At 47.7% G+C, this 57442-nt stretch carries 58 protein-coding genes and 1 tRNA gene (1 of these 59 only partly in view); 23 read left to right on the top strand and 36 right to left on the bottom strand.

What is annotated here, in order from left to right; genetic code table 11:
* A protein-coding gene (locus NBH07_RS00445) for a peptidase U32 family protein (RefSeq protein WP_156682640.1) crosses the window boundary here: on the top strand, window positions 1-196 show its 3' portion. Its footprint begins 1649 nt before the window's first position; only the last 196 of its 1845 coding nucleotides appear in the window; its start codon lies beyond the left edge, outside the window; its stop codon occupies window positions 194-196.
* Between the two features lie 39 nt (window positions 197-235).
* The gene (locus tag NBH07_RS00450) at window positions 236-1054 is read left to right on the top strand and encodes a peptidylprolyl isomerase (RefSeq protein WP_005855996.1); all 819 of its coding nucleotides are present in this window, start codon (window positions 236-238) and stop codon (window positions 1052-1054) included.
* 153 nt (window positions 1055-1207) lie between these two features.
* On the opposite strand, the gene NBH07_RS00455 is transcribed toward NBH07_RS00450, so the two are convergent.
* A complete protein-coding gene (locus tag NBH07_RS00455; protein WP_009017824.1) occupies window positions 1208-1675 on the bottom strand; it encodes a WbuC family cupin fold metalloprotein in 468 nt (155 codons plus the stop codon).
* Window positions 1676-1795: 120 nt separating this feature from the next.
* Between NBH07_RS00455 and NBH07_RS00460 the strand changes: the two genes are divergently transcribed.
* The 4 genes from NBH07_RS00460 (at window position 1796) to NBH07_RS00475 (ending at window position 8001) form a co-directional block, all read left to right on the top strand.
* Window positions 1796-3253, top strand: coding sequence for an MBOAT family O-acyltransferase (locus NBH07_RS00460; protein WP_008771812.1), 1458 nt, complete (start codon window positions 1796-1798; stop codon window positions 3251-3253).
* 5 nt (window positions 3254-3258) lie between these two features.
* Window positions 3259-4167 carry a hypothetical protein gene (locus NBH07_RS00465; protein ID WP_009017825.1) on the top strand — a complete coding sequence of 303 codons (909 nt, stop codon included), beginning with the start codon at window positions 3259-3261 and terminating at the stop codon, window positions 4165-4167.
* Between the two features lie 44 nt (window positions 4168-4211).
* The gene (locus NBH07_RS00470; protein ID WP_057318832.1) at window positions 4212-6947 is read left to right on the top strand and encodes a hybrid sensor histidine kinase/response regulator transcription factor; all 2736 of its coding nucleotides are present in this window, start codon (window positions 4212-4214) and stop codon (window positions 6945-6947) included.
* Window positions 6948-7122: 175 nt separating this feature from the next.
* Entirely contained in the window at window positions 7123-8001 is an 879-nt protein-coding gene (locus NBH07_RS00475; RefSeq protein ID WP_005856006.1) for a carbohydrate kinase family protein, read from the top strand.
* A 292-nt stretch (window positions 8002-8293) separates the two neighbouring features.
* Here the strand turns inward: NBH07_RS00475 and NBH07_RS00480 are convergent, their stop codons facing one another.
* Window positions 8294-8782 carry an SPOR domain-containing protein gene (locus NBH07_RS00480; protein WP_005856008.1) on the bottom strand — a complete coding sequence of 163 codons (489 nt, stop codon included), beginning with the start codon at window positions 8780-8782 and terminating at the stop codon, window positions 8294-8296.
* An 85-nt stretch (window positions 8783-8867) separates the two neighbouring features.
* Between NBH07_RS00480 and dpp5 the strand changes: the two genes are divergently transcribed.
* Complete coding sequence (dpp5, locus tag NBH07_RS00485) at window positions 8868-10979, top strand: dipeptidyl-peptidase Dpp5 (protein WP_009017827.1); 2112 nt, start codon at window positions 8868-8870, stop codon at window positions 10977-10979.
* Window positions 10980-11047: 68 nt separating this feature from the next.
* Here dpp5 and NBH07_RS00490 read toward each other — a convergent pair whose 3' ends face one another.
* Window positions 11048-12106 (bottom strand): class I fructose-bisphosphate aldolase, encoded by a 1059-nt coding sequence (locus NBH07_RS00490; RefSeq protein ID WP_005856012.1) that lies wholly within the window; start codon window positions 12104-12106, stop codon window positions 11048-11050.
* A 155-nt stretch (window positions 12107-12261) separates the two neighbouring features.
* On the opposite strand from NBH07_RS00490, the gene NBH07_RS00495 reads away from it, so the two are divergent.
* The 8 genes from NBH07_RS00495 (at window position 12262) to NBH07_RS00530 (ending at window position 17115) form a co-directional block, all read left to right on the top strand.
* Window positions 12262-12813 (top strand): NADH peroxidase, encoded by a 552-nt coding sequence (locus NBH07_RS00495; RefSeq protein ID WP_005856013.1) that lies wholly within the window; start codon window positions 12262-12264, stop codon window positions 12811-12813.
* 138 nt (window positions 12814-12951) lie between these two features.
* A tRNA-Ser gene (locus NBH07_RS00500) sits at window positions 12952-13038 on the top strand.
* A gap of 273 nt (window positions 13039-13311) precedes the next feature.
* The gene (locus NBH07_RS00505) at window positions 13312-14541 is read left to right on the top strand and encodes a site-specific integrase (protein WP_008648492.1); all 1230 of its coding nucleotides are present in this window, start codon (window positions 13312-13314) and stop codon (window positions 14539-14541) included.
* An 84-nt stretch (window positions 14542-14625) separates the two neighbouring features.
* The gene (locus NBH07_RS00510) at window positions 14626-15156 is read left to right on the top strand and encodes an ORF6N domain-containing protein (protein WP_053398663.1); all 531 of its coding nucleotides are present in this window, start codon (window positions 14626-14628) and stop codon (window positions 15154-15156) included.
* 142 nt (window positions 15157-15298) lie between these two features.
* Window positions 15299-15499: a hypothetical protein gene (locus tag NBH07_RS00515; protein ID WP_250833439.1), complete on the top strand. Its 201-nt coding sequence runs from the start codon at window positions 15299-15301 to the stop codon at window positions 15497-15499.
* A gap of 290 nt (window positions 15500-15789) precedes the next feature.
* Window positions 15790-16323 carry an antirestriction protein ArdA gene (locus NBH07_RS00520; protein ID WP_004329650.1) on the top strand — a complete coding sequence of 178 codons (534 nt, stop codon included), beginning with the start codon at window positions 15790-15792 and terminating at the stop codon, window positions 16321-16323.
* Between the two features lie 76 nt (window positions 16324-16399).
* Window positions 16400-16621 carry a DUF3873 domain-containing protein gene (locus tag NBH07_RS00525; protein ID WP_005924228.1) on the top strand — a complete coding sequence of 74 codons (222 nt, stop codon included), beginning with the start codon at window positions 16400-16402 and terminating at the stop codon, window positions 16619-16621.
* A gap of 11 nt (window positions 16622-16632) precedes the next feature.
* Entirely contained in the window at window positions 16633-17115 is a 483-nt protein-coding gene (locus NBH07_RS00530; protein ID WP_015532755.1) for a DUF7258 domain-containing protein, read from the top strand.
* Window positions 17116-17318: 203 nt separating this feature from the next.
* On the opposite strand, the gene NBH07_RS00535 is transcribed toward NBH07_RS00530, so the two are convergent.
* The 16 genes from NBH07_RS00535 to NBH07_RS00610 all read right to left on the bottom strand — a co-directional run bounded on the left by NBH07_RS00535 (window position 17319) and on the right by NBH07_RS00610 (window position 29075).
* Complete coding sequence (locus NBH07_RS00535) at window positions 17319-17639, bottom strand: hypothetical protein (protein WP_118577535.1); 321 nt, start codon at window positions 17637-17639, stop codon at window positions 17319-17321.
* Between the two features lie 12 nt (window positions 17640-17651).
* Window positions 17652-18110, bottom strand: coding sequence for a DUF3872 domain-containing protein (locus NBH07_RS00540; protein WP_004329653.1), 459 nt, complete (start codon window positions 18108-18110; stop codon window positions 17652-17654).
* Window positions 18111-18123: 13 nt separating this feature from the next.
* Complete coding sequence (locus NBH07_RS00545) at window positions 18124-18705, bottom strand: conjugal transfer protein TraO (protein WP_118577536.1); 582 nt, start codon at window positions 18703-18705, stop codon at window positions 18124-18126.
* Window positions 18706-18708: 3 nt separating this feature from the next.
* The gene (gene traN / locus NBH07_RS00550) at window positions 18709-19644 is read right to left on the bottom strand and encodes a conjugative transposon protein TraN (protein ID WP_007845745.1); all 936 of its coding nucleotides are present in this window, start codon (window positions 19642-19644) and stop codon (window positions 18709-18711) included.
* A 33-nt stretch (window positions 19645-19677) separates the two neighbouring features.
* The gene (traM, locus tag NBH07_RS00555; protein ID WP_117849076.1) at window positions 19678-21009 is read right to left on the bottom strand and encodes a conjugative transposon protein TraM; all 1332 of its coding nucleotides are present in this window, start codon (window positions 21007-21009) and stop codon (window positions 19678-19680) included.
* Window positions 20987-21283 carry a TraL conjugative transposon family protein gene (locus NBH07_RS00560; protein WP_008648481.1) on the bottom strand — a complete coding sequence of 99 codons (297 nt, stop codon included), beginning with the start codon at window positions 21281-21283 and terminating at the stop codon, window positions 20987-20989. The genes traM and NBH07_RS00560 overlap by 23 nt, the downstream gene beginning before the upstream one ends.
* 4 nt (window positions 21284-21287) lie before the next feature.
* Complete coding sequence (gene traK / locus NBH07_RS00565) at window positions 21288-21911, bottom strand: conjugative transposon protein TraK (protein ID WP_004308760.1); 624 nt, start codon at window positions 21909-21911, stop codon at window positions 21288-21290.
* Between the two features lie 20 nt (window positions 21912-21931).
* Complete coding sequence (gene traJ / locus NBH07_RS00570; protein WP_007845741.1) at window positions 21932-22927, bottom strand: conjugative transposon protein TraJ; 996 nt, start codon at window positions 22925-22927, stop codon at window positions 21932-21934.
* A gap of 19 nt (window positions 22928-22946) precedes the next feature.
* Window positions 22947-23573, bottom strand: a complete 627-nt coding sequence (locus NBH07_RS00575) for a DUF4141 domain-containing protein (RefSeq protein WP_008648479.1) — start codon at window positions 23571-23573, stop codon at window positions 22947-22949.
* On the bottom strand, window positions 23573-23923 hold the full coding sequence (locus NBH07_RS00580) for a DUF3876 domain-containing protein (protein ID WP_004326111.1): 351 nt from the start codon (window positions 23921-23923) through the stop codon (window positions 23573-23575). Before NBH07_RS00580 ends, NBH07_RS00575 begins: the two co-directional genes overlap by 1 nt.
* Window positions 23924-23934: 11 nt before the next feature.
* Window positions 23935-26448: a TraG family conjugative transposon ATPase gene (locus NBH07_RS00585; protein ID WP_250833440.1), complete on the bottom strand. Its 2514-nt coding sequence runs from the start codon at window positions 26446-26448 to the stop codon at window positions 23935-23937.
* Window positions 26445-26780: a DUF4133 domain-containing protein gene (locus tag NBH07_RS00590; RefSeq protein WP_007845738.1), complete on the bottom strand. Its 336-nt coding sequence runs from the start codon at window positions 26778-26780 to the stop codon at window positions 26445-26447. Before NBH07_RS00590 ends, NBH07_RS00585 begins: the two co-directional genes overlap by 4 nt.
* Window positions 26781-26790: 10 nt before the next feature.
* The gene (locus NBH07_RS00595; RefSeq protein ID WP_004308755.1) at window positions 26791-27087 is read right to left on the bottom strand and encodes a DUF4134 domain-containing protein; all 297 of its coding nucleotides are present in this window, start codon (window positions 27085-27087) and stop codon (window positions 26791-26793) included.
* Between the two features lie 170 nt (window positions 27088-27257).
* On the bottom strand, window positions 27258-27887 hold the full coding sequence (locus NBH07_RS00600; RefSeq protein ID WP_250833441.1) for a hypothetical protein: 630 nt from the start codon (window positions 27885-27887) through the stop codon (window positions 27258-27260).
* Between the two features lie 2 nt (window positions 27888-27889).
* Window positions 27890-28291 (bottom strand): DUF3408 domain-containing protein, encoded by a 402-nt coding sequence (locus NBH07_RS00605; protein ID WP_074857163.1) that lies wholly within the window; start codon window positions 28289-28291, stop codon window positions 27890-27892.
* Between the two features lies 1 nt (window position 28292).
* Complete coding sequence (locus NBH07_RS00610; RefSeq protein WP_007845733.1) at window positions 28293-29075, bottom strand: ParA family protein; 783 nt, start codon at window positions 29073-29075, stop codon at window positions 28293-28295.
* 505 nt (window positions 29076-29580) lie between these two features.
* Here NBH07_RS00610 and mobA point away from each other — a divergent pair.
* Genes mobA through mobC form a run of 3 tightly spaced genes read left to right on the top strand, consistent with a single transcriptional unit; the run spans window position 29581 to window position 33286 of the window.
* Window positions 29581-30003, top strand: a complete 423-nt coding sequence (mobA, locus tag NBH07_RS00615) for a conjugal transfer protein MobA (protein ID WP_250833442.1) — start codon at window positions 29581-29583, stop codon at window positions 30001-30003.
* Window positions 29988-31256: a conjugal transfer protein MobB gene (mobB, locus tag NBH07_RS00620; protein WP_250833443.1), complete on the top strand. Its 1269-nt coding sequence runs from the start codon at window positions 29988-29990 to the stop codon at window positions 31254-31256. Before mobA ends, mobB begins: the two co-directional genes overlap by 16 nt.
* A 20-nt stretch (window positions 31257-31276) precedes the next feature.
* Complete coding sequence (gene mobC, locus NBH07_RS00625) at window positions 31277-33286, top strand: conjugal transfer protein MobC (RefSeq protein WP_250833444.1); 2010 nt, start codon at window positions 31277-31279, stop codon at window positions 33284-33286.
* 43 nt (window positions 33287-33329) lie between these two features.
* On the opposite strand, the gene NBH07_RS00630 is transcribed toward mobC, so the two are convergent.
* Both NBH07_RS00630 and NBH07_RS00635 read right to left on the bottom strand, forming a co-directional pair.
* Window positions 33330-34346 (bottom strand): nucleotidyl transferase AbiEii/AbiGii toxin family protein, encoded by a 1017-nt coding sequence (locus tag NBH07_RS00630; RefSeq protein WP_070753201.1) that lies wholly within the window; start codon window positions 34344-34346, stop codon window positions 33330-33332.
* Between the two features lie 9 nt (window positions 34347-34355).
* Window positions 34356-35057 (bottom strand): DUF6088 family protein, encoded by a 702-nt coding sequence (locus NBH07_RS00635; RefSeq protein ID WP_011202384.1) that lies wholly within the window; start codon window positions 35055-35057, stop codon window positions 34356-34358.
* Window positions 35058-35605: 548 nt separating this feature from the next.
* Here NBH07_RS00635 and NBH07_RS00640 point away from each other — a divergent pair.
* Together NBH07_RS00640 and NBH07_RS00645 are read left to right on the top strand one after the other, a co-directional pair.
* Window positions 35606-36928: a DUF3945 domain-containing protein gene (locus NBH07_RS00640; protein ID WP_250833445.1), complete on the top strand. Its 1323-nt coding sequence runs from the start codon at window positions 35606-35608 to the stop codon at window positions 36926-36928.
* Between the two features lie 26 nt (window positions 36929-36954).
* On the top strand, window positions 36955-39042 hold the full coding sequence (locus NBH07_RS00645) for a type IA DNA topoisomerase (protein WP_250833446.1): 2088 nt from the start codon (window positions 36955-36957) through the stop codon (window positions 39040-39042).
* A gap of 97 nt (window positions 39043-39139) precedes the next feature.
* Here the strand turns inward: NBH07_RS00645 and NBH07_RS00650 are convergent, their stop codons facing one another.
* The 14 genes from NBH07_RS00650 to NBH07_RS00715 form a co-directional block, all read right to left on the bottom strand.
* A complete protein-coding gene (locus NBH07_RS00650) occupies window positions 39140-39658 on the bottom strand; it encodes a dihydrofolate reductase family protein (RefSeq protein ID WP_250833447.1) in 519 nt (172 codons plus the stop codon).
* Window positions 39659-40066: 408 nt separating this feature from the next.
* Window positions 40067-42139, bottom strand: coding sequence for a bifunctional DNA primase/helicase (locus NBH07_RS00655; RefSeq protein WP_250833448.1), 2073 nt, complete (start codon window positions 42137-42139; stop codon window positions 40067-40069).
* Window positions 42102-42530 carry a helix-turn-helix domain-containing protein gene (locus NBH07_RS00660; protein WP_007845709.1) on the bottom strand — a complete coding sequence of 143 codons (429 nt, stop codon included), beginning with the start codon at window positions 42528-42530 and terminating at the stop codon, window positions 42102-42104. Before NBH07_RS00660 ends, NBH07_RS00655 begins: the two co-directional genes overlap by 38 nt.
* A 35-nt stretch (window positions 42531-42565) precedes the next feature.
* A complete protein-coding gene (locus tag NBH07_RS00665) occupies window positions 42566-43468 on the bottom strand; it encodes an RteC domain-containing protein (protein ID WP_004326095.1) in 903 nt (300 codons plus the stop codon).
* Between the two features lie 31 nt (window positions 43469-43499).
* Entirely contained in the window at window positions 43500-44342 is an 843-nt protein-coding gene (locus tag NBH07_RS00670) for a helix-turn-helix domain-containing protein (protein WP_149965478.1), read from the bottom strand.
* 30 nt (window positions 44343-44372) lie between these two features.
* Entirely contained in the window at window positions 44373-44924 is a 552-nt protein-coding gene (locus tag NBH07_RS00675) for a hypothetical protein (protein WP_029427656.1), read from the bottom strand.
* A gap of 13 nt (window positions 44925-44937) precedes the next feature.
* The gene (locus tag NBH07_RS00680) at window positions 44938-45129 is read right to left on the bottom strand and encodes a hypothetical protein (protein ID WP_250833449.1); all 192 of its coding nucleotides are present in this window, start codon (window positions 45127-45129) and stop codon (window positions 44938-44940) included.
* A 30-nt stretch (window positions 45130-45159) separates the two neighbouring features.
* Window positions 45160-45672: a hypothetical protein gene (locus NBH07_RS00685; RefSeq protein WP_029427654.1), complete on the bottom strand. Its 513-nt coding sequence runs from the start codon at window positions 45670-45672 to the stop codon at window positions 45160-45162.
* Window positions 45673-45756: 84 nt separating this feature from the next.
* Window positions 45757-46278 carry a DUF7691 family protein gene (locus NBH07_RS00690; protein WP_250833450.1) on the bottom strand — a complete coding sequence of 174 codons (522 nt, stop codon included), beginning with the start codon at window positions 46276-46278 and terminating at the stop codon, window positions 45757-45759.
* Window positions 46279-46287: 9 nt separating this feature from the next.
* On the bottom strand, window positions 46288-46989 hold the full coding sequence (locus tag NBH07_RS00695; protein ID WP_005643591.1) for a PoNe immunity protein domain-containing protein: 702 nt from the start codon (window positions 46987-46989) through the stop codon (window positions 46288-46290).
* Window positions 46990-47098: 109 nt separating this feature from the next.
* On the bottom strand, window positions 47099-48205 hold the full coding sequence (locus tag NBH07_RS00700; protein WP_055295521.1) for a tyrosine-type recombinase/integrase: 1107 nt from the start codon (window positions 48203-48205) through the stop codon (window positions 47099-47101).
* Between the two features lie 95 nt (window positions 48206-48300).
* Window positions 48301-48915, bottom strand: coding sequence for a TetR/AcrR family transcriptional regulator (locus NBH07_RS00705; protein ID WP_005924132.1), 615 nt, complete (start codon window positions 48913-48915; stop codon window positions 48301-48303).
* A gap of 339 nt (window positions 48916-49254) precedes the next feature.
* Window positions 49255-49776 (bottom strand): GNAT family N-acetyltransferase, encoded by a 522-nt coding sequence (locus NBH07_RS00710; RefSeq protein ID WP_005856094.1) that lies wholly within the window; start codon window positions 49774-49776, stop codon window positions 49255-49257.
* A 41-nt stretch (window positions 49777-49817) separates the two neighbouring features.
* Window positions 49818-52016 (bottom strand): tetratricopeptide repeat protein, encoded by a 2199-nt coding sequence (locus tag NBH07_RS00715; protein ID WP_009017829.1) that lies wholly within the window; start codon window positions 52014-52016, stop codon window positions 49818-49820.
* Between the two features lie 86 nt (window positions 52017-52102).
* On the opposite strand from NBH07_RS00715, the gene lepA reads away from it, so the two are divergent.
* Window positions 52103-53890, top strand: a complete 1788-nt coding sequence (gene lepA / locus NBH07_RS00720) for a translation elongation factor 4 (protein WP_008771820.1) — start codon at window positions 52103-52105, stop codon at window positions 53888-53890.
* Between the two features lie 96 nt (window positions 53891-53986).
* Here the strand turns inward: lepA and NBH07_RS00725 are convergent, their stop codons facing one another.
* Window positions 53987-54826 carry a CvfB family protein gene (locus NBH07_RS00725; RefSeq protein ID WP_009017830.1) on the bottom strand — a complete coding sequence of 280 codons (840 nt, stop codon included), beginning with the start codon at window positions 54824-54826 and terminating at the stop codon, window positions 53987-53989.
* A 196-nt stretch (window positions 54827-55022) separates the two neighbouring features.
* Between NBH07_RS00725 and NBH07_RS00730 the strand changes: the two genes are divergently transcribed.
* A complete protein-coding gene (locus tag NBH07_RS00730) occupies window positions 55023-55826 on the top strand; it encodes a polysaccharide biosynthesis/export family protein (RefSeq protein WP_009017831.1) in 804 nt (267 codons plus the stop codon).
* An 8-nt stretch (window positions 55827-55834) separates the two neighbouring features.
* On the top strand, window positions 55835-57430 hold the full coding sequence (locus NBH07_RS00735) for a GumC family protein (protein WP_009017832.1): 1596 nt from the start codon (window positions 55835-55837) through the stop codon (window positions 57428-57430).
* Window positions 57431-57442: the final 12 nt, after the last annotated feature.

The following is a 57442-nucleotide window of genomic DNA, read 5'->3' on the forward strand; positions in this document are numbered from 1 at the left end:
CGAGTTGTCTCCCCGGAAGGATGTCCCTTTGATGTTCACGAAACATTGCCTGCGGTACAGTATGGGATGGTGCCCTACTTACCAGAAGCAGAAGTCTCCCTATAAGGAGCCTTACTTCCTGCGCTATAAGGAAACGCTCTTGCGTTTGTGCTTCGACTGCAAGAATTGCCAGATGTTGATCTATGCGGAGGAATAACGGGCTTTGTAACTACTTAATCCGATAAATAAAACAGGTATGAAACGACAAATTTTCTCGCTGTTCCTGCTCTTGCTCACGTTGGTAGCTTGTGGGGATAAGCCTTTGGACCCGAATAAACCCGTATATGTGAAAATCAAGACGACGATGGGAGACGTCACCGTCCTGCTATACGACGACACGCCTCTTCACCGGGATAACTTCATCAAGCTCTGTCAGTCGAACGAGTATGAGGGTATGCTTTTCCACCGTGTTATCAAGGAGTTTGTCGTGCAAGGTGGTGATCCGGAGAGTAAAGCGCATGAGCCGGGTGCCTTGTATGGGGATGGCGATGGTGGTTATACCGTTCCCGCTGAGATATTACCTAATCATTTTAATAAGAAAGGCGCTTTGATCGACGCGAAAGAGATCGATGCCGTGAATCCGGAACGTGCTTCCGCCGGTACGCAGTTCTGTTTTGTGCAAGGGAAAGTCTTGGACGACAAGGAGCTTGCGGAGAAAGAGGCTCGTATCAACGAGATCCGCCGCAACTGGTTGTACTATAAATTCCGGGATGAGCTGAAAAAGCAAGATCCTTCCTTGGCCGCCGATTCCTTGGAGAATGAGTTACATGCCCGTGCGTCCATCTTGGTGGAAGATACGTTGGCGGTATTAGGCCCGGTAGTGATCCCGGCCGAACGGCGTGAGATTTATAAGACGATCGGTGGCGTTCCGCATCTGGATGGCTCGGTAACGATCTTTGGCGAGGTAGTGGAAGGCTTCGATATCGTAGAGAAGATCTCCGTGGTAAAGACGGATAAGAACGATCGTCCTTTACACGACGTGATGATTAAATCGACGAAGGTTTTCCAGAAATAATAACAATGCCTATTATAAGGAGGTAACGATGCCCATTGTAAGCTCCTTATAATGGGCATCGTAAACACTTTAGAATGGGCATTGTTAAAACCCTCGGATAGCTCTTGTTATACGAGGCTGATCGCTAGCTTGTTATACTAAAAGTATCATCAATCATATTTGGCTCTCGAGCCATTCCAGATACTTCTTTACTCCCTCCGTATCTTCCGCCTCGGGGCTCCAAGGCGCTAGGTTCTCCGGTGCTAGCGGCGCGAACGGCCCTTGCTTTATCTCATAAATAACCGATCCGGATTCCAGTACCAGAAGCCCGTGCCATATCCCTGCCTTGATCTCCGCTCCATAAGCGCCTTCCTTTGGATTCAGTATCGTTTTCTCCGTGATATTCCCTTCCTCGTCAAACAAGAATACCGCTACCTTCCCACGCAGCAGCAAGAATATCTCGTCTTTCGCCGGATTTAAATGCCGGTGCGGACGCAAATACGTACCGGGCTCCATGGCATTCAGTAACCGATTGATCGGATCATCCAATTTCTCATGGAAATTATAGTTCATTCGCAGGCGGGGAGACTGCAAGGCTTTGGCCTGGGTCTCGTCGAGTAATTGTTCGTTGATTATCTTCATCTCTGTATCTTATTGTATTTCTGAGCTACGAATATACGAAATATTTATTGGTCAATGCTTGATATTCCTTATCTTTGCGCCTTGATGATACATATTCTTGAGTCTGAAAATTAAATATTTATGTTATTTAATTCCATAGAGTTCCTTATATTCCTGCCATTGGTTTTCTTTGGTTACTGGTTTGTTTTCAAGTCTTTGCGGTGGCAAAATCTATTTGTGGTAGCTGTTAGTTACCTGTTCTACGGATGGTGGGACTGGCGCTTTTTGCTGCTGATCCTGTTTACGTCGTTATGCAGTTACTTGAGTGGAGTCTATTTGGAGAAATGCGCTGGCAACCGGTTGGTCCAAAAGTGGATAAGTGCCGGTAATATTTTACTGAACCTTTCGATCTTGGGCGTATTTAAGTACTTTGATTTTTTTACCGAGAATTTGGTAAATGTCCTTCACCTATTGGGCTGGGATGCCGATTACGTGACGTTGAATATCTTGCTCCCTGTCGGGATCAGTTTTTATACGTTTCAGGCTTTGAGCTATACGATTGATGTTTACCAAGGTAAAATCAAGGCGACTCATGATATCGTGGCATTCTTCGCTTATATCAGTTTCTTCCCCCAATTAGTGGCGGGCCCGATAGAACGGGCTACCCATTTGTTACCTCAGTTTCTCCGGCCTCGTAATTTCGATTGTGATCTGGCGTTGGATGGTATACGCCAGATGCTTTGGGGATTTTTCAAGAAAGTGGTGGTTGCCGATAACTGCGCTTTGTTCGTGAACGGTGTGTTTGAGAATTACCAGACGTTGGATGGGAGTACCTTGTTTCTGGGGGCTTTCTTCTTTACGATACAGATTTACGGGGATTTTTCCGGATATTCGGATATAGCGATCGGCTGTGCCCGGTTGTTTGGCATAGACCTTATGCAGAACTTTAAGTATCCTTATTTCTCCCGGGATATAGCGGAGTTTTGGCGGCGTTGGCATATCTCTTTGACGACTTGGTTCCGGGATTATATCTATATACCCCTAGGGGGAAGCCGGGCAGGGAAATGGAAGAGCTTCCGGAATACCCTTGTTATTTTCTTGGTAAGTGGGTTCTGGCACGGGGCTAACTGGACGTTTGTGGCATGGGGAGCGTATCATGCATTGTTGTTTCTGCCATTGTTATTGTTGGGTCAAAATAGGAGGTATAGAGATTCCGTGGCGGAAAACAGTTTCCTCCCCTCTGTGAAGGAATTGACACAGATGGGAGCTACGTTTTTGCTGGTCTTATTGGGATGGATTCTGTTCCGGTCGGAAGATATATCCCAAGCGGCTGTGTATCTCGAGCGGATGTTCAATGTCTCGTTATTCTCGGCTCCTCAGCTTGTGGGCTTGGGATTCGGGCAACTCCTGCTGAAGAAATGTTTCTTTTTCACGGCTCTTATGTTCGTCGTGGAATGGATCGGCCGAAAACAGGCGCATGGGTTGATGATAGAGGACCTGAGCCTTCCGGTTCGGTATGTTATCTATACGGTATTGCTGATTATCATCTATGGTTTCGACGCCAGTAATCCACAAGGTTTCATTTATTTTCAATTCTGATAAGTATGAGAAGGTTCTTTATTGCTATATTCTGGTATTTAGGGGTGGTAGGATGTTTAGGGTTGCTTAGTTGCCTGCTGATCCGCTCTTATTTTCATATAAGCGTACCCAGCCTCAAAAGTGATCCGGAAGTGGAGGTATTGATTTTGGGCGATTCCCATCCTTTACATTCGATATCCGCCGATATGCTGGGGAAATCGAGGAATGACGCTAAATCCAGTGAGAATTATTTCAATACCTATATCGATTTATGCTTGAAAGCGCCTTACCTTCCCCATTTGAAAACCGTGATATTGGGGTTTGGTTACCACACGTTTACCGTGGCCGATGATTCCTATCAAGATGAGTTTCCTGCCTATATGTCTATTTATCCCCATCTAAAGGAGCGGGAGGATTTGCGACTTTTGGTACAGGAGGCTGTTTCGCCGGTAACCCGTAAGGAGGTCATGTATTCGTATGAGTTTGGCGTTCCGTTCAAGAATTGCGTAGCTGAGATTAAAAGGAATGTGATCGAGCGTATTTTCACGGGGGCGACCGGGGGAACACTAGACGTTATTATCGATCGTCATTACTATGATGATAAGGGTGCTTATTTATTGCCATCCTCATTTCAACAAGAGATGTTGGGGCGAATCGTAGAGGAATGTAAGAAGCGGGATCTGTCTCTTATTTTGTACAATGCCCCTGTTTCCACGGAATATATGGAACGGGTTCCTTCGAGTTATCGAGAATTGACGGATTCTTTGGCTCGGGAATACGTGGATGATAAAACGGTCTTTTATTTGAATTATACGGCTGTACCGTTACCTGATTCTTGCTATAGGGACGCTGATCATTTGAATGAAATCGGTATCCATAGATTTACCCCGTTGTTAAAAGATACCTTGACTTGTTTGGGGGTAATTTCGGAATAGTTTTCGTATATTTGTAGAATAAACGATCGAATTAAATATACCACATGAAAGGAAACCCGCTTTATATCCTGCTTTGGCTATTCCTTATTCTTTGCTTTGCCTGTTCGCCCGGTAAAAAAGAAAAGAAATATGTCATCGGTGTATCTCAATGCTCGATGACGGATATTTGGCGTCAATCCATGATACGTGATATGGAAGTAGAGGCTTTAAATCATCCGGAGATCGAGTTGGTCGTAATGGATGCTAGTCAGGATAATGATACTCAGATCAGCCAGATAAAAGGTTTTATCAAGAAAAAGGTGGATTTGCTGATTATATCGTCGAATGAGACCGAGCCTGTTACGCCTGTCGCTGTTGAGGCGTACAGGGCTGGTATTCCCACTATCATATTGGACCGGAAAATTAATAGCGATGAATATACGACGTATATTGGAGCGGATAATTACGAGATCGGTCGTTCGATCGGAATGTACATCAGCTCCTTGATCAAGGGGGAGACAACGATTTTAGAGATATGGGGACGAAGAGGCTCTTCCTCCGCTACAGAAAGACATCAAGGTTTTGTCGATGCGATGTCTATTGATCCGAATGTGAAGATCCGGGAGTTGGATGGGTATTGGTATAAGGAGAATGCCTATGAGGAAGTCTTGAAGCTGGATTCCATAGAGGATGTCGATATCGTTTTCGCTCATAATGATATGATGGCCTTAGGGGCCCGTGAGGCGATTGAGGAGCGAGATTCGTCGCTGGTGGGGCACGTGGAATTTATAGGCGTGGATGGACTCTTGGGAGGAGGCTTGGGCGTGGAGGCGGTTGCGCAGGGTAAGTTGGATGCCTCTTTTTATTATCCGACAGGTGGTGGGGTGGCTATTAAGGTAGCATGGCAGATCTTAAGCGGACAAGCTTATACGAAAAAGTATGCGTTAAGCACCGCTATGATCGATAAGACCAACGCCGGTACCCTTTATTTACAATCAGACCGGTTGGTAGAATATCAACGCCAGATCGAGAAACAGCGTGCGAATTTGTCGCAATTGCTCTCGAAATATAACTTTCTTTATAGTTCCTTGATTATTATCTTGATATTGGCGCTTTTGTTGGGTGGTTCCGCTATTTACACGGTTTATATTAATCGTAAAGTGCGCCAGAAGAATCATTTGTTGAATGAGAGAAATCGTTTGGTACAACAACAGAAAGAGGAACTCTCGGTAGCGAACCAGCGTATCGAGCAAGTCACGACACAGAAATTGCAGTTCTTTACGAATGTATCTCACGAGATAAAGACTCCTTTGACCTTGATTCTAGGGCCTCTGAACAAGATGGCGCAAGATGCCCCGGCAGGCGCTTTCGCGGATGATATCCGCATCGTTAAGAAGAATGCGGAACGCTTGAAACGTGTGATCGACCAATTGCTGGATTTCCGGAAGATAGAGAATAATAAGATGGGATTGCGGGTTACTAAGATGGATTTGGTCTTTTTAATCCAAGAGGTGAAATCTTATTTTAATACTCTGGCCCAGAGTAAGCGAATTGATTATACCTTCCTGCATGAAATGAATTCTCTTTTTGTTTGGGTGGATACGGACAAAATGGAGAAGATATTAACGAACTTGCTTTCGAACGCTTTTAAGTTTACCCCGGAGCAGGGGAAGATTACGATTCGTTTGCGGGAGGAGGAGACGGAGGTTGTCTTATCGGTGGAAGATAATGGAGAGGGTATTCCCCCGGAAAACCTAGCCTCCGTATTCGAGCGCTTTTTTACAAGCGGGCAAAGCTATGCTCCGGGAACGGGTATCGGACTGCATCTGACACGGGAATTTGTCCTTATGCATAAAGGCTCGATCCACGTGGAAAGCGAGCAAGGCGAACGGACAGTGTTTACCGTTCAGATCCCGAAAGGTAAATCTCATTTTGATGAATCTTGTGTCTTTCTGTCGAATGCGACAGAATCGTCCTCTGGTGTAGCGCATTTGGATATATCCCAAGTTCAAGAAACGTTGAATAAGAAATATGATTATATGATCTTGATCGTTGAGGATGATTGGGATATTCGCGCTTATTTACAGCATGAGTTGTCCGGGAATTTTAATGTACTTGTAGCGGAGAATGGTGCCAAGGCCTTGGATATTCTATTGAAGGAAAATGTATCACTGGTCGTCAGTGACGTGATGATGCCGGAGATGAATGGCTTCGAGCTTTGCCGCCGGGTTAAGTCGGATATGGCCCTCAGTCATATCCCGGTAATCTTGCTTACGGCTCTTTCGGATGACAGTCAACGCTTGTATGGATTTGAGGGGGGAGCGGATGAATATATCCAGAAACCGTTCAATATCGAGATCGTGAAATTACGTATCATTAAATTGTTGGAAGAACGTAATCGTTTGCGAGAGGTTTTCTTGAAAGAGTCTCAATCGCCTGCGGGACTTTCCATCGAGACAAAAGGGAAGGTAGAGAGTCTGGATGATTTGTTTATGCGTAAGTTTATCGCTTTGATAGAGGAGAATTATAGCGATCCCGATTTCAGTATAGAGAAAGGCAGTGAGAAACTGGGCCTGTCTCGTGTGCATTTATATCGAAAGGTGAAGGAGTTGTCCGGGATTACCCCTACGGACTTTTTGCGTAACTATCGTTTGAAAAAGGCATCCGCCCTATTGAAGCAGCGATCCGGAACGATTAGCGAGGTTGCTTATGCCACGGGATTCGGCTCGCCGGCCTATTTCTCCAAATGCTTTAAAGCGGTTTATAATATAACGCCAACCGAGTTTATAGAGTCTTTGTAAGGATGCTGCTTGTACAGATGTTACATACGGGTAACGTCTGTTATTGTCCCTTGAAAATAAATCTTTTATGTAACTTGTGTGATTTATCTTGTAGCTATAGTTATCGTTGTATTTATAACGATGATATACTTTTGCGGTGTCGATAAGTACGAAAGTTGTTTTTAATAGAAAGACCATGGAACAGGTGACTGAATCAAGACGTAAACCAATTGTCGTTGGGATTGGAGAATTATTATGGGATATGCTTCCTTCCGGGAAAAAGGCTGGGGGGGCCCCGATTAATTTTGTCTATCATGCGTCTTGCCTAGGTGCTGAGGGATATGCTATCAGCGCTGTCGGAGATGATGAGTTGGGTAAAGAGATCGTTGATGAGTTGGATAAGAATCATATCCAGCATTTGATCGAGAAAGTGCCTTACCCGACGGGAACCGTTCAGGTAGAGTTACGAGAAGGTATCCCTACTTATACGATTCATGAGCGAGTGGCTTGGGATCATATATCGCCTACATCCGATGCGATTGATTTGGCGGAGAAAGCGGACGCTATTTGTTTCGGTACATTAGCCCAGCGTTCCCGTCAGTCCCGGGAGACGATACAAGCGATCTCGTCGTTTGCGCCGAAAGACGCTTATCGTTTGCTGGATATCAATCTTCGCCAGCGATACTATGATAAGGAGTTGATCGAGGAGTCTTTGTACTTAGCGAATGTGTTGAAGGTGAATGATGAGGAGTTTAACGTTCTTCGGGACTTATTCGGCTTGAATGGAACTGAGAGGGAAGTGGCTTTATGGTTTATTGAGAAATACGGCCTTCGGATGTTTGTCTTGACTGCGGGGAGCTCCCATAGTACGATTTATACGAGAGAGGAGATCTCTACGTTGCCCACGCCGGAGGTCACGGTGGCGGATACGGTCGGGGCGGGGGATGCTTTTTCGGGGGCTCTAATCATTTCGCTCTTAAAGGGGAAGTCCTTAAGCGAGGCCCATCATTTCGCTGTAAAGACAGCGGCTTTCGTTTGTACGAAAGAAGGTGCGTGGCCGGTTTATGAAGAGTAATTCGTTTATATCATATGTGTTTAGATGTTTTGAGTTTATACAATTTCGAATAGGTATTACGTTTTTAAGGTAAAAAGGTTGTTAGGATATAAGAAGAGAAAGGCAAAAAGAAAAAGATGGTTTTTGTTTTAGGTTAAGTTAGATTAGATTGGTGAAAAGTGGCTCGGCTGTTGAAGTCGGGCTATTTTTATGTCCTTATGTTTCCTTCAAATAGAATGGTCTCGATAACCTGCAAGATTCTTCTTACAGGCTAACGAGACCTTCCGCTTTTATCTTTTCTGATAGCTTACAATTAATAAGCTCTCTCCAATAACCAAGCATCTTGGAAGTTAGGAGCGTATTTCGCCTTGATGGCGTCACGGCTATCGGCGGCGTCCGCTTTATTGTCGAAGCTAGCGACGATCACACGCAACATCCCTTGCTCGTTCTCGCCCAACACTGCGTTGTAACCATCATTCTGCATACGTTCTTTTAATGCGTAAGCGTTTGTCTTGTTCTTGAAACTACCGACAACGACGCTATAACGTTTCAGACGGCTGGCGTCCTCACCTTGAGCGGCGTTGATTTTTTCCGTACGAGTGGTAGCCGTAGAGGTTCTGGGTTTTGAGACAGGAGCGACCTCAACAACTTCTTCCTCTTGTTCTACAACCTCAACAGGAGCTGTCGACTCTTTTTCTTTGGCCTGTTCGTAAGCAGCCTTGTACGCGCTCTGTTTAGGTTTACATGAGCCGAGTGCTAATACCATACATACAGCGGCTCCAAATAACCAAATCTTATTCATACTGTTCAGTTCTTATAATTAGTAACGCGAAGATATAAATTATATTTAGTACTTTCGCACTCAAATTGTAATATATTATAACGGCATGAATAAATCTATCGGAACAATGATTATGGCAACATCCCTACTGTTAGGTGCTTGCAATCCGGCTACGGATGTGAACGTGAAGGAGACCGGCGATAAGAACCTTATCGGGAAGTCGGACATCCGGATCAAAGACGGCCGCATGACCCCGGAGGCTTTGTGGGCCATGGGACGTATCGGCGGTATGAACGTATCTCCGGACGGGAAAAGAGTGGTGTATACGGTGGCGTACTATAGTGTACCGGAAAACAAGAGCAACCGTGAGGTCTTCGTGATGAACGCTGACGGATCGGATAATAAGCAAATCACGAAAACCGGATTCGCTGAGAACGAGGCCGTATGGATCAAAGGAGGAACCAAGATCGTTTTCTTATGTAACGAGAGTGGTAGCAGCCAGCTTTGGGAGATGAATCCGGATGGGACGGACCGTAAGCGACTTTCCGATTATGACAAGGATATCGAGGGTTTCGCTTTCTCTCCCGATGAGAAAAAGGTCTTGTTTATCTCGCAAGTGAAAACCGTGAATAGTACCGCTGATAAATATCCGGATTTGGATAAGGCGACAGGTGTTATCATTACGGATTTAATGTACAAGCATTGGGATGAGTGGGTGACTACCGCTCCGCATCCTTTTGTCGCCGATTTCGATGGCAAATCGATCAGCAATCCTGTGGATGTAATGGAGGGCGAGTTGTTTGAGAGCCCGATGAAGCCGTTTGGCGGTATCGAGCAATTGGCTTGGAACACTACCTCGGACAAGATTGCCTATACCAGCCGCAAAAAGACGGGTAAAGAATATGCGATCTCCACGAATTCGGATATTTATGTATATGATCTGAATACGAAGCAAACGACCAATATAACGGAAGAGAACAAGGGATATGATACGAATCCCACCTATTCTCCGGACGGAAAGAGTATCGCTTGGCTAAGTATGGAACGGGATGGTTACGAGGCGGATCAAAATCGCTTGATGGTAATGAATCTGGAGACGGGTGAGAAAACATTCGTAAGCAAGGATTTTGACTCCAACGTGGATTCTTATTGCTGGAGCGCTGATTGCAAGCGTATCTATTTCACGGGCGTTTGGCATGGCGAGTCGCAGGTTTATCAGATAGACTTGGCGAATGGCAATAAGATTACCCCGCTGACCGAAGGTATGTACGATTACGCCTCTGTCGCTCTTCTGGGCGATAAGCTGATCGCTCAACGTCATTCCATGAGCATGGGAGACGAGATCTATTCGATCGATTTGACAGGGGATCATACGGTAACTCAACTTACGTTCGAAAACAAACATATTTACGACCAGCTTACGATGGGTAAGGTAGAGGAACGTTGGATGAAGACGACGGATGGCAAGCAGATGCTAACGTGGGTTATCTATCCGCCTCAGTTCGATCCGAATAAGAAGTATCCTACCTTGTTGTTCTGTGAGGGTGGCCCGCAAAGCCCTGTGAGCCAGTTCTGGTCTTACCGTTGGAATTTCCAGATCATGGCGGCTAATGACTATATTATCGTGGCACCGAACCGTCGGGGTCTTCCCGGATTTGGCTTGGAATGGAATGAGGCTGTCAGCGGCGATTATGGCGGACAATGCATGAAAGACTATTTCACCGCTATTGACGAGGTAGCCAAGGAACCGTATGTAAATAAGGATCGCTTGGGTTGTGTAGGCGCCAGCTTCGGTGGATTCTCCGTATATTGGTTGGCAGGTCATCATGATAAACGTTTCAAGGCGTTTATCGCCCACGATGGTATCTTTAATATGGAAATGCAGTATCTGGAAACGGAAGAGATGTGGTTCGCCAATTGGGATATGGGTGGAGCGTACTGGGAAAAGCAAAACGCTACGGCTCAGCGTACATTCGCGAACTCCCCGCATAAGTTCGTGGACAAATGGGATACGCCTATCCTTTGTATCCATGGAGAGAAGGATTACCGGATCTTGGCTAATCAAGGAATGGCAGCGTTTAACGCTGCGGTTCTTCGGGGTGTACCGGCCGAGTTGCTGATTTATCCGGATGAGAACCATTGGGTATTGAAGCCCCAGAATGGCGTTCTATGGCAACGCACATTCTTTGAGTGGTTGGATATGTGGTTGAAGAAATAAAATTTGAAGGCCGTCCCCAAAGTATATAGCTTTGATGGACGGCCTTCTTTTCTCAACGCAATAACAAACTAAGCGATAGTAATATCCTTATCCAAATAAATATCTTGAATTGAATGAAGTAACTCCACGCCGTCTTTCATCGGACGTTGGAACGCCTTTCTTCCGCTAATCAACCCCATGCCACCCGCACGTTTGTTTATGACAGCGGTGACGACAGCGTCTTTAAGATCTGAGGCGCCATGAGATTCCCCGCCGGAGTTGATAAGCCCGACACGTCCCATATAATTATTGGCTACTTGGTAACGGCAGAGGTCGATCGGATGTTCTGTCGTTAACTCTGTGTACATCTTTTGATCGATCTTCCCGAAATTGATAGCGGTGAAACCTCCGTTGTTCTCCGGTAGCTTCTGCTTGATGATATCGGCCTTGATCGTGACACCAAGGTGATTAGCCTGTCCGGTCAAATCGGCTGCCGCGGAATAGTCGATGCCATCCTTTTTAAAAGAGCTGTTTCGTAAATAGCACCATAATACGGTCGCCATACCTAGTTCATGGGCATACTCGAATGCGTCGGCAATCTCGACTAGCTGACGTCGGCTTTGCTCTGATCCGAAATAGATCGTGGCCCCTACAGCTACGGCGCCCATATTCCATGCTTCCTTCACCGTGCCGAATACGATTTGATTGTAAGAATTCGGATAAGTAAGAAGCTCATTATGATTTAGTTTTACCAAGAATGGAATCTTATGAGCATATTTTCGTGCGACTGACCCTAGTATGCCGAACGTAGAAGCGACTGCGTTGCAACCACCCTCGATCGCTAATTTTACGATATTCTCCGGATCGAAATAAATGGGGTTTGGAGCGAAGGAAGACCCTGCGGTATGCTCGATATCTTGATCTACCGGGAGGATAGAAACATATCCGGTGTTAGCTAATCTTCCGTGCCCCAACAAGGTTTGCAGACTATTGAGAGTCTGTATGTTTCTATCTGAATTGCCCCACACATCGTCCACGCAAGTGGGTGATGGAAGATGAAGCAGCGATTTATCAATAGTCTTACATACGTGATTTAAATAATAATCACTTTTGTCTCCTAATAAACTAATAATCTTTGATGTATCCATATAAATAAATATTTACTTAGTAAACAATCGCTGTCAAAAATAAGTTCCATAGTTTTTATCGATTAACACATAGAATTAATCTATCGATGAATTATGGTAGTATCGGATAGTTTAGTTAATTTTGTGCCATACAACCAATAAAAATTTTGCGATATATGAAAAAGAAATGGATTTGCACAGTATGTGGTTATGTACACGAAGGTGATGAGGCTCCTGAGTTCTGCCCTCAATGTAAACAACCAAAAAGCAAATTTAAAGAATTAGTAGAGACAGAAGGTGCGTTACAATTCGTTGACGAACATGTACTAGGTGTTGCTAAAGGTGTAGACCCAGTGATTTTGGAAGGTCTGAACGCTCACTTTATGGGAGAATGTACCGAAGTTGGTATGTATTTGGCCATGAGCCGTCAAGCAGACCGTGAGGGTTATCCTGAGGTAGCTGAGGCATTCAAGCGTTACGCTTGGGAAGAGGCTGAGCACGCTGCTAAGTTCGCAGAGCTTCTTGGCGACGTAGTTTGGGATACGAAGACTAACTTGAAAAAGCGTATGGAAGCTGAGGCTGGCGCATGCGAGGACAAGAAACGTATCGCTACATTGGCTAAACAACAGAATTTGGACGCAATCCATGATACCGTACATGAGATGTGCAAAGACGAGGCACGTCATGGCAAAGGATTTGAAGGTTTATATAATCGTTATTTCAAGTAATTTAGAGGTATTAGTTATATGTTTTAAAGAGGGGCGTTCTGTGAAGAATGCCCTTTTTTGTATTTGATAAAGTAATTTTAGCCTTTCAAGAGAATAACGATACTATATTTTATGTACTTTTGTACACGTCAACCACAAGGAAAGATGCCGGAGTGGTCGAACGGGCCGCACTCGAAATGCGGTGAGCGGGTAACCGCTCCCTGGGTTCGAATCCCAGTCTCTCCGCTGAACGTGCTGGACAGAAATGGTCAGCAAACGGACAAAAAGCTACAAATCAATGATTTGTGGCTTTTTTTATTGCCCGAAAGTCCTGCTTCCAAGACTTCAAAAGTACGGTAAAAGACAAAGTTTTGTTACTAAATCGTTACCTATTCCCTGCCGGACAAAAACGGTAACGATTTGTCCATAAATGACCTGATAATGACTATATTAGTCCATAGTCTGCATAACTCGAAAACGAGAGGTAAAAACTAATTTTGCAATTAAAAATTTTGAGTTATGAAATCGACATTCAAGGTTCTTTTTTATTTGAAGAAAGGTTCTGAAAAGAAAAACGGCGAGGTTATGATTATGGCACGCATCACCATAGACGGCAAACTTTGCCAGTTCAGTACGAAACAGAGCATCCAGCCCGACAACTGGAGCATTGCTGCGGGCAAAGCCAAAGGCAGGGATGCCGGGAGGATAAACGCCCTTTTGGACGACATACGTTCTTCCCTGAATACCATTTACCACGAAATGCAGCGGCGTGACAACTACGTGACCGCCGAGAAAGTGAAAAACGAGTTTTTAGGTCATAGCGAGAGCCACGAAACAATCCTTTCATTGTTCCAAAAGCACAATGACGATGTGAAGCAGCTTGTGGGCATATCCAAGACGATAGCGACCTACCGCAAGTATGAAGTGACCCGCCGCCACCTCGCTGAATTTATCCAAAGCAAGTACAATGTATCGGACATATCCATAAAGGAGATAAGCCCGATGTTCATTACCGATTTTGAGTTGTATTTGCGTACCGCCTGCAAGTGCGGCTACAACACCACCGCCAAGTTCATGCAGTTCTTCAAGCGTATCATCATCATTGCCCGTAACAACGGCATACTGGTGGGCGACCCGTTCGCCAGCTATAAAATCCGGCTGGAAAAAGTGGACAGGGGTTATCTGACAGAGGACGAGATAAAAATCATCCTTAAAAAGAAAATGGTTTCCGAGCGGCTGGAACACGTCAGGGACTTGTTCGTCTTTTCCTGTTTCTGCGGTTTGGCTTACAGCGATGTCGCCAACTTGCGGCAGGAGAATATCCAAAAGTCCTTTGACGGCAACCTTTGGATAATCACCAAGCGGCAAAAGACGAATACGGACGTGAATGTTCCCCTGCTGGATATTCCCAAGATGATTTTGAAGAAGTACAAGGGCAAGTTGCCGGACGGGAAGATACTTCCCGTAATCAGCAATCAGAAGCTAAACGCCTACTTGAAAGAGATTGCCGATATATGCGGTATTAAAAAGAACCTGACGTTCCACCTTGCCCGGCACACGTTCGCCACGACCACCACGCTGTCAAAGGGCGTACCCATTGAAACGGTGTCCAAGATGCTGGGACACACAAACATAGAAACTACGCAAATTTACGCCCGCATCACCAACAGCAAGATAGGCAGCGATATGCAGGGGCTTGACAAGAAGTTTGTCGGCATCGAGAAGATTTACAAGGAAGTCGCCATGTAATCTTGATTATTGGGAACTGGTCACAATTTGTGACCAGTCCTTACTATTATTCCAACATTGCTAAATCTCCTAAAATATACGATTATGGATTTGCAGATTATCCAAAACAAGATTTTTGAGGTCAGAGGTTGCCGGGTGATGCTCGATTATCATTTGGCAGAACTCTACCAAGTGGAAACACGAGCCTTGAAGCAGGCGGTCAAGCGCAATATCGAGCGTTTTCCAAGTGATTTTATGTTTGTACTCACCCAAGAGGAAGCTAACTTGCTGTTATCCATAGGGGTATCACAAAATGTGATACCCCCTGCTTACAACTTCGGCGTTGCTATGCCTATGGCTTTCACCGAGCAGGGCGTAGCCATGCTTTCTTCGGTTCTCCGCTCCAAAGTAGCCATAGAAGTAAACATTTCAATCATGCGGGCTTTCGTCCTCATGCGCCAAATGGCAATCGGTTACGAGGAACTGTCAAGGCGCATCGAGGAACTGGAGGTAAGCACCGATGCGCAGTTCAACGAACTGTACCAAGCCCTTACCCAGCTTTTGAGCCAGTCGAAACAACAGAAAGAACGCCGTCCGGTAGGTTTCGTTACCTATAACCGTGACAAAAACGAATAGGTAACGATTTCGGTAACGAAATTCCGCCTAACAAACTATATCCCAATGAAGTACATTCTTCCACCTTGCGGGCAGTCCACCGACTACCCGCATTTTTTATATCCTTTTCCAACTGGCACATTCCCCGAAACGCCAGCCGTGCGTGGCATGGCTGACTGTATTCCGTGAAAAGAACCGTTGGAAACCCGCACAAGCGTATTGCAAGCAAGCTCACAACACCCTTGCCTTTCCCGCCCGCATGGAGTGTTCCCTAAAAGATGAAAGAGAACAGGCACTTTTCCCCGGTTTCCCTATCTGTAAATCTTCCTCTTACGCAGTCCCCCAGCCGGGACAGTCGTTTTAATCATTTCAATAGGCAAAGGTAGTTACGTGTTCTTCACGATTTTGCAAGGTCGAGCCGTTCCGGTTTGGCGAAAAAATCTTCCCTGCCTTGCGAGGTATTTTTTGCCCAAAACCTTGCAAACTCTAAACACTACCCTTTTACGCCTATGTGAAACGAAAACGACCGACCCGACCGGAAGACGCATAAAAAAAAAGTCGGATTTACGGGAAACAGGAAAAAAGTTCAGTGAAACTTCAACTCCCTCACCTCTCAAATCCGCATAAAATTAAAAACTTAAAAATTACAGCAATATGGAAGCAAAGGTATTATCGGAAGCAAAAGTTTATGTAGGCACTTATGCCAAGTACAACAACGGTTCATTGTCCGGCGCATGGCTCGACCTTTCGGACTATTCGGACAAGGAAGAATTTTATGAAGCCTGCCGGGAACTTCACAAGGACGAGGAAGATGCGGAATACATGTTTCAGGACTGGGAGAACGTGCCGGAGGGCTTAATCGACGAAAGCTGGATTTCTGAAAACTTCTTCGCCCTGCGTGATGCGGTGGAGGATTTGAGCGACACCGAGCAGGAAGCCTTTTTCGTGTGGTGCAACTATAAAAGCCATGATTTGGGCGAGGAAGATGCGGACGACCTTGTACGTGATTTCCGGGATGAATATCAAGGGGAATATGACGATGAAGAAGATTTCGCCTATGAAATTGTAGAGGAATGTTACGACCTGCCGGAGTTCGCAAAGACCTATTTCGATTACAAACAGTTTGCCCGTGACCTGTTCATGTGCGATTACTGGTTTGATGACGGCTTTGTGTTCCGGGCGGCATAACAACCAATCCGGGCGGGGTGTCAAAGCCCTGCCCGCTTAAAACAACCAAGTTTATAACCATAAAAAATAAGACATCATGCAGTCACTTAACAAAAACGGGGTAAGCATCACCCAAACACCGGGAGAAGAAAAGTTCGTGAAATGCCGTTTAGGGGCTTTCAGGGGACAAATTTATTATCAATATGACTACCGCCACACGGACGGCGAACTTTTCAGCACGGTAGCCAAAACGCTGGACGAGTGCCGCCGCAGGCGTGACGAATGGGTAGCGAAGAAGAACGGAGTAATAAACAAGTAAATTTTAGGGACATGAAAACGACAGAAGTAAACAAGGAGCTTATCGGCAGGCGTTGCGAGTGTATTTTTACGGGCTTAATGGTAACGGGCGTTATCGAGGACACAGAAGAAAACGAACACACCATAGAGGTAAAAGTCCGTTTCGACCACCCGCACCAGTGGGGCGATGATTTGTATAATGATGTGTGGGCGTGGGGGCGCAAAATAGACGAGTTCGGCACGCTGCATCATTTGCAACTGTTGGAGGACAAACCGGACTTTCAGATAATGACGGTAGTTTTCGGCGAGCCAATCAGCCGGATAGACCGCAGTGTTTTTGCAGATGTGGACACGTGGGGCGTCTGTTCCCTGCAAGGCTGGGTAAACAGCTATGAAAGTGTCCGGTTTGTAGCCATAGACGACCATACGGCAATCATCACGGGCGAATATAACATGGAGCAGGTAAAGGTGTGGTTAGAGAAATACACGTCCATAAAGAGCCTTAAAACCAGTTGATAGAGGACGGCGGCTGCTTGCCGCCGTTACTTTCTTCCGTGAGCCTGCCAGCGGGTGAAGAAAGTAACAAAGAAGCCTTTCGTTTTCCCTATCATGGAAACAGCCCGCCGATGCTTCCCGGCGGGCTGTCTGCCCGATATTTACGCTTTGCGTATCATTCCATACCCGGTTTCCCAAGAGGATGATAAAAACGGATGTCACAACTATAAATCCTCATAGTGAATAAATTTTACACCAAGTATGCACACGGTTTCTTCTTCCTCGGTGTCATATTTCCATGTCCGTTTATTGACAAGCATTTCCGTTTCGCAATCGAACCATACCATTACGGGCGCATCGTCTTCTTCGTCCGCCCATTTGAAAACCTGATTGGACGGCGTTTTCCATAATTCAGCACTGTCACGTTCGGAAATACAGTCCTTGTCCACAATGATGATGTCACCTACTGCCGGAACTGTATCTGTTTCCAACGTGGTTTCTATGTACCACGAGATACCTTCTATATCCAATTCTATTTTTACCATGTCGTTTTATTATTAGGGGGTTATTGTTTCCGTTCCTTCTTCGCTGTTGTCATTATTAAATGATAGTGTAAGTTGCTGCATCTGCCCGAAGCTGTCGATGATATAAATGTCAATCGTCTGCTGGTCGGTCGATGCCGAGGTGTAGTAGAGCCTGAACGTTTCTTTCTCCAGCGGGTAGAGGTCATTGGGCAGGAACACCGTGCCGTTATCCATTTCCAGCTTTCCTTTGCCGTCCGGCTGGAAATACCTTATCTGATAGGTAGTCGGCTGGTAATAGCCGCCACGCACCAGTCGGCAGCGTATTTCGGCGGTTTCCCCGACTTTCAGCCTTTTGGGTACTGGCAGTGTTTCGATGCTGAACGGGTACGCCTGCTGAATATCCAAGTTGTCATTACAGGCGGTGACAAGCACGAGGGCGGCCACGATGTAGCAGCCCATGATGATTTTATACATTACATTCTTCATATACATTATTATATAGCGGTCAGTTGATAATGAATTTCAGTCCCAAAGATACCTGCGTGTGGAACTTACCGATGTCCGAGCCGAACAACGCCCGTTCCCTTGCGTTCAACAGCAGAGCCACCCGGTCGGTCAGGTAGGTTTCCAGTTCCAGCGTCAGCGCACCGCCGTAAATGAAACAGTCCTTATCCAGCAAGGTAGAGCCGTCCGGCAGCAGCTTTTCGCTTCGGTTGCTTGTTTCGTACCCGGCGAGAGCCGACAAGCCCAATGAAAGGAAAAAGGTCTTTCGTCTGTCCGATAGGAATTTCAGGTAATAGCCACCCTCTGCGGTGAACTGTTCGACTGGTATTCTCATATCCTTGTAGTCATACTTCTTGTGCAGGTATTCCCCGCCAATCACCCAGCGGTTGGCGTTCTTGGTGTAAACGCTGTACGCCGCCCCGATGTGGTAGGCAAAATCCGTATTGGCGTTCCAATGCACCCCGTCCGTCATGCCCGCCGTGACCTGCAAGCCTTTCATGCCCGGCAGGTATCTTTGTGCGTGTGCCTGAAACGAGGTCAGGCACAGCGCAAAGAGCATCATTATAAAGATGTGTTTTTTCATTCCTTATTTGATTTTTAGTTCGTCAATCACTTCTGCGTTCACGATGTCGGCGTTTTCCACCCGTATGGTCTGATGCCGCCCGCCGTTCTTCTCGTAGAGTTCCACGACCAGCAGCTTGTCGTCAGGAATGGTAAACTTCGGCAGGGCGTACACCGTGCGCACGGTCGATTTCCCGGCAATCTCTATCACCTCGTTGTAGCTGCGTACCGCATCCAGTACCGTTTCCTGAATAGCCGTGCGTTTGGGCACTTTTTTATCGGTTATCTTAAACCTGATGAAGTCCGTGTCGAAAGGCACGTTGGAACTGTTCTTTGTCTGCGTGTGCACGTAGAGCATCCCGTTATATGTGTAAATCCCCTTGATTAAGAACTGTATGCCGAAACGCTTGCTACCCAAGTGGCGCACTTTCCGGTCATTGTTCTTGTAGATGCTCTGCATTATCAGCTTCACCAGCAGCGGGCTTTCACCCGCCAGTTCCCGGAAATGGATGTTCATCCGGGTATGTGAGAAGTCGGACGTATCTTCATTCTCCAAGAAGTCCTTCATTTCGATGTTGAGCATTTCCGGTTCACGGGCGTACTTGGCGTTGAACGAAAAGAAACTGCCGTCCTCGCAGATAACGGAGAAGTTCGTTTCTCCCGGAAAGCCCTCTGTCGTGGCTTTCACCCTGATTACGTTCTCCGCACCGTCCGCCTTGCCCGCTATGATGTGGTTGCTTCCCAAATCGACATAGCGGACGGCGGCGGGGAAGATGATATGCACCGTCTTGGCAAAGGTCACTTCCACGCCGTAGGGCGTAACCATTTGGCGGTACGGGAGTTTCCGGGTAATACCCCGGTACAAGTCGTTGCCAGCCGCATACTTCACGGTGTCAGCGGTTTGTGCGTTTGCCGCACACACGCCCAGCAAGAGGGCGAACAATCCAAAAATCTGTTTCATTGCTAATTGAAATTTTAACGGTTGATAAAATGGTTATTGTTGTTTGGCATACAGCATGACTTTATAGCCTGCTTTCAGCTTCACTTTCACGGTTCGGAACTTCTTGGCGAGGTAGCCGGACGTTCCTTGCAGCAATCCCCTTGTCACGTCCATAGCCACCTGCTGCCCGGCACTTTGGGCAAAGGAAATGCTTGTACCCAGCCCGCTTCCGATATTCGCCATAGCTTCGTTGAACGCTTCCTGCTCCATAGAGGACGGGACGGAAAGCCCCTTTTGCCCGTCCGTGTCGAACACGGCGAGTTCCACCGGGATGATGTTGCCAGCGTACTCAATCGAGGACACCAGTATGTCGAGCCGTTCGCCCTGCACCTTTGCCGTCCCCGCCACAAGGGTATTCTTCGGCACAACGATATTTCCCGCCTGCATGGGTTCGAGCAGCCGTAGTTTCACCGCCTGCCCGTCCACCAGCGTTTGGTCTTGGTGTATGCAGGCGGCTACCGTGTTCTTTCCCATAGCGTACCCCGTACCTACCGCCGTGTTGAAGCCGTAGTTTCGTGGCTGGCTGTAAGCCCGGATGAAGTCGGCATCGCTCATGGGCTGCTGCAATCCCGAAACGGTCGTTTCCCGGATAGCCTGCACCGGAATAGCCGGAGTGCCGATACCGCCGCCGTTCTGCCCGGCTGTCGGTATTTGGGCAATCTGCCCCCTTTGTCCGTCCTGCCCGTTCATGTACTTTGCCGCCAGCTCGTAGGACTTTTCCAAGAGTGCCATTTGGTCGTCAGCCGTAGGCGTGGCGTTCTGCTGCTGTTTCAGTCGGTCGGTCAGTTCCGCCACCTGCCGTTTCAATTCCTCTTTTTCCTCGTCCACAGGGGGCGTTTCGTAGAACGTGCTTAACTGGCGGTTGATGTCCCGGTAAGCCGCCCGTGAAGAAGCACCGCCGCCCCTTTGTGGCTTCGGATCTTCTTCCGGCATCAGATTGATTTCCTCTTGTGGTTCTTCCGTATCATCGTCCAGCGTGAAACCGAAGTCCTGCAAGGATTGTATCTTGTCCTGCTGTTTGCGGCTTGTCACCGCCTGCTCGTAAGCCTTTTGCTTGTCGGCTATAATCCCGTCCTCTGCGGGCAGGGGTATGTCGGCATTGAAGCCGCCCACGCTTTCCACATTCACGTCCTCTTTGCCGGAGGGTGCGAATATCAGGTACATGCACCCTGCAAAGGCAAGGAACATCAGCGGGAAGACTATCATTTTCCTGCGCTGCTGCACCTGCTGCGGGGTAAGTTCCCGTTTGGGTTTATCTTCCTTTTTCGGCTTCCCGTCCGCCTGCGGTACGGTCGTGCCGTTCTCATTCTTCTGTACTTCTTCCATATTGCGGTCTGTTTAACGGGTTGATACTTTTGGTTGTGTCATTGCCGTGCAACGGCAGTTGTCTGATGTGTTCTATTTGCAGCCTTTGCCCGTCCCGTTTCCCGATATTGTAGATTGATGAAACGGTGATGTAGATAGACAAGCCGCCGAAAAAGAAGAACATCACGAGGATAACCGCCAGCCTTTTGCCCGGCGTAATCCGTCCGCACATTCGGCGCAGGCGGTCGTCCGCCCAGTCCCGCACCTTTTCGATGTGGTTTCGTTTTCTTTCCATAAGGCTATCTTTTAATGGTCTGCAAATCCTTGTTCTCGGTAATGGTGAACGCTTCGATGATAAAGCCGTGCGGGTTGTTGTCGCTCCGTGTGGCGTTAAGCAACCGGCACGAGGTGACAAGGCTTCGCACCGTCAGGCTGCTTTCCCGGACAATCAACTGGCGGGCATACGTGTTCACCTTGTAGGGGTACTGGTCGAAGTCGCACTTCACGCTGTCAATCTCCACCGTCTGCGTGACGTTTCCGGAAATCACCCGGTTGTAGTAGCCCTTTTCCGCCAAGTCCTTGTAATAGTTGAAAGCGGTCTTGTCGGCGAGAAACAACGAGCGTTTGATGTTGCTTTCGATAGCCCCCTTTTCGGGTGATAAGGTGAAGAAAAGTTCGTGGAAACGCCGCACGTGCGACTTCGCTTCCACGGGTCTGTTCTGTGCCATGTCCTGCGAGAGTGCCAGCATCAGGCTTTTGCCGTTGTCGAGGACGTATATCTTCTGCCGCTGCTTCTCGGCGAAGCTGTACGAGTTCCACACGGCAAAGCCCGTCACCAGTGCGCACAGGCAGATGAATACCAGCGCAAAGAGCCGGATTTGCCGGAAACTCGTTTCGATGTTCGTTAATGACTTAAATTCCATATACTAAATATTGATGTTGGTTATTTGAGTAGTTTCCCGGTTACTTTCCCGCTTGCCGCACCGACCGCAGCCCCGGCGATTGACCCAGCCCGTGCCACGTTGCGGTTATAGGCAGACGTACCGCCAGCCGACACTATCCAGCTTGCCACCGTTGGAATGGTGAAGTAGCCCACGATGCCGATAATCATAAAGATTATATACACGGTGCTGCTCCCGTCCGGGATGAAATCCGGGTCTGAAAGCTGCTCGATGTCTTTTTGGAGCATCAGGGTTTGTATGCGTGCCAGCACGCTGCTGAACAAGTCCGACACGGGCAGCCACAGGTAAATGGAGATATAGCGTGAAATCCACCGGGTCAGCGTGCTTTGGAAACCGTCATAGACGGAAATCGCAAACGCCAGCGGACCCAGTATGCTTAACACGATTAGGAAGAACGTGCGCAGCGTGTCTATAATCAGCCCCGCCGCCTGAAAGAGCATTTCCAATAACTCCCTGAACCAGTCCCGGACGGACTTCTTTATATTATAAGCCGTCCTGTCCATGTACATGCCCGTCATGGTCACCATGTCGGAGGGCGACCAGCCCAGTTCTTCCAGTTGTCGGTCAAATTCCTCGTCCGATGCGAGGTAAGCCGTTTCGGGGCTTCGCATCAGGGCTTCATATTCCAGTCGGTCTTTCTGCGCCCGGTACTCGTTCATGTCGAAAGTCTGCGTTTCCATAAGCTGGTTGCACCCTTTCACCACTGGCGACAATACCGTGTTGATAGTCCCCAGTACGAAAGTTGGAAAAAACATGATGCACAGCCCCAGTGCAAAGGGACGCAGGAGCGGGTACACGTCTATGGGTTCGGCACGTGCGAGCGACTGCCACACTTTGGCGGCTACATAGAACAAAGCTCCCAGCCCGGCTATCCCTTTGGCTACCCCCGTCATGTTGCTGCACAAGGGCATCATTTCATCGTACAGCACCCGCAACACTTGGTGCAGGTTGTCAAAATCCACCGCTGCTAATAACATAGGCATACCGATTTATATGTTACCAGTAGCGTTCATCCGCCGAGCCGTAGAGAGCCAGCACCCGGTCGGTGTCGTTCTTCTTCTTCGCCCGCAGGTAGGACACGGATATGTTCTTTCGGGTGTAGTAGTTCACGAGGTTGCGGTAGTTGAGCAGGCTTTTATAGGCGTTGTTGATTACCGCCAGTCTTTCGGCATCCGTCAGCGACATGCCCGTCACGTTCACTACATTCTTCAAGTCCTGCAACACGTCCGCACTTTCGGAGAGCAGCTTTGCGTATCCGGCTGAAATGGCGGTGAGTTCATCCGGCGTGTAGTTCGGGTCTGCCAGCATGTTCTGATAGTTTCGCACGTAGATTTCGGATATTTCCGCCACCAGCTCAATGGACTTCTTCACCTTGATGCCGCCCTTGACAACATCGTGTACCGCTTTGAGCGCATCGTAATATTTTTTACCCTGCTGGAAAATCTTCTGCGCTTCCATGAAGCCGTCCAGCGTGTTCTTGGCAGTGGTGGAAGTCTGCACTATCTGCTTGGTGGTGTTGATGATGCCCTGCGCCAAGTTGCCGGGGTCTGACACCACCCACTGTGCGGATGCCTTGCCGATGAAGCAAAGGCACACCGCCATAAGGAGAATTGTTCTTTTCATTATCTTTTGTTTTCAGGGTTTGTAACTCGTTTGTATTCGCCGCCGGGCATGAGCGTTATCCGGTCGGTCTTTTTGTCATAGGTGAACTGTATGCGGAAGCCCGTTTCGATGAACAGGCAGCCGTTCCGTTCTGTTACCGGGTAAGCCGTTTCCAGTATTCTGCCCCTGACATTCGCTTTCCGGGTGACGGTGTATCTGCCGCCCGTTTCCGAGAGTGTGAAAGCCGGGTGTCCCCTGACGTGTACCCAATAGCCCTGCATCCTTTCCAGCTCCTTGCTTCCGCTGTCCTCGCAGCCCGCCAGCAGGCAGGCGGACAATAGCGTGTATATCAGATTGTCAATCCATTTCATGTTCCTAATTTTTAAGTTGTTGATGATTGGGGATTTCTTTTGCTTTCTGCAAGCCGCTTGATAGCCAGTTCAAGGTTGCCGTCCAGCTTCTCGGCAAGAGCGAACAGTTCCATTTTTTCGCTTTCCTCAGTCGTGTACGTGTAATATTCTTCCAACGAAACTTCCGTGGCGTACACCGCCGATTGTGTGCCGCCCAGCGAGAAGAAAACTTCCTTGTACTTCCGTCCGGGGTGGTTCGCCATGTTGATAGACAATATCTGCGAACGCTCCTTGTCGGTCAGTCCCAAGAGGTTCTGTATGCTGTCGAACTTGTTCAGGTATTTTCGCTGGTCTAACAATATTTTGCAGTCCGAGTTATTGATGATACTCTCTTTCACGATAGGGGAAGAAATAATATCCTCTACCTCTTGCGTGACTACAATCGCTTCCCCGAAATACTTTCGGACGGTCTTGTGTAAATATTTTACGTAGTCCGCCATGTTCGCCGATGCAATCGCTTTCCACGCTTCCTCGATTAGTATTAATTTCCTTATTCCCTTTAACTTGCGCATCTTGTTTATAAAGGCTTCCATGATGATGATAGTCGTTACCGGGAATAAAATCTTGTGGTCTTTGATATTATCCAATTCAAAGACAATGAAGCGTTTATGCAGCAAATCCAGCTCCTTGTCGGAGTTCAGCAGGTAGTCGTACTCACCGCCACGATAGTACGGTTCAAGCACGTTCAGGAAATTGTCAATGTCAAAATCCTTTTCCCTGACGTTCTTCTGTTCAAGCTGTCGGCGGTAATCATCCCGGACAAACTCGTAGAACGTGTTAAAGCAGGGCGTTACCGAACGGTCTTTGCCTATCAGTTCGATATAGGCACTTACCGCATTGGACAACGCCACTTCTTCCGACCGTTTGGGGGCTTCATCGTCCCGCTTCCACAGGGTGAGTATCAGGGTCTTGATACTCTCTTTCTTCTCGATGTCAAATACCCCGTCCTCGACATAGAACGGGTTGAACGCTATCGGGTTCTCGTTGGTGTAGGTGAAATAAATCCCGTCCTCGCCGTGCGTGCGGTTGTGGATAAGCTGGGACAGCCCCAAGTAACTGTTACCCGTATCGACCAGCAGCACGTGCGCACCCTGCTCGTAATACTGGCGCACCATGTGGTTGGTGAAGAAGGACTTACCCGACCCGCTCGGCCCAAGTATGAACTTGTTTCTGTTGGTCGTGATGCCTTTCTTCATGGGCAAATCCGATATGTCGATGTGCAGCGGGCGACCGCTTACCCTGTCCACCATTTTGATGCCGAACGGCGAAAGCGAACTCTTGTAGTTCGTTTCTTCCACGAACAGGCAGAGAGCCTGCCCCAAGAACGTGTAGAAACTTTCCTCTGCGGGGAAGTCGGCTTCGTTGCCGGGTATGCCCGCCCAAAAGAGCGTGGGCGTATCGACCGTGTTGTGGCGTGGCTTGCACTCCATTAGTGCAAGCTGGCTTCCCACATCGTTGCGTATGCGTTTGAGTTCGTCCCTATCGTCACTCCATGCCATGACGTTACAGTGGCAGCGTACCGAAATAAGCCCCTTGCTGTGCGCTTCGTTCAGGTACTCGTCTATCCACTCCTTGTTCACTTGGTTGGCACGGGAATAACGGGAGAGCGATTGCATGTTCCGGGCGGTCTGCTCGAAGTTCTTCAGGTTTTCGGCGTGGTCGTCTATGAAGATGAACTGGTTATAGACGTGGTTACACGACAACAGCACGCCCACCGGGGCGGCAAAACTTAACCTGCAATCGCTTCTGTCTGTGGACAGCTTCTCAAATCGGCAGTCCGTCCCGACCTTTCCGGGCAAATCTTCCACGTCCGAAAGCGTGTGCAGGCACAGTATATCGTCCCCGACCCGCATTTCTTCCGGGTACAGCCCGATGTCTTTCAGGCAAGTAGTGTCGGTTTGCGAGAGCGAGAAGTATTTCTCGATGATGCCCGCCTTTCCGTCCTGCCCGGTGATTTCCGATGCCGCCAGCCGGGTAAGGGTGACAAAACCGCTGTCGTTCATAATCCTTTCAAACTGCCCGACCGCTTCGATAAACTTTGCCGCCGCTTCCTTGTCGGCTATCTCCTGCGGTACAATCCTGCCCCGGCAGAGGGTGGAGAAGTCGCTCTGTCGGCGGCTTCTCTCCCTTGTCGTCTTTGTCAGGAACAGGTAGCAGTAATGGTTCAGGAACGGGCGTTCATTGAAGTGCCGTTCAAAGGAGCGGCTTAAAAAACTAAGCTCGTCCCTTTCCGTGTCGGGCTGGTAGTTCTCCTTGATGAAGAAGTCCTGCTTGTGTACTATGGAGTAGTCGGGCAGCACCTTGATTGCCTTATACCATGCCGAATGTATGGCTTCGTACTCGGCACTGGTGACGGTGAACAGTTCGGGCAGTTCCACCCTGAAAGCCACCGTTATGTCCGCATCCTTTGAAATGATGCAGCCGTTCTCCACCGCCCAAAGGGGAAATTTCCTTTCCAGCGTGGTAGCCTTTAACATATTCCTCATGTTCTTTCTTCCTTTCTTCTTTTGTAGTTGAACAGCCGGGGTATCGCCTTTCGGCTGATAATGAAGCGTGGGTGTCTTTTGCGTGCGGCAGCTTTCATCAGCCCGTGCGTGCCGTACTTGGCATTGAGCCGGAACGTCTGCCACACGAGCAGCAGCGAAGCCGACACGATGAAACCGATACATAGCCACTGGTTCACGCCTGCCATGAACAGGACGATGAACACCACGAAGACGGCGAGCAAGCCGCCGCAAAAGATAAAGAGGTACTGGCTTTTCAGCCCCTTGAACTCCACTGGCTTCCCGATACCCCTGTTTACCGGATATTCAGACATTGCCGCCTTTTTAGAGGAAGAACGAACGCAGGATAGTGGCGGCGACAATCAGGAAGATGCACGCCCCGAACCAACTGGCGGCGGTCTTTGAGGTGTCGGGGTCGCCGCTTGAAAACTTGTTATATACTTTTACCCCGCCAATCAAGCCGCAGACCGCCCCGATTGCGTACACCAGTTTTGTTCCGGGGTCAAAATACCCGGTGATTAGGTTCGTGGCTTCGGTGATGCCCGCCTGCCCGTTTCCTTGTGCGTAGGCACTTACCACGGCGGCAAGTATAGCCGCCGACAAGAAGATTTTCTTTCTCATTGTGATTTGTTTTTAATGCCGGGCGGCGGGTGGATAGTCCGCCTTTCCCGGCTGGTGAATAATTTGAAATTTTAGTGGTCGGGGATAGTCCCGTTTGTCTGTTTGGTTTTCAGGTTGCCAATCAATCGTAATCCCGTTGTTTCATGCTGTCAGGCTTATACATTATTATATTATAGGAAATCGTTCATGTCGAACGCTTCGTGTTCCTCGCTTGTATCGCCAGTTCCGGCAGGGACAGCAGCCGTAGCCAGTTCCGCTTCGTTGCGTCCCAGCAGTTCCGCCACCTTTGCCAGCCCGCCGTTGATGTTCTCCACCACCGCATCGTAGAGGTTCGTCCCCTCAATGCTTGCCAGTGTCCCGGCGGCTTGCCGTTTCTCCGCTTCGGTGGGGTTGTCGGCGTTCGCCGTGCGTACCGCTTCGTCCAGTTCATCGAAGCTCACGCCCGTAGCCCGCCCGGTATCATCGTCACCGTCCATGTACCCGGCTATTTCCTCGTCCTCGTAGTCGGGTTCGTCATTCTCGTAACCGGGCGTTTCTTCCGGCAGTCCGTCAGCCTGCGGCGCAAAAATAGTATCATTTTCAGCCGCTTGCGGGAGGTGTCCCGATTTGTCCTGCGCTGTCCCGATTAGTCCGCCCTTGTATCGGCTTTCACCTATCAGCGTGTAGCCTGAAACCCCGTTTCGTGGGAGTGGCGCATCATCCGTTCTGCCCGGTGATGTCCGGCTGTCCGTGTAGCGATACCACAGCCATAGGGCGATATAGTACACCAAAAGCCCGGTAAGTATGCAATAGATTATCATAGTCAGACAGGCTTTTGGAAGTGGCTTTCGTACAGGGTGTTTATCTCGTCTTGGTACTGCTCGAAGTGGCGCAGCAGAATGTTTTCCACGTAGCTGCTTACCGTCACCTTGCGCCCGCCTATCACCGTCACTATACGCATCAGCTTCTCGTGCGTGGTACGGCTCACGTACAAGGGCTGTCGGTCTGCCAGTTCCACTTTCTGAAAGTAGGTTTCCCGGTAGTCGCCCGAACCGCCCTTGCGCTTGCGGGGTGTCGGTTTCTCTACTTGCACCGTTTCTGTTTGTGTTTCTTGCGGTACATCATTCGTCTTATTATTATCTTGTTTACTGGGAACACCCTGCGAGATAAGCTCTTTCATGAAATCCTCGTCTATCTTCGGCATCCCGCCGCTTTGCTTTGCCATATCATTTTAATTTGATGTAGTACACTATTTCGGTTATCAGTTCTTCCAAGTTGCTTCCCCTTACCAGCGGGCGGCTGGCGGGAAAGAGCGTGGAGCGGAACACCGCCTTTTTATCCGCCACCAGTTCCTTTTTGTAGCGTTTGGTATCGGGGATAAAGGTTTTCATCAGCGGCAGTTCCAGTTCCTTAATGGTCTTGTCGTAGGCGGTGTAAAGGTCTGTTTTCTCCCTACCGTCCACCATGTTCCAAAAGAGGTACAGCCCGGCAAGTCGGCAGGCTTCATTCTTCACTAATAGCTTTTGGATAGCCATTGCGAACGACAGGCTGCTTTCCAGCACCACCTTGTCGGCTGAAATGGGGGTGAAAATGTAGTCCATGCCCGCAAGGGAGTTTATCACGCCCTCGCTGTTCACCGTGCCGGGCAGGTCGAAAAACACTATATCCGGCACGTGTCCGGCGGCTATATGTTCGTCAGCTGTTGCAATCGCCTTTTCAGGCGAACTGCACAATACCGGGTAGGCTTTCTTCCCCAGCCGGGTGAACTGCTCATACGCCATTCGCTTGTAATCTTCATCCGCCCCGACCTGCTCGGCATCCCGCTTTCGCATCCCGGCAATGGAGTGTTGCGGGTAGTCGCAATCGACCACCGCCACATCGTAGCCTTTGAGGTAGTAGAGGTAACTCGCCGCCAGCACGGTAAAGGTGGTTTTGCCGACCCCGCCCTTTTGGGTGGAAAAGGCGACATAAAGGGGTGTTTTCTCGTTTTCCATATTGCTTCCGTTCATTATTGGTTGATAGATTTATTTATTGCTTTCAATCATTCATTCCATATTGCAATCTTGAAATATTGAAATCCTGCAATCACGTTTTATTGAAATCCTGCTTTCAATCATTCTTTCCTGATTGGAATATTTCTTTCAATCTTGCTTTCAATCTTGAAATCCGATGCAAAAAAAGGGAGAAAAAACGTCCCCTGAAAACCTTGTCCCGATTTGTCCTGCGCTGTCCCGTTTTGTCCACCAACCACCTATTTTACAGCATTATAAATCACCGTTACTTTGCAGCGGAGTAACGAACCGCAGGAGGCGCAGGTGTAAAACCGGGCTGGTGAGCGGCAGGGCTTACCGTTCCACGCTAACCCCAATCCGTCCGTGACGGATTTCGATTTTCGTCAGAAAATAGCAAGGTGTGTTTTGTATGCTACAAAACCGTTTTCCGTGCCTGAAAACGCCTTGCCCCTTGCGGGGGTAAAAATCACTCCGAAGTCGTAATTTTTTAATCCAAAGAAGCATGGAAACAAGAAGAACCAACAAGGGCGGTCGCCCCGCCCTCGCAGACCCGGCGAAGCATCGCCATGTCCTTTACCTGAACGACCGGGAGAACGCCCGCTTCCTCTCGCAGTGGGAGCAGTCGGGCGTCACGAGCAAGTCCCGTTTCATCGCCGCCCGGTTGTTCGGCGAGCCGTTCCGGGTGGTGAAAGTGGAGAAAACAGCGGTCGAGTATTGCGCCAAGCTGACCGAATTTTACGCCCAATTCAGAGCGGTAGCGGTCAATTACAACCAAGTCGTAAAGGCGTTGCACAGCAACTTTTCGGAGAAAAAGGCACTGGCTTTTCTCTATAAACTGGAGAAAGCGACCACCGAACTGGCGGCACTGAACCGCCAAGTTATTGCGTTAACCAATGAATGCAAGGAACTATGGTTGCCAAAATAAGCACGGGCGGCAATATGTTCGGCGCACTGGCGTACAACCAAAACAAGGTGGACAGCGGGGAAGCAAAGGTGCTTTTCTCCAACCGGATGCTGTTAAGCGAGGACGGGAATTTCTCTATCGGCGAGTGTATGCGCAGCTTTGAAATGCAGATGCCCGTCCAGCTATCCACCAAGAAGCCGATACTTCATATTTCCATAAACCCGCACCCGGAAGACGTGCTGACCGACCAGCAGCTTTCCGACATTGCCAAAGAGTATATGCGGAAATTGGGCTATGGCGACCAGCCCTATTTGGTGTACAAGCATACCGACATCGACCGCCACCACATCCACATCGTGGGGTTGCGGGTGGACGAGAACGGCAAGCCGCTGAATGACAAGTTCGAGCATCGGCGCAGCAAGCAAATCACCCGTGAACTGGAAAAGAAATACGGGCTGCACCCGGCAGAGCGAAAGGAACGTGCCGAACGCCCCGAACTTAAAAAGGTGGACTATGCCGCCGGGGACGTGAAGCACCAAATCGGCAATACCGTGAAAGCGGCTTGCTATGGCTACCGCTTCCAGTCGTTCGGGGAGTACAAGGCTTTGCTTGCCGCTTACAACGTGTGCGCCGAGGAAGTCAAGGGTGAAGTGAACGGCAAGCCCTATCAGGGCATTGTTTATTCCGCCATGAACGACAAGGGAGAAAAGGCGGGCAACCCGGTAAAGGCTTCCCGCATCGGCAAGTCGGTGGGTTATGAAGCGGTGCAGCGCAGAATGGAGAAATCGGGCGAAGCAATCAGGAACGGGAAACTGAAAGAGCGCACCCGGAAGATTGTAGCCACTGCCATGCAGACCACCCGCAGCCGCAAGGAACTGGAACAACAGCTAAAGAAGCAGGGCATTGACGTGGTATTCCGTCAGAATGACAGCGGGCGCATCTATGGCGTTACGTTCATCGACCATGACAGCCGGGTGGTGCTGAACGGTTCGCGCTTGGGCAAGGAGTATTCGGCGAACGTGTTCAACGAACGTTTTTCGGGCGAAACCGGAAAGATGCACCAGCCCGAAGTGTCAGCACCGCAGCAAGACCAGCCCACGCATCAGGAACAACCGGGGGGCATGCCGAAATCCGACATCGTTCCGAGCGTGGCTTCCGTGTTGGGTGCGTTCGGTGGATTGCTGGGCGGCGGTGCATCAGGCGGTGACGAGCCGCAGGACACCGCCCGCCAAAAGAGAAAGAAGAAAAAGAAGCGCACAAGGCGCATCGACTAACTTAAAAAAACATTACAATCATGCAACAGGAAGATGATTTGAGAGGGCTTGCAAGGGTCATGGACTTTATGCGGGCTGTCAGTATTCTATTCGTGGGAATAAACGTGTACTGGTTCTGTTACTCCACCCTGAAAGAATGGGGAGTGACGTTTGAGGTGATAGACAAGATACTGTGGAACTTCCAGCGCACCACCGGGCTGTTCTCGTCCGTCCTTTGGACAAAACTTTTTTCGGTGGTGTTCCTCGCCCTGTCGTGCATCGGCACTAAGGGCGTGAAAGAGGAAAAGATAACGTGGGCGAAGATACATTGCAGCCTTGCGGCGGGTGTCGTGTTGTTTTTTCTGAACTGGTGGCTGCTGGAACTTCCGCTGCCACACACGGCGGACACTGTGTTTTATATCGCCACGCTGTCGGCGGGCTATATCTGTATGCTCATGGCGGGTACATGGATGTCCCGGCTGTTGAAGAACAACCTAATGGATGATGTCTTTAATACAGAGAACGAAAGTTTCCAGCAGGAAACAAGGCTTATCGAGAACGAGTATTCGGTAAATCTGCCTACCCGGTTCTACTATAAGAAGAAATGGAATAACGGTTGGATAAATGTCGTGAACCCGTTCCGTGCCAGCCTTGTGTTGGGTACGCCGGGTAGTGGCAAATCGTATGCAGTGGTAAACAGTTACATAAAACAGCAAATCGAGAAAGGTTTTGCGCTTTACTGCTATGATTATAAGTTTCCCGATTTGTCGGAAATCGCTTATAATCATTTGCTTAACCACTTGGACGGGTATAAGGTAAAGCCCAAATTCTACATTATCAATTTTGACGACCCACGCAAGAGCCACCGATGCAACCCGATAAACGCCAGCTTCATGTCGGACATTGCGGATGCCTACGAAGCCAGCTACACGATAATGCTTAACCTCAATCGAAGCTGGATAAGCAAGCAGGGCGACTTCTTCGTGGAAAGCCCGATTATTCTTTTGGCAGCTATAATTTGGTATCTCCGTATCTATCAGGGTGGTAAATATTGCACATTCCCGCACGCCATTGAACTGTTGAACAAGAAATACGCCGATGTGTTCACCATTTTGCGCAGTTATCCCGAACTGGAAAATTATCTTTCCCCGTTCGTAGATGCTTGGGAATCAGATGCCCAAGAGCAGTTGCAGGGGCAGATTGCCAGTGCGAAAATTCCGCTTTCAAGGATGATTTCACCCGCCCTTTACTGGGTAATGACGGGCGATGATTTTTCACTCGACATCAACAACCCGAAAGAGCCTAAAATCTTGGTTGTCGGCAATAACCCTGACCGTCAGAATATCTATTCGGCGGCATTGGGACTGTATAATTCCCGTATCGTGAAGCTGATAAACAAGAAAGGTCAGCTTAAAAGTTCGGTGATAATAGACGAGTTGCCAACGATTTATTTTCGTGGTCTTGACAATCTTATTGCAACCGCCCGAAGCAACAAGGTTGCGGTTCTGCTGGGCTTTCAGGATTACAGCCAGCTTACCCGTGATTACGGGGACAAGGAAAGCCGGGTGATACAAAATACTGTGGGTAACGTGTTCAGCGGTCAAGTGGTCGGTGAGACGGCGAAAATCCTGTCCGAGCGTTTCGGAAAGGTGTTGCAGAAACGGCAGAGCATGACAATCAACCAGCGGGAAAAATCCATCTCGATAAGCACCCAAATGGACAGCCTGATACCCGCCAGCAAAATATCCAACCTCACGCAAGGTATGTTCGTGGGTGCTGTGGCAGACAACTTCGATGAACGGATAGAACAGAAGATTTTCCACTGTGAAATCGTGGTGGACAATGAAAAGGTGAAGCGGGAAACCGCCCGTTACGTGAAGCTGCCGCAGATAATAGACTTCACCGACAAGGACGGCAACGACCGGATGCAGGAGGAGATACAAGCCAACTATGACCGCATCCGTCAGGAAGTCCGACAGATTGTCGAGGACGAGATAACCCGGATTAAGAATGACCCGGAGCTATGCCACTTGATTAAGGAGGAAGAATAGCTGTATATAATAATGTATGGAGTGAAGAACAGCCGATGTAGCTTTACGGTTGTTCTTCATTTTGCTTTTTGGTGCGGTAGGCTTCAAAACGCACTAATATTTCGTGCAGGTTCTTCAATGCTTCCACAGCCTTGCCTATCGGCGGCATCTTGCTTTTGTCGAAAGTTAGTTTCTTCAAATCGGTAGTGTATGCCGTAGCCACTTCGGGCAACGCCATGACCGCTTCGGCATCCTTGAATATCGGTGCATCAGCCAGCGACAAGTGCGAACGGGAGTTTTTATTTAGTCCGTCCTCTATCGTCACCCGGTACATGGCATCCAAGAAATCTTCCGAATGTAGGTAATCGTTATATTCCTGATTGTGGTAGAGTGCCGACAAGTCGTAAACGTCACGGATATGCTTTGCCAACAGTGCGGCTGCATCCTCATTGTAAGACAGCTTTACCAGCCTTGAAACCTTGTCGCAGATAGTCTTTCGGGGATTGATGCACTGCGTTTCAAAACTTCCCAGCCCGTAGGTGCTTATCAGTTCCTCTTGCCCGATACTTTCAAGAAAGGCGGTCACAATCGGTTTGATAACCTGCTTGTCTGCCGGGTAGAACATCCGTTTTTTGTCCGGCAGGTCACAGGATTTTATCTCTACTTCCAAATGCTCTTTTAGTCCCACACCCTGAAATACATTGTCATACGAGAAATACAGTTTGCGGTAATTACCGCCCGTTTCCGACAAATCTTCCTTGTATATGTCACTGTTGAGTTCGGCTATGTATTTGGAAAGTTTCTTGTTCAATGTCTTTTCCGCCTGCTTGGACGCACCTTTGTCACCCGTGAACACGAACAAGTCCAAATCTTCCGAGAAGCGTTCTATCAGCCCGTAGGCTTTGGAAAGTGAAGTCCCGCCTTTGAAGTAGGTCTTATCCGCATATTCGGACATGGAAATATCCCGCAGTATCTTCGATACCCAGTAATCCTTTTCCACGTGCGACTGCTCGTAGCCGAAATGTTCAGCCGCCAGTGCGATGATTTCCTTGAACGCTTCCTTGTCCGAATGTAAATTCATATTTCTGTCCTATGCCGTTTTATAATCCAAGTTGAACCGTGTCGTGGGAAGAATGGTCTTTGCCATTTCTGTTTGCAATACGGTTTGTCTGATGTCGCCCAGTATGTCCGCCACCACCTTTCTGACACGTGGCGGGTAACTTTTCGCCAAAGATACGATTTTTTCCAGTTCCGGCAGGCTGTACCCGTTGAAATATTGGCTCTTGACCCGGTTGTAGATGTCCTGCCCGGTTGTTCCGGGTATGCGCTTCATGTCCTTTATCGCATCGAGCAGCCGCAAGTACGGGACAAGGCTTTCATCCGGGTAGTCCATGCAGTAGGCTTTCACGCACTCTATATCCAAGTTCTTGAAACGGAAACGGCGAACCGGGTTAGGAGTGGCTATCGTTATGGTTGTGGCAACCTGTTCGGTCAGCCCCATTTTGTTATAGATGTAAGCCCCCGTGATATAGCCGTTCAGTTTTTCAGTCAGGTAGCGGAACTGTTCATCCTGATAGACAGGCAGCTTTCCCAGCCCCAGCACTGATTTCTTGGGACGGTAGTACGCCCCCTTTTCAACCCGTACCAGTACCCCTTTGCGGCTCTGTTCGGAAAGTAGCACCGCAACATTGGCGGTCTTTTCCGTTTCAAACGACAAATCCCGGAACGTGAATATACGCCCGGTATCTATCCGTTCAATCTGCCCAAGTATCTCTTTTCTGAATGAAGCCATATTTATGTCCTTTGTTTCTATATGCAAAGATAGTATATTATGTAATCACCTGCAAAAACATAACAAAGATTTTGCCGAAGATGTTTTCTTTTTGTCGTGTCACCTGATAATAGGAGAATAACGGAAATTCAATCAAAGGCTTGCCAAACGCTTCACAAACGTTCCAAAAATAAGCTGTATTTCAGTATTAATTTTGATATGTAGCTCATTATTAGCCTATTGATAAAATAGCAAACGTTTCATAAACGCTTCACAAATGGCTCGCAAGCATAATGCAAATTTTAATAAGTCGTTGATTATAAGGCATAAGGTCTATAATTAAATGGCTCATAAATGGCTCACCCAAAGAGAGTGATTAACTTCGCTCTCTTTTTTTTATGCCCTTTCCCAATTCTGCAACCAATGGTTGCGGAATTTCATCCCACCCGGACAATTTCAGACAGCGCAGGACAAATTCGGACAGTCCTTGCCGCCCGTCCAAATATAGCATATTTAGTCGCTACCTTTGGGCGGGACTATTCCCGTAACCACTAAAATTCCAATTATTTATGGCAAACAGAATGACCCCGCCCGCAGAGGGGCAGGAAAAAGACGTGCTGCTGGTCTTGGATAAACAGCAGGGAAAGGTGAGTGCCGTTAAGGGTATCGACAAGGACGGCAATTTGCAGACCGTGCCACCCACTACCGGACACGGCGGCGAGTTCATGCAGGTGGACAAGAACAGCGATGTGTTCAGCAACTTCATTTCCAACTTCTACCGCAAGTATCAGGACACTTCCGGGCTGGAACTGTTCAGCGTCAAGGCTTCCGAAGCGGAGCGGGACGCAAAGGCAATCGAGGACAACCACCGCAACCCTACACCGGAGGGTGACAAGCGGGCTGAAATGCTTCGAGTTCCGAAGCCCGACTTCCACGAGTTCAAGCAGGGCTACCGCTTCGACCCGTCAAAAATCGACTGGGAGAACCTGAAAAAAGTCGGCATCACCGCCGACACCCTGAAAAACACGAGGGACTTCGACCGGGTGATGCGTGGCTACAAGTCCCGCAACACTTACACTGTTTCGGGGACGGTGGGCGGCTTCTATCTCAAACCTACCGATGTCAAGCTCTCTTTCTATCAGGCAAAGGACGGCACGGTAGTACCCAAGCTGCACGGCGTGCAGCAGGACGAAAAACTGTTGCAACGCCCGTTCCATGAACACGAGTTCACCAAGCAGGAACAGGGCAACTTGCAAGGCACTGGCAATTTGGGCGGCATCGCTGAAATCAAAGACCCGAAAAGCGGCGAGCAAATCCCCGTGTTCGTCAGCCGGGACAGGTACACGCACGAACTGGAGTATATGCGGGCTGACAAGTGGAAATGCCCCGATACAATCTGTAACGTGCAAGTCAGCCCGGAACAGAAAGCCGCCTTTGAAGCCGGGCAAGCGGTGAAAATGGAAAACCTGCAATTCAGGGACGGCACGAAGCGCAGTGCCTATTTGCAGGTCAGTGCGGTGGAGCGTGGCTTGGAGTTCCTGCCCCGTGCCGCCGTCCAGTTCTTGCAGCAGGGGCAGCAGCCCGCAGAGCGGCAGGTCGCCGGGCTAAAGGACGGCAAGGGAGTTGAGTTCAACGGTCATGTACAGCCCGGCGCACAGGGCAAATCCCCCGACAAGGTGCAGCCGAAAGACGTTACCCCCGCCGCCGAGAGCCGGACGCAGGTAGCGGTCAATTCGGGGGGCAAGACCAACGAAGCCACCAAGCAGGGCAAAGAGCCGTTGAAACAGGGTCAGGACAAGCCCACCGCCAAGCAGAAAGAGAAGCAGGAGAAAGCGCAGGACAAGAGCCTGAAAGCTGACAAGCCCAAGAAGTCCAGAGGAATGAAAATGTAATATCCACCATTAAAAAGTAAAGAATTATGATTGCATTGATAGCAGAGAAGCCCAGCGTGGCAAAGGACATCGCCCGCATCATCGGTGCGACCGGGCGTAATGACGGTTATCTTTCCGGCAACGGGTATATGGTGACATGGGCGTTCGGCCACTTAATCCAGCTTGCCATGCCGGAAGCCTACGGCGTGGCGAACTTCCGCAGGGAGAGCCTGCCCATACTGCCGCCCGATTTCCAGCTAATCCCCCGTCAGGTAAAAGCGGAGAAAGGCTACAAGGCAGACCCCGGCGTGCTGAAACAGTTGAAAGTGATAAAGGAAGTGTTCGACCAGTGCGACCGGATTATTGTCGCCACCGATGCCGGGCGTGAGGGTGAGTTAATCTTCCGCTATATCTTCCATTACCTGAACTGCCGGAAACCATTTGTGCGCCTGTGGATAAGCAGCCTTACCGACAAGGCAATCCGTGAGGGGCTGGATAACTTGCAGCCGGGAGAGCGTTACGATAACCTCTACTTCTCTGCCAAGTCCCGCAGCGAAGCGGACTGGCTGATAGGGATAAACGCCACCCAAGCGTTGAGCGTTGCCGCCGGGCAGGGGGTGTTCTCGCTGGGCAGGGTACAGACACCCACGCTCGTGATGATATGCAGCCGCTATTTGGAGAACAAGAATTTCGTACCCGCCAAATTTTGGCAACTCAAAGCGGCGACCGCCAGCGGGGGAATAAATTTTACCGCCCAATCGACCGCCAAGTGGGAACAGCAGCCCGAAGCCATAGCCGCCCTGCAACGGGTAAAGGATGCCGGGCAACTTGTGGTTAAATCCGTTGAGAGGAAAGAAGCCTGCCAAGAACCGCCGCTTTTGTACGACCTTACCACGCTGCAAAAGGAAGCGAACACGAAGCTGAACTTCTCGGCTGACAAGACGCTTTCCATAGCGCAAAGCCTGTATGAAAAGAAAGTGATGTCCTATCCCCGAACCGGAAGCCGCTATATCCCGGAGGACGTTTTCGATGAAATGCCGGAACGTGTCGCCCTGCTGGGGCAATACTCCCGCTTTGCCGGGTATGCCGCCGGGCTGGACGGCACACCCCTGAACCGCCGCAGCGTGAATGACGGCAAAGTGACCGACCACCACGCCTTAATCATTACCGAGAACCTGCCCGGCGAACTTTCCAAAGACGAGCGGGCGGTTTACGAGCTGGTAGCCGGGCGTATGCTGGAAGCCTTTTCGGGCAAGTGCGTGAAAGACGTTACCACCGCCTTGCTGTCAGGGGGAGATACCGACTTCACGGTGAAAGGGTCTGTGATGAAAGTAACCGGGTGGCGTGCCGTGTTCGGCGAGCAGGAAACGGGCGGGGATGAAGAAGCCGCCAGCCTGCCACCACTCCAAGAGGGAGAATGTTTGCCACTCTCCGGCGTGGATCTGCTCGAAAAGCAGACCAAGCCGAAACCGCTGCACACGGAAAGCAGCCTGTTGTCGGCAATGGAGAACGCAGGCAGGGAACTGGAAGATGCCGAACTGAAAGCCAGCCTGAAAGATGCCGGGATAGGCACGCCCGCCACCCGTGCGGCGATTATCGAAACGCTGTTCGCCCGCCAGTACATCGTGCGTGAGAAGAAGAACCTTGTACCCACCGACAAGGGGCTTGCCGTTTATGGGATTGTCAAGGACAAGAAGATTGCCGATGTCGAAATGACGGGCATGTGGGAAACCGCCCTTGCCAAGATAGAAGCGGGCAGCATGGATGCCGACACGTTCCGGAAGGGCATCGAGGTGTACGCAACGCAAATCACCGCAGAACTGCTATCGGTGCAGCTATCTGTCGCTACTGGTGAAACCTGCCCCTGCCCGAAATGCGGCAGCGGGCGCATCCTGTTCTACCCGAAAGTGGCGAAGTGTTCCAACGTGGACTGCACGCTTACCATATTCCGCAACAAGTGCGACAAGCAGCTTTCCGACAAGCAGATTGTCGAGCTGGTGACGAAACGCAAGACCGGGCTAATCAAGGGCTTCAAGGGCAAGAACGGCAAGGCTTTCGATGCTTCGCTGGTACTGGACGAGCAGTTCAATGTCGGTTTTTCATTCCCCGAAAAGAAAGCGAAACCGAAGAAATAGCCTATCTTTGCCGCTGAAATTTCATTGTGATAGGTTTTACAGCTTATAATAATTGAAATTTTAGTGGTTGCGCCCGGAGGGAAACCGGGCGCATTTTTTATATGTTCCCGCCAAACAGGTAGGTCGAACAGACCACCCCGTTATCCAGCACCCTGCTTTCCGAGAGCTTCCACAGCGAGCCGGATGTTTCCCCGACAAAACCGATGCCTTTGCCCGCCATGACCGGGACGGTGTAGATTGTCAGGCTGTCCAGCAGTCCGGCTTTAATCAATGAAGTAAGCAGCTTGCCGCCACCCACCACCAGCATGTCGGTTTCCTGTTTCAGTTCATAGACCTTTTGCAGCGGTTCTTCGGTCAGGAACTCCACCCCGCAGTCCGGTGTAACGTTGGTGTCGTAGTGTGACACCACAAAAGACCGTTTGCTTTTGTGCGGCCACCCGCCCCAGTGTTCAAAGATGTAGTTGTAGGTGTTCGCCCCCATAAGCAGGCAGCTTGCGGCGGCGTGTTCCCTTGCCACCAGTTCCTTGATCTCACGGGGCATCCAGTCCAGTTCATAGTCCGGCGTGGCGGTATGCCCGTCCAGCGATACGGCGATGTGCGCTTTGATTTGTTCCATATTATCAGGTATTAAAGTGATATAAATCCCTACTGTCTTGGCACGTTAGCCGCCACCCCAAAAAAGAAAGCGTGGCATGACGCTGTTTCAAAGTAGAGGTACTGGCATACCCAAAAGAGGAAACAGTGCAGCCACGCTATGACAAACGCATAGCATATCCTGCGCTGAATATCCCCTCTTTTTGAAAAGTGCCAGTTTTCTACTTTGGGACGTTCGGCGAACGTATATGTTATATATAAAGGCAATATTCCGGCAACCGCCGTCCAACTGCCGTTACTTTTCCGTGTAACTTCTGCAAAGTTAAGCAAATACCCTGAAAAATCACGTGCAAACAGAAAAAATCCTGCCGTGTTATCACAACAGGGCAGGACACAAGCACCTAAAAATACACAAGTTCAGCCCATACGCCTACGGGCAGCTTGCGTTCCTTTGAAGATGATATGAACCGATGACAAAACAGCTTTGGTTCGCCGTGTCTTTGGTGATGATGTCCCTTTCCCGCATGAAGCGGATATAGCTCTTTGCGGTGCGCTCCTTGATGTCCAATACCTGCTGCAACTGCTCGCAAAGGTCTATGTAGGTGATGCGTGTCTGCCGCCCGAAGATGTCACGTGCGACATTCACCAGTTCCCTTTCCTTGCGCTTCTCCTTTTCCTCACGTGGTTTCTCGCCCTTGTACACGTGCATCCCGGCTTCCTTGTCCCAAGCAAAGAGCATCAGCGGCACGTCCAGCGGGCTTCCGTCCCTTACTTTCAGGGCTTTTACCACCGACTGGGTAGGTTCTTCGTCTTTCTCAATGGACAGGATAGTAGCCGCCTTGCGCTGCAACTCGCTGCCCAAATGTCCCCGCAGTTTCAATCCGTTGGGGACGAAGTGCAGCACGCACAGAATACACGTGTTGTAGATACCCGCCAGCCGATAAAGTTCATCTATCACCGCCACGCTTTCCGCTTCATCGTTGGCACTCTTAACAAGGTCTGCGATGCCGTCAATGACGACCAACTGGATGCCGCCGTACTGGTAGTAGAACTTGTCCATGCTCTGTACAATGGCGTTCAGGCGTTCCTTGCGTGACATACCGGTAAGACAAAACGCTTTCAGTTCATCGGGTTTGTCCGGCTGTTTGGCACGTGCCAGCAGGTTGCTTACGTTCTTGAACAGTTGTACTTCCGACTGTTCGGTGTCATAAAGCAATACCGCCTTGTGCTTGCCGTTAGCGGTTATCTGTATGCCCAGCGTATCTATGTTCTCACCAGCCGGACAGATGCAGCCCGCCACGATTGCGGCTACATAATTGCTCTTTCCCGTTCCCTCGCCCCCGGTGATGCCGAACAGGTTGCCTTGTGTCCCCAGCGGAACGTCACCCGCCGAAATAATCTCTTGCGCTTTGGCGGGCGGGTTGTTGAAATCTATCTCGCACGATTTAAGCATAATCAATGTGTCGCTATACAGGTTGTCTAAAAATTCGATAAACAGTTTCAGGAAATCTTCACGGGTGTTCCCGGCTCTGAAGTAGTCGGATATGTCCTTTTCCTCTTTCGTTCCCGGAAGCGGGAGCAGCAGGCGTTTCACGCCAAATTCTTCCAACAGTTTTTCCTGCTTGCATGAACTTTCCCTGCCCGTCTTGTCCATGTCAAAGAGCAGGACGATGTGTTTGAAGCGGAACGTCAGCCGATAAACCAGCGTGGGCGGTATCGTCACCGTTTCGCTGTTGAAGCAGATAGCGTGAAAACCGTGCGCCGCCAGCGAAAGCACGTCTTTCTCGCCGCCCGTGATGAATAGCGTGTCGCCTTTGGCTGGCAGTTGTTCCAGCCCGAAACAGTAGTTCTCACCGAAGCTGCCGCCGTAGAGGAAGCGGGGCGTGGAGAACGGGCGGTACAGCTTGATGTGCTGTTTGCCCTTGTAGCCGTACATGGGTTCTGCCACCGATGAAGTGTAGGTGTACGGTTTGCCCTCTGCCGTTTCGCTGTTGTATTCCCGGAGCGAGCAGACCTTGTAACGTTCCAGCAGTTCGGGCGTGATGCCGTATTGTTGCCAGTACACCAGTTCGGCAAGCGGGAACTTCTGTTCCCGGAACTGGTAGGGCTTGACGGGCTTTTCGGGCGTTTCTTCGGGTTTGTCCGGCACTGCCCGGCGGACGGTTGCCGGGGGAACGGAAACCGGAATGCCGGAAGCCAGCCCCAAGCCCAAATCCCGGTCGATGATTTCCAGTATCTCCACGAAGTCAGCCGCCCGGTTGCAGTCCAGCCCCTTTAACTGCCCCACGAGGAAGAAACAGTCGCCGCTGTAACTGTCGTTGCCGAAGTCCTTCATCTTGTAGATACCGCCCCGGCGGTCGAAATAGATGTTGCAGGAAGCCTTGCTGTCCTCGTACAGCGGGTTAAGGAAGTTGCGACCTATGCGCCAGTTTCCGGGCAGGTAGTGTTTGAACACCGCCAGCCCGTTACTTGTTCTTTCTAAGATTTCCTCTTTCCTTAGCATACAACTGGTGGTTGGTTATCAGGTTGTCGATGTTCTCCTTGTTGCTCCTTATCAGGCGTTCTTCCAGCATCCGGCGTATCTCGCTGACCTTGTAGAAGTAGCGTCCCCTGATGTTGGAATAGGCGATAGTCCCCGACACCCGCAGGCGTTGCAGGGTCTTTTCGCTTATTTTCAGGAACGTGCAGACCTCGTAGCTGTCCACCCACATGTCTTCCTCGCTTTGCCTTGCCGTTTCCATGTGGTTGAAGATGTAGTCGGCAATGGCGGTAATCTTGTTGTCCAGTTCCTTGTAGGCTTTGGACTCGAATGTTATTATTTCCATAACGGTAACTGATTGATTTGCCGCAAAGTTCGGGTGTCCTGAAAAATAAAACGCCACAGATGTACCCACCTGTGGCGAAATAAATTTTGTTAAAGCACGGTTGCCTAATCCTGCTCCCTCATGCGCATCAGCAACCTGTCTTTCAGGGTGGAGAGGAAGCCCGTTCGGTCTTTGGTCTTGGCTTTTAGTTCCATGTAGGTGTGGTAGAAGTCGCCGAGGTCGATGTCGAACACGTATTCAAAGTAGGCTACAATCTCCTTAATATCAACCGTTCCCTTGTTCAGACAGCCGCAGGCGTCCAGTGCGTAGATAAGTTCCACCAACGCCCTTTTCGTCCCCGTCCAGCGCAACACCTTTCCCATGAAGCCGTTCTTCACCCGCTTGCGTTGTTCCCGGCGTTCCAGCTCGTGCAGACGGTTGGTGAGGTATATTTCCAGCAGTTCGTTGGCTAAAATCTTGGCTACCTTGAAATCGTGACTGGTGCTGAACTGTGGGTCTGTTTCGTAATAGAAACTGTCCACGATGATTTGTATGTCAGGCTTCCCACGCATGAAATACTGCCTGTCCAAGTAGGTGGCTTTCGTTCGGTGGTACTGGTAGAACGCCAAGTTCCGCTGGAACGACTTTGAAATCCGGTCGGTTTCCGACAGCAGGTAGTCCCTTTGCACTTCCTCGCTGCCGCTGGGGAAGCGCACCTCTATCTTGTAAACGGTGTTGTAATAGATGATTTTGCTCGCTAAAAGCGGTTTCAGTTCCTTGAAGAAGTGTATTTCCTCTTCCGTGCTGGCGAACGGGTAGGAGATTATAAAGTTTTTGAGTTCGCCCAGTATCTCTTGCAGGTAGTCCACGCACAGGCGGCAGAGCGTCAGCGTGTCCGCTGCGGTGTCCTCGTATTCCTGTATCTGCCATTCCACTTTTTGAAGCAGTCCGGCGAAGTATGTTTCCAACGGTATCTTATGTTCCATAACCTTGTGCTTATCTTTTATGAAGCACAAAGTTACGGGCATAAAAAATCTGTTTTATTCTTGATTTTTCACATTACGTTCTTGTAACTGTGCATTTTCTTGTTTCCTGCGCTTTTCTGCGTATCTCGCCCGGTGTGTCCAGCAAGTAAGCCTTGCAGAAGTCGTTCAGGTTCGATGTCGATGCGAACCCGGTGGTGAACGCCACTTCGGTAAGTGTGAGGTTGGTGTTCTTCAGGTAGTGTTCCACGTCCTTTGCACGCTCCTTTATCACCCATTCCTTAGCCGTGTACCCGGTCATTTTCTTTACCTTCCGTCGGAACGAGCCGTATTCCATGCCGCATTTGTCCGCCAGTTGCTCGGCATCATAGACCATGTAGCCTTTCAGACGCACCATTTCGGTGAATGTCTGCCTGCCCAGCTCCGGCAGCATCCGTTCGGCGTGGCGCAGTTCCTTTTCCGTCACCAGCAGGCGGTTGTCTCTTACCGGGTTTCTCCGTAGCAGGTGGAAAGCGTGGCATACCGTGTTGTACACGTTGCAGAGGTACTGCCGTCCCGGTCGCATCCAGTGGAGCGCATCGCAGTAGGCGGTCAGTTCGGGTATCTCGTCCCGCTTGCGGTGCTGTTCCGCCAGTTCGTCCAGTATGGCGTAATGGGTGGTGGACATACCCAGCAGGATAATGATTGCCTTGTAGTCCTTGTATGCCGCCAGTGTCGGCGTTTCCGGCAGGCTCTTGAGCGTGTCGCACACGTGGGCGCACAGCCGCCCGTCCTTGCTGAACGGTTCAAGTTCCAAGTAGTTGTCCATTTTCCGGCTGTTGTGCAGCAGCCATGTTACCTTTTCGTCCAGTTCCTTGCAGGACGCTTCCAGTTCCGCTTCGGGAGCGGGCAGCAATAATGATGTAATCCGTTGTTCCATATCTGAATAAATTGATTTGTTTTCTGTACGTTACCCGGTAGCCCATAGCCAAAACTTTTGGATTAGCCGCCAAACCACGTGATAAAGGAACATGGCGGCAAGCATAAGAAAACCTGCCCGCAGGAAATATTCTTCAATGCGCTGCCAAACGCTCGTTTTTTGTTCGGGCATCAGTATGTCCGCCACTTCCTCAAAGGTCTTGCAGGCGAAAATCGCTTGCCGGAACTCGTCTGCGCTGTTCCAGCATTCTTCCTTGAACCACCGTGTCTTGGGGTATCGTTCCGCTACCAGTTCTTGCAGTTTTCGTAGTGGGAACGGTTCGGGGTTGTCCCCGTACTCGTATTCAATGGAAATCACACGTCCCTGCATCCTGATGCAATATCCGAATATCCCTTGCCACTTCACTTTGTGCGCCCCCTTTTCAACATATTTCGTCCCGGTTGCATCCACAACAATGTAGTTCTTCCGCTTCTTCAACAACTCGGTATTGGTCGTTGTGTATAGTTTTTCCTTGCGAAACACGTATATCATGTTGCCTTTGGGGGCAAAACTGAATATCGGGTATTTTAACTTCACTTTCATTGTAAATGGTTTATTATCTTATAAAAGCAAAATAAAGCAGGATAATACCCAGCGCAATTCCCAAAAAGACAAGCCCTGTCAGGAGAAAGACCCAATCCGAATAATGGAAATCAATCTCCTTGTAAGGAATGGCAGTTTTCTTCACATACTTGTTCCATGCCCATATAAGAACTCTTCCCAATCGTTCTGCTTCAATATAGCTCATAATTATTTTTACTTTTCAATTAGAATTTCCTCATACACTACTAAACAACAAATAAAAGGTTGCAAACTGGATAATCAGAGAAACGACATAGATACTGTAATAGAGCAAATACTTTTTCTTTTTGTCAAACTCGGCGAAATACTTCTTGTATTTGTCCCCCTTTAATAAGAATATCTCATTGACGTAATATCCGCATATCCCGATGAGTATCAAAAGCAAAATAAAGACACCGTTTCCCAAAATGCTTAATAGGCTTATCCTGAAAATCTTGATGTAAGCAAGGCAGACAAGACAACATATCCAAAGGCTGATGAAACATGGGGTGCTAAGTGCCATAGTGCTGTAAGGAAGATAGATGCCTTTATCCATTCCGCCTTCTTCTATTTTCTTACCAGTCGAAACTAACCATTTTATGTAGCGGTTGTCCCATTTCAAGAGGCTTAGCCAATACAAAGGGTTTAGCATCCTCCAAAAAATGAAAAACAGCAGCTTATAAGTGCAGTAATAATTGATGTTGTAATATTTCTCTAATAATTTCCTCATGCCTTTAATGGTTCAGCGGGGAACGCTGTAAGGCGTTATCACGCTTCGTTAACATCATATTTATTCTCACACCAGTGTACCATATCAATAAACCATAATCACGAGGTCTTTTTGCGCTTCAAAGGCTTCATCGAAAATGAAATTCAGGTCGTCCATTTCCTGCTCATAGTCATAATCTCCGATACCGTTACCCTCTTTCAGCGAGGTGTATTCCGTACGCTTACTCTCCAATTCAGAAACGGGTATGCTGATAATATAGGGAAAATCACTGCTCAATGGAATAGGGATGAATGTACTTTGACTATCCAGTTGCCAAAGGTTTTCCGCACAGTAGATTTGCGTTCCATAATGGTTGCAAATCTTTTCATATACATACCCGTACATGAAAGCAATTTCGGGATAACGGATTTTTCCGTTCACAATGTCTGCTAATACCGCATAAGCATCTTTATCCGTGTTTAGGCTATTGCTGAAAGAATCGTTCAAACTGTCAAGTTCCTGCTTCAACGCAACCTTTAATTGGTTTATAAGCTGATTATCACAAGCCCCGTAAACAGACCTTACCTTATCGGCTTCTATCAAATATGCACAAACAGAGTAACTCATACCTTTTCTTTATTTAATGTTGTCATTCCAATGTACCATGTCGTATGGATAGTAGGGCAACCCTTTCAGGCTGCTATCATTCAGCCCCAAGACCTTGACCAATGCACCGCTTTCAAAACACCAATAACCGTCATGGTTGATACCATATTTATGGTCGTCATGCCAAGATAAATCAGAATGTCCTCGATACCATTCTTTTTTGAGGTATTTTTCTAATCGTTTCATCGCTTCTGCCTTGTCTTGTTCAGCCAACTCTGTAACAGTGATAGCTGCTTGATAGGGTGACGGATATAATACTTTGTTTGTTGTCCTTTCCCAATCAAGAAATCTGTATCTAATCAAGGTGTCATAAATATAGTCTTTTGCTTCCCTGTCTTTTATCAGTTGAACCAAACTTTGTATAAGGTTGTCTTCGTAATCCAACATAATGCCTATTGACAGAAGCCATAACATTTCAATATAAAATCCGTTATCCGTCCAAAATCTCGGCATCGTTTTGAGGGTTTCCACATAATTATTTTTCAGATTATCAATATCCTGTCCCATAGAATACTGTACCAATAAAGAACGAAGCCTATAATTGAACAAAGAATCGTAACCTATATGTTTACCTGAAAGATGCTTTTGTTCATAATAAAGAATTTCTTCATTATACAATTTCAGTTGCTTTAAATACTGTTCTTCTGTAAAAAGTTTATCTCTTGTTTCCATTATGGTACACTGTTTTGATGTTAATTGTTTATAAATGCACCTTTAGGTGTAGGATATTTCGATAACCGACACCCGGCAGGTGTGTTTCCTAATCTCTAATAACTGCACCTCACGAATTATCCAGTGTATCAAGAGGATTAGGGATTTTTGCTTTATGGGCACTTGACACATGAAGATAAATGGTTGTGGTCTTGATGTCGTTGTGTCCCAGCAATTCCTGTATCGTGTGCAGGTCTGTTCCCTGTTCCAGCAAGTGTGTGGCAAAGGAGTGGCGCAGCATGTGTACGTGTACACGGTGTTTGATGCCTGCACGATGTGCGGCTTCTTTCAGCACTTTCACCAATGCACTTGCCGAATATTGCTCTCCGGGTGTTTCGCCCTCAAACAACCATTTTTGTGGACGATATTCCCGAAAGTAGTGCCGTAGTTCTTCCAGCAACTTGGGCGAAAGGAGCGAATAACGGCATTTCTTCCCCTTGCCCATGATACGAACCGACATTGTTTCACTGTTGATGTCCTGCGGGGTCAGGTTAAGCAATTCGCTTCTTCTAAGTCCGGCAGAGTAAACCAACGAAATCATGCAGTGATGCTTGATGTTGGAAATTTGTGCAAGGATGCGCTTAATTTCATTCTTGCTCAACACTTCGGGCAGGCTCTTGTACTCTTTGGCACGGGTGATACCGCCATAGTATTGCCGTTTGCCGCCTTTCACCTGCTCGTAATAGAACTTGATAGCATTGATGCGCATATTCTGTTGCGACACCGAAATCTTCTTCTCGTTCACAAGATAGAGTATGTACTTGTTGATGTCCGGCACTTTCAGGCGGTCGATGTTCCGTCCCTTGTGATATTCCATGAAATCGCTGAAATAAGCACGGTATGTTTTGACGGTCGAGGGGCTGTAACGCTTTTGTTCCAGCAGTTCGAGATAGCCTTTCGGCAGTGTGTATTCCCTTTTGGGCTTGGGATGCCGCACGTAAACCCGGCTGTAATCAATATAGGCGTGGGGCGAATAGCGGTCGTAAAAATCCGGCAGGCTGAAAGCGGCTGACGCTATGTATGCAGAGCCGTTACCAGCCATTTCCATGCCCGTGTCTTGGGCGAGCAGCAGGGCGACAGCCTGACTGTTCGCATATTCTATCCGTATGTAATCCGCACCGTCCCTTGTTTCTTTGTGTAGCACGATGCTTCCTCTTTGTTTCTGAACCTTATCCATGTCGCTGAATTTTGCTTCGCTCCAAAGATAAGATAAAAATACCATTATTTGAACATCTGTTCAAAAATAATCGAGGTTAAAAAAACAAAAGAGTATCAGGCTTTAAGCAGCGAATAGATATGGCGAAAATTTTCTGCCAGTTCGTCCACGTTCAAACCGTTTAGAAATGCTTGTTCGTATGACAGTCCTAAAAACATTTGCCGGAACATGATAGCCGTTTTCTTCACGTCCGTGTTGCTCCTGATTTCCCCGCTTTCTTTTGCCTTCTGTATGACTTTCTCCCATAGGTCATAGTCTTGTCGGTAGATTTTCTCAATTTTCTGCCTGATGCCCGGATAGTACATACGCACTTGTGACAGAAAGTGAAAGTAGTAGAAGTTAGGACTACAATCATGCGGGCTGCTATTATCACCAATCAGTTCAACAATCCTTTTCATGGAAGCGGCTACCCCCGCCACGTATTGCCCGATGAACTCCGCCAACGTATCGGCAGGAGCGGCAAACTTGTTTTCCGGTTCGTGCATTTGCAACACGTATTTGTCCGCCACAGCCATGAATAAATCCAGCTTGTGCGGAAAATAATAAACGATACCCGTTTTTGTCACCCCGCAGGCTTTGGCAAGCGTGATGATGCTTGCTTTCTCGTAGTTCATCCTGACAAATACGCCGAACGCTTTATCTATTACTTCTTCACGGTTAGTTATTATCATACACGTTTGTTTTTAATCGGTTACGAAGATACGGATTTTGTTTTAAGCATTTGTACCCCAGTGCTTTTTTTTAGTGCAAGGTGCAAGTATATATTTATATATATAGCTTGCACCTTGCACTAACCCAAAAATATTTATTATCAGATATTTGCGAGTTTCAAAAGAAAGCCGTATCTTTGAACCCGAAAGTTAGGCAGACAAACAGCGGTCAAAGTTGGACAAGCCCAACATCTGAAAATCGTTACTGTTTCGTTACCTATTTGAAATTTTGAAAGCAAAGTAGCTGAAATATAAGCGGTTAGATTTGTAGGTTCAAAACCCAGTCTTTCCGCTTGATAACTATGACTTATCCACGCAGAATACTAAATGAAGCATATCGATATTGCGATAATGTTTTATGAAATTTGCGATTTCCCTCATATCGTTTCTTAGTGCTACTTTTTGAGAGGGGATATTTGTGTCCCGTATGATGGAGTATACTTTGTCGAAGTTAAGGATATTGAAGGCGTATTCCTTACAAGCTATGGCGGCCTCGGTAGCATAACCTTTATGCCAGTATTCCGCCCTAAGCAAATAACCGATCTCCGGAACCTGTTGACCGTTGAATTCTTGATAGGTGAGACCACACTGACCGATAAGCTCTCCGCTGCCTTTCTCTATCATCCCCCATAAGCCAAAGCCATCGTTTTGATACCTCCTTAATTGCTTATCAAGCCATTCTTGTACCTCTTTTTTACTGAACGCTCCTTCGTAAGCGTACATTACAATCGGATCTTGTAAAAGCTTACAGATATCATCAAAATCATCTTGTTTTAATTCCCTTAATAGGAGTCGCTTTGTCTTTAGTATCATCTCTTTCATACGATATTTTTTCTTGTCTTCTCAAATTGTTGGATGACTAGTTAGAATATATCGCTCAAGGAATACCGGAGTTGATCCATCATCAACGGCACTTCCGCCTCCTCGATTCCCGCTACAAGAAGATCGGGGATATCTTGATTGAACTGCTCTTGGAACTTCGAGAAATCACCGGACTCTTTCTCCACGGCTTTTTTATAAAAAGCAAGCGCTCCCTTTATATTCTGTAATGCCCATTCCGTATGTCCCGCATTCAAGAAATCTTGGGTGTTGGGTTGATTATCCATGATCTTTTTGTAATAATTACGGGCCTGATCGTATTTACCGGTCAAGAAAGAACACCAAGCGATCGGACGCCAAGCCTTCGTGCTTTTATTGTCCAGATAATCTACCTTGAAATAATATTTCAGCGCCTCATTATAATTCTTGAGTTCAAGATGGCAGTGGCCGATACATATTTGGATCGATAAATCATTCGGATTGAAAGCCTCGTAACGATGATAGTATTTCAACGCTTCTTCCGGTTGCTTTAAGGTACGGTAACAACCGGCGATCCGGCGAATAACCCATTTACTGTCCGGATTGATAAGATCCGCATGTAAATAAGCCTCCAAGGCGCCTTGTATATCGCCATTCATTTGTTTGCAGTAACCGATTTTCTGGAATAAGATATCACTTTCTTGATTTGCGTCGGATAAGCGATTGTAGATCGTGAGCGCGTCAAGGAAGTAATTCTTCCGGAGGTAATACTCCGCTATAGTTGTCAAACTTTCCTCATCACTGACGTAAGGCTGCAAAATTGGCAGGTTATGAAAGTCTAACGCAGATGTAAATATGTCATCAAAATCCAGATGTCCCGGATAAAGTTTGAAGAAACGATACAAGTCCTGTATGTACTGTCCGGATATGATTTCCAGTTTTCCCCGTTTACTGATCAATTCCTCCTTCGTCTGTTGAATCATCTCGGAGGCTTGGCTACCAAATTGTCCCATCATCATTTGACGGGCTTGATCCGGCAATTGCATCATACTGAAATATAAGGAATATTTATCGGAATTACACATGAATGCCGCAAGAGTCATGGAATCTAGCATATCCTTTTCCGTTTGATTCTTGCTCAACTGATTGCCAAAAGCGGAATGCTCGGTCGTGAATGGTATGAACCAGTTACCCAATTCCCGGAAAAAGGGGAAATGCTTTAGGTGCACGAAAGTAGAGTGCATTACGTCCGCACCTTCTTGTTGCAGCTCGCTGAACTCCTCCATTTTCTTCCCTAAGGAGCTGTTCGATAACATATTCTGCCACTCCGGATTCATCTCGTTTCCGAGAAGTTCCGGATTGATATCCTTTAAGTTTATCTTTTGACTGATTTTAGGGCCTAGCTTGATCATCTCCGGAATGATCTCGTCTTGTAGCTTACGGGTGATCTTCTCTGTCTCACGGGCTAGGATAAAACGAAGGGTAATCGTTCGGATCGCTTTCGTAAAATTAGGAAATCCCTCGGATAAAGCCGCTAGTCGATCCGCTATCTGCGGATATAGCGCCGTACGTTTCCTATAGGTATAGAGCGTCAGGAGAATCCCGATCAACGCACGGTAACGAATCTCATCTTCTTGGAGATTGGCCGCATCGAATAATAATAGCAGTTTCTCCTTATCGAAAGCGACTTGCAATCCCAACATTAATGCCGATACGATTTGGCTACCGATGATAAAAGGCAACTCTTGGTCATTCAATAGGTTCCTGATGGAGGCTATTTCTTCCTTATTGAGAGGATTCGAGGTCCAGATCTTATTGAATAATAGGATCGTGGCGGATTCGATTTGCTGCTGCTCCGTAATGGTTCCGGTCGGAGTCTCTATCTTCACCAAAGAGGCGTTTCTCAAAACCTTGTGGAGCTGGTCATAGTTGGTAAGCTCCTTTTGCATCATTCGCCTACGGCTATAAAAGGAGAGAGGCGAATCTACCGATAAGGCCTTGTGCTTCACTATATCCGCGAACTCATAGCTGGATGCGATCAAGTTGTTGTATATCTGGTCTTGCATCGGATCTTTAGCCCCCTCGATCCGGTATCGCAACATATATTTATAAGTATCTTGTAGCTCGTTCAACCTGTCTTGGAATGAGTACTCACGTATTCCCGCTATTAAACCTTGGAGAAAATCGAACGCGTTCTTTAGCTCCTTTTCGTCTAATGAACCGATAATTCGGTTGTATGCTTTATTTATTTCTTGTATTGTCATATACTATTAACAACAAATGGTATGCCAAAAGTATAGTATTTAGGCTAAATTTCCTATCTTCGCGTACCTAAAAATAAATTTAGCAGATGAAGAATATCCGCAATTTCTGTATTATTGCTCATATTGACCATGGGAAAAGTACCTTGGCAGACCGTTTGCTTGAGTATACCAAGACAGTAGAAGGTAAAGACATGCAAGCTCAAGTCCTTGACGACATGGATTTAGAGCGTGAGCGTGGTATTACGATCAAGAGCCATGCGATCCAGATGAAGTATAATTATAAGGGTGAAGAATATATACTGAACCTGATCGATACTCCGGGGCACGTGGACTTCTCGTATGAGGTTTCCCGCTCTATCGCCGCCTGCGAGGGTGCGTTGCTGATCGTGGACGCGGCTCAAGGTATTCAGGCGCAAACCATCTCTAACCTGTATATGGCGATAGAGAATGACTTAGAGATTATTCCGGTGATGAACAAGATTGACTTGCCTAGCGCCATGCCGGAGGAGGTAGAGGACCAGATCGTGGAACTGTTGGGCTGCCCTCGTGAGGATATCTTACGGGCGAGCGGAAAGACGGGCGAGGGAGTGACTGAGATCTTGAATACGATCGTGGAGAAGGTCCCGGCCCCGAAAGGTGATCCGGAGGCCCCGTTGCAATGTTTGATTTTTGACTCCGTCTTTAATCCGTTCCGTGGTATTATCGCTTACTTCAAGGTGGTAAACGGCGTGATCCGTAAAGGTGACCATGTGAAGTTTATCGCTACGGGAAAAGAGTATGACGCCGACGAGGTAGGTATATTGAAATTAGATATGTGCCCCCGTGAGGAGATTCGGACGGGAGACGTAGGATATATCATTTCCGGTATCAAGACGTCCCGGGAGGTGCGTGTCGGTGATACGATCACTCATGTGTCTCGCCCGGCTAAAGACGCGATCGCCGGTTTTGAGGAGGTGAAGCCGATGGTCTTCGCCGGTGTCTATCCGATCGATAGCGAGGATTTCGAGAACCTTCGTGCGTCATTGGAGAAATTGCAGTTGAACGACGCTTCCTTGACTTTCCAGCCGGAGAGTTCCGCTGCGTTGGGTTTTGGGTTCCGTTGCGGTTTCTTGGGCTTGTTGCATATGGAGATTGTTCAGGAGCGTTTGGATCGTGAGTTCAATATGGATGTGATAACTACTGTACCGAACGTTTCTTATATCGTGCATACAAAGAAAGGGGAGGTGATCGAGGTACATAATCCGGGAGGCTTGCCGGACCCGACCTTGATTGATCATATCGACGAGCCGTTTATCCGTGCTTCCGTGATCACGAACACTACCTATATCGGCCCGATCATGACACTCTGTCTGGGTAAGCGTGGCATCCTGCTTAAGCAAGAATATATTTCCGGTGATCGTGTCGAGATTCATTATGACTTGCCGTTGGGCGAGATCGTAATTGATTTCTATGATAAGTTGAAGAGTATTTCAAAAGGGTACGCTTCTTTCGATTACCATTTACATGATTTCCGTCCCAGTAAGTTGGCTAAATTAGATATCCTGTTGAACGGTGAGCCGGTAGACGCTTTGTCTACATTGACGCACGTGGATAATAGCGTTACTTTCGGACGTCGTATGTGCGAGAAACTGAAAGAGTTGATCCCCCGCCAGCAATTCGATATCGCTATCCAAGCGGCGATAGGCGCAAAGATCATCGCTCGTGAGACGATCAAGGCTGTCCGTAAGGACGTGACGGCGAAGTGTTATGGAGGCGATATCTCCCGTAAGCGTAAATTGCTGGAAAAGCAGAAAGAGGGAAAGAAACGAATGAAGCAGATCGGTACGGTAGAAGTTCCGCAAAAAGCGTTCCTGGCCGTATTGAAGCTGGATTAGAAAGTCAATGGAATCCGTTCGCTAACTCAATGGATTTATAAAGAAAAGTCAATGGATTCCGTAACGGATTCCATTGACTTTTCTTGTGCAAATGGGTCACTTCTCATTCACGAGCCGTATCCCGCCATCTTCCAGCGTGATAAGATGTTGCTTATAGAGTGCCCCGATCGCTTGTTTGAAAGCTTTCTTGCTACAGCGGAATAAGGAATAGATCACGTCCGGATCGCTCTTGTCGTGTACCGGGATGTATCCCCCTTGTGTTTTCATCGCTTCCAGAATGACGCCGGCGATCCCCTCTACCTTTTGGTAGCCTTGCGGTGTTAGGCTTACGTCTATCTTATCATCCTCACGTACCTCTTTTATATAGCCTTTCAGATGCTCGCCTTTCTCAAGACGCTGGAATACCTCATTATAATAGATCAATCCCCAATGCTGGTTATTGATGATCACCTTATAGCCAAGATCCGTCTCGTCGGCTACCAATAACTGAACCTCTTGATTCTGCTCGTAATCGATAGGGGTATTGTTCAAGAACTTCTCGATACGTGCGGATGCCATGATACGTCCTGTCACATGATCCAGCCGGACATAGACCAAGTACCATTTCCCCTCTCTCATCGGCATTTTCTGCTCCTTGAAAGGAACGAGCAAATCTTTCATGATTCCCCATTCCAAAAATGCGCCGGCATTATTCACGTCTTTTACCTCCATGAACTGGAACTCCCCGACCGTTGCCAGAGGACGTGCGGTAGTAGCGATCAACCTCCCTTCATTATCATGATAAATAAACACCTCGACCTCATCCCCGGGCTTCACGTTTTTAGGTACGTAACGATTCGGCAACAAGATCTCCACCCCGTTACCGCCATCCAGATAAACCCCGAAGTCAAGGTCTTTCACTATTTTCAGCGTGTTATATTTTCCTATCTCAACCATATATTTTTGTTTTGTCACAAACTTACGCAATAATCATGAAAAAGCGGTAAAAACAACTATAATTTTGATTTGGCATGCAGCAATATCTAGACAATTGCATCGTTATAGAAGTATCTTTATACTTGTGGTCCTTTTGAGACCTCATGTTCAAACTAAAAAACGTATATTTGCACCTTATTTGAAGAAAACGAAGATTATGAGAGTAAAATTAGTATCAGTAGTGGCATTGTTTGTCTTATTGCTAGGGGCTTGTTCTGTTCCTAAAGATGTGGTTTATTTCCAAGGAGTGGATGCCTTGACCCCCGAAAAACTTGAACAAATGAGTCAAACCTATAAAACAATCATCCGTCCAGGAGATTTATTGAATATTACAGTGACAGCATGGGATCCGTCAGTTGTGACTCCGTTTAATCCTCCGGTCTATGCGTATGCTCAACAAGGAGATCTTCCAGTAGCTGCTTCTGCTTCAATGTATAATTATCTTGTTGATAAAGAAGGATTCATTAATTTCCCAGTTATAGGAAAGGTTAAAGTGGAAAATTTTACTTGTCTTGGCTTGGCTGAAGAGTTACAACAGAAAATTTCAAAATATGTTACGGATCCACTAGTAAACGTTCAGATTACTAATTTTAAGGTCTCTGTTATGGGAGAAGTCGCACGTCCCGGAGCGTTGACTGTTCGTAATGATAGAATGAGTGTTTTAGATGCAATAGGTTTAGTGGGTGATCTGACTATTAATGCGAATCGAAAAAATATATTACTTATTCGAGAAGATAATGGCGTAAAGACATTTGCACGTTTAGATTTGACTAATCCGGAATTGTTTACTTCGCCTTACTATTATATGCAACAAAATGATATTTTATATGTAGAACCGAATAAAGCTAAACAAAGGAATTCACGCTATAGCCAAGCGCAGCAGTATAGTATAACTGTTTTCTCTTCGATATTAAGTGCAATATCTGTGATAACAACTGTCATTTTAGCTATTACTAAATAAATATATCAATGGATACAACTATAGATAAAGAAACGATCAGCTTACGAAGAATTATTGTTGGATACCTACATCACTGGAAACTATTTTTATTCTTCTTTATACTTTCAACGACTTTGGCCATCGCTTATTTAGTCTTATATCCTACTACATATGAGATTATGGCCCGTATTCAATTGCAAGAAGATAAAGAATTGGGGTCTGGTTCTTTAGGGCTGGGAGAAGCAGCCGGTTTGATGAAATCTTTTGGTTTGGGTAGTGGAAACGGAAGTTCCATAATGATGGATGATGAACTGGCTAAGTTATTATCCAATGATTTGCTAACTCGGATGGTTACGGACTTAGGGCTTCACGTTAGCTATAAAAGGCCGTATAGTTATAATTATGAGATGTATGAAAATGTTCCGGTTTTGTTAACTCCAGACTCATTGACCAATGAGCATCTATCATCTCGTATAACTTTTCGTATTAATATAGATAAACAAGGAAAAGTACGAGTTGATGCGAAGTCTGATAATAAAAAGGAAGAATTGTTTTTTGATTCTTTGCCAGCGGATATTGACTTTGAGGGGAATAAATTTACTCTGTCTTATAAAAATGTGGATATGAGGCCTTATTCTCAAGATGTGGTGGTTTCCCCAGCAACTTGGATTGCTGAAGATTTGGCCGAAGAACTTATTATTGAGGAATATTCTAAAAGTTCGAATGTTATAGAATTTACTTATCGGGATTATGAGACACAGCGTGGAATGGATATGCTTAATTTGTTAATGAACTTATATAATAAGCAAGAATCTGGAGCTAAAAAGAAGGAAGGTCTTGAATCTATAACTTTTTTGGATTCTCGCATTGAGGGAGTTATATCTGATTTGAATAAAATTGAATCTATGATCGAACAATACAAGACCAAGCATAAAATGACGGATATTGAATTTGATGTCCCTTTTTATGCGGAACAAATGAAAGACCTTCGAAGTAAGATTATAGAAGTAGAGGCACAATCTAGGATCTTAGTCTTTATGGATGAATATATTAAGGATCCTAGAAATAAATATAATTTAGTTCCTTCCTTGTTGAATTCATCAGAAGGGGGAGATAAAGGAAATCCTATAGCACTATATAATGAGGCTTTATTGGAACGAGAGAAGATTTTGCAAACCTCTAAGAATGATAATCCGTTAATAGGGAAGGTTAATAAACAAGTTGATCAATTGCGAGCAAGTGTATTTTTATCAATAGAAAATGCGAAGAAAAGTTCTTCTTTGACATTACTGGATTTAAGGTCTAAAGAGAAAGCTATTTTAGATAAAATGGAATCCGTGCCTTCTGTGGAAAAGGAATATGTGGATTTTAAGCGTCAGCAAGAAATTTATCAGGCGGTATATTTGATTTTATTACAGAAACGTGAGGAGATAGCTTTGTCTATAAATAATCAACGTGACCGAGCTCGTATTATTGATGCAGCTTTTGTAAAGCAACGCCCAGTAGCTCCCCGCAAATTATTTGCAGTTTTGGGGATATTAGCTTTTACACTAATATTACCCGTAGGAGTTTTATTTATTAAGGAACAATTCATTGCTTTAAAGTCGGAATTTAACAAAAGGTAGTTTAAGATGAAG

The organism is Parabacteroides sp. B2-S-102, from assembly GCF_023656665.1.
GTDB lineage: Bacteria > Bacteroidota > Bacteroidia > Bacteroidales > Tannerellaceae > Parabacteroides > Parabacteroides distasonis.

Coding starts and splice junctions, on each gene's coding strand:
- NBH07_RS00450 (WP_005855996.1), top strand. CDS start 236: ATGAAACGACAAATTTTCTCGCTGTTCCTGCTCTTGCTCACGTTGGTA.
- NBH07_RS00455 (WP_009017824.1), bottom strand. CDS start 1,675: ATGAAGATAATCAACGAACAATTACTCGACGAGACCCAGGCCAAAGCC.
- NBH07_RS00460 (WP_008771812.1), top strand. CDS start 1,796: ATGTTATTTAATTCCATAGAGTTCCTTATATTCCTGCCATTGGTTTTC.
- NBH07_RS00465 (WP_009017825.1), top strand. CDS start 3,259: ATGAGAAGGTTCTTTATTGCTATATTCTGGTATTTAGGGGTGGTAGGA.
- NBH07_RS00470 (WP_057318832.1), top strand. CDS start 4,212: ATGAAAGGAAACCCGCTTTATATCCTGCTTTGGCTATTCCTTATTCTT.
- NBH07_RS00475 (WP_005856006.1), top strand. CDS start 7,123: ATGGAACAGGTGACTGAATCAAGACGTAAACCAATTGTCGTTGGGATT.
- NBH07_RS00480 (WP_005856008.1), bottom strand. CDS start 8,782: ATGAATAAGATTTGGTTATTTGGAGCCGCTGTATGTATGGTATTAGCA.
- dpp5 (WP_009017827.1), top strand. CDS start 8,868: ATGAATAAATCTATCGGAACAATGATTATGGCAACATCCCTACTGTTA.
- NBH07_RS00490 (WP_005856012.1), bottom strand. CDS start 12,106: ATGGATACATCAAAGATTATTAGTTTATTAGGAGACAAAAGTGATTAT.
- NBH07_RS00495 (WP_005856013.1), top strand. CDS start 12,262: ATGAAAAAGAAATGGATTTGCACAGTATGTGGTTATGTACACGAAGGT.
- NBH07_RS00505 (WP_008648492.1), top strand. CDS start 13,312: ATGAAATCGACATTCAAGGTTCTTTTTTATTTGAAGAAAGGTTCTGAA.
- NBH07_RS00510 (WP_053398663.1), top strand. CDS start 14,626: ATGGATTTGCAGATTATCCAAAACAAGATTTTTGAGGTCAGAGGTTGC.
- NBH07_RS00520 (WP_004329650.1), top strand. CDS start 15,790: ATGGAAGCAAAGGTATTATCGGAAGCAAAAGTTTATGTAGGCACTTAT.
- NBH07_RS00525 (WP_005924228.1), top strand. CDS start 16,400: ATGCAGTCACTTAACAAAAACGGGGTAAGCATCACCCAAACACCGGGA.
- NBH07_RS00530 (WP_015532755.1), top strand. CDS start 16,633: ATGAAAACGACAGAAGTAAACAAGGAGCTTATCGGCAGGCGTTGCGAG.
- NBH07_RS00535 (WP_118577535.1), bottom strand. CDS start 17,639: ATGGTAAAAATAGAATTGGATATAGAAGGTATCTCGTGGTACATAGAA.
- NBH07_RS00540 (WP_004329653.1), bottom strand. CDS start 18,110: ATGTATATGAAGAATGTAATGTATAAAATCATCATGGGCTGCTACATC.
- NBH07_RS00545 (WP_118577536.1), bottom strand. CDS start 18,705: ATGAAAAAACACATCTTTATAATGATGCTCTTTGCGCTGTGCCTGACC.
- traN (WP_007845745.1), bottom strand. CDS start 19,644: ATGAAACAGATTTTTGGATTGTTCGCCCTCTTGCTGGGCGTGTGTGCG.
- traM (WP_117849076.1), bottom strand. CDS start 21,009: ATGGAAGAAGTACAGAAGAATGAGAACGGCACGACCGTACCGCAGGCG.
- NBH07_RS00560 (WP_008648481.1), bottom strand. CDS start 21,283: ATGGAAAGAAAACGAAACCACATCGAAAAGGTGCGGGACTGGGCGGAC.
- traK (WP_004308760.1), bottom strand. CDS start 21,911: ATGGAATTTAAGTCATTAACGAACATCGAAACGAGTTTCCGGCAAATC.
- traJ (WP_007845741.1), bottom strand. CDS start 22,927: ATGTTATTAGCAGCGGTGGATTTTGACAACCTGCACCAAGTGTTGCGG.
- NBH07_RS00575 (WP_008648479.1), bottom strand. CDS start 23,573: ATGAAAAGAACAATTCTCCTTATGGCGGTGTGCCTTTGCTTCATCGGC.
- NBH07_RS00580 (WP_004326111.1), bottom strand. CDS start 23,923: ATGAAATGGATTGACAATCTGATATACACGCTATTGTCCGCCTGCCTG.
- NBH07_RS00585 (WP_250833440.1), bottom strand. CDS start 26,448: ATGAGGAATATGTTAAAGGCTACCACGCTGGAAAGGAAATTTCCCCTT.
- NBH07_RS00590 (WP_007845738.1), bottom strand. CDS start 26,780: ATGTCTGAATATCCGGTAAACAGGGGTATCGGGAAGCCAGTGGAGTTC.
- NBH07_RS00595 (WP_004308755.1), bottom strand. CDS start 27,087: ATGAGAAAGAAAATCTTCTTGTCGGCGGCTATACTTGCCGCCGTGGTA.
- NBH07_RS00600 (WP_250833441.1), bottom strand. CDS start 27,887: ATGATAATCTATTGCATACTTACCGGGCTTTTGGTGTACTATATCGCC.
- NBH07_RS00605 (WP_074857163.1), bottom strand. CDS start 28,291: ATGGCAAAGCAAAGCGGCGGGATGCCGAAGATAGACGAGGATTTCATG.
- NBH07_RS00610 (WP_007845733.1), bottom strand. CDS start 29,075: ATGAACGGAAGCAATATGGAAAACGAGAAAACACCCCTTTATGTCGCC.
- mobA (WP_250833442.1), top strand. CDS start 29,581: ATGGAAACAAGAAGAACCAACAAGGGCGGTCGCCCCGCCCTCGCAGAC.
- mobB (WP_250833443.1), top strand. CDS start 29,988: ATGGTTGCCAAAATAAGCACGGGCGGCAATATGTTCGGCGCACTGGCG.
- mobC (WP_250833444.1), top strand. CDS start 31,277: ATGCAACAGGAAGATGATTTGAGAGGGCTTGCAAGGGTCATGGACTTT.
- NBH07_RS00630 (WP_070753201.1), bottom strand. CDS start 34,346: ATGAATTTACATTCGGACAAGGAAGCGTTCAAGGAAATCATCGCACTG.
- NBH07_RS00635 (WP_011202384.1), bottom strand. CDS start 35,057: ATGGCTTCATTCAGAAAAGAGATACTTGGGCAGATTGAACGGATAGAT.
- NBH07_RS00640 (WP_250833445.1), top strand. CDS start 35,606: ATGGCAAACAGAATGACCCCGCCCGCAGAGGGGCAGGAAAAAGACGTG.
- NBH07_RS00645 (WP_250833446.1), top strand. CDS start 36,955: ATGATTGCATTGATAGCAGAGAAGCCCAGCGTGGCAAAGGACATCGCC.
- NBH07_RS00650 (WP_250833447.1), bottom strand. CDS start 39,658: ATGGAACAAATCAAAGCGCACATCGCCGTATCGCTGGACGGGCATACC.
- NBH07_RS00655 (WP_250833448.1), bottom strand. CDS start 42,139: ATGCTAAGGAAAGAGGAAATCTTAGAAAGAACAAGTAACGGGCTGGCG.
- NBH07_RS00665 (WP_004326095.1), bottom strand. CDS start 43,468: ATGCCCGTAACTTTGTGCTTCATAAAAGATAAGCACAAGGTTATGGAA.
- NBH07_RS00670 (WP_149965478.1), bottom strand. CDS start 44,342: ATGGAACAACGGATTACATCATTATTGCTGCCCGCTCCCGAAGCGGAA.
- NBH07_RS00675 (WP_029427656.1), bottom strand. CDS start 44,924: ATGAAAGTGAAGTTAAAATACCCGATATTCAGTTTTGCCCCCAAAGGC.
- NBH07_RS00680 (WP_250833449.1), bottom strand. CDS start 45,129: ATGAGCTATATTGAAGCAGAACGATTGGGAAGAGTTCTTATATGGGCA.
- NBH07_RS00685 (WP_029427654.1), bottom strand. CDS start 45,672: ATGAGGAAATTATTAGAGAAATATTACAACATCAATTATTACTGCACT.
- NBH07_RS00690 (WP_250833450.1), bottom strand. CDS start 46,278: ATGAGTTACTCTGTTTGTGCATATTTGATAGAAGCCGATAAGGTAAGG.
- NBH07_RS00695 (WP_005643591.1), bottom strand. CDS start 46,989: ATGGAAACAAGAGATAAACTTTTTACAGAAGAACAGTATTTAAAGCAA.
- NBH07_RS00700 (WP_055295521.1), bottom strand. CDS start 48,205: ATGGATAAGGTTCAGAAACAAAGAGGAAGCATCGTGCTACACAAAGAA.
- NBH07_RS00705 (WP_005924132.1), bottom strand. CDS start 48,915: ATGATAATAACTAACCGTGAAGAAGTAATAGATAAAGCGTTCGGCGTA.
- NBH07_RS00710 (WP_005856094.1), bottom strand. CDS start 49,776: ATGAAAGAGATGATACTAAAGACAAAGCGACTCCTATTAAGGGAATTA.
- NBH07_RS00715 (WP_009017829.1), bottom strand. CDS start 52,016: ATGACAATACAAGAAATAAATAAAGCATACAACCGAATTATCGGTTCA.
- lepA (WP_008771820.1), top strand. CDS start 52,103: ATGAAGAATATCCGCAATTTCTGTATTATTGCTCATATTGACCATGGG.
- NBH07_RS00725 (WP_009017830.1), bottom strand. CDS start 54,826: ATGGTTGAGATAGGAAAATATAACACGCTGAAAATAGTGAAAGACCTT.
- NBH07_RS00730 (WP_009017831.1), top strand. CDS start 55,023: ATGAGAGTAAAATTAGTATCAGTAGTGGCATTGTTTGTCTTATTGCTA.
- NBH07_RS00735 (WP_009017832.1), top strand. CDS start 55,835: ATGGATACAACTATAGATAAAGAAACGATCAGCTTACGAAGAATTATT.